A 53,374-nucleotide genomic window follows, 5' to 3' on the forward strand; every position below is an offset into this window, starting at 1 on the left:
CACGTCCACCTGCCGAAGTTTGGCGACGATCTCTTCCGGCTTGTGCTTCTTCTGTCCCATTCTCGTGTCCTCCATCAGCTCGAAAGCCTACTTCAGGGAGGACCACTTTTCAGGGGGCAGACCAATGGCCCAGGATGTTCTGGGCCCGTCCAATCCGGCTGGAAACCCAGCGATGTCCGCAGTTGGCGACGCAGCCGAAATTCAAGCGCGCAGGTTGGCGCGAGAGCGGCTTGGGGCAAAGCCGACCCGAGATCAAATTGCCGCATGTCGGAAGAAGGAAACGTTCCGCTCCCAATATGGAGCCGCGCACCCGAAAGTTCGTCTTCTCTACCGTTTGTGCAAGAGCTCCGGGTTGTAGCCGCCCCATTCTCGATCGAGTGAAACCTGACGCGTTGGTCGTTCGGATAATCGTAAGGGCTAGGCACCCGAAGCTTTGAAGCGGAGGTTGATCTTGGGTGGAAAGCTTCCATTCCGCTTGGGGCGCGAGCGCCGATAAGCGGGCGGAACGACAGTAGTGCGCGTCATCCCGTCCGCTATGCTGTCCGTTAAGCGAAGTAGTCCACCGTGACGCTGCCCGGCGCCACGCCCTGGAGGACGATAAAGGATCCGTTGGCGAGCGTGATCGCGGCATAGCCTTCGCTGGTCGAGGTGACGGTGTAAAGCTGCCCCCCGGTTTCGATCCGATCGCCCTGGGCAAGCTGGAAATCGGTGATGAAGTCGACCTCACCGGCCCCCACCACGAAGCGGTCCGCACCCGCCCCGCCACCGAGCACGTTCGCTCCCGGTCCACCGATGATGCGATCGTTGCCTGAGCCGCCGAGGATCGTGTCGTTGCCCACACCGCCGTAGACGGTGTTGGCTCCGGTGCCGCTCAGCACCACAACGTCGTCGCCGCCGTTGGCATAGACGGTGTTCGCCCCGTTGCCCTCGATGCGGATCGTGTCAGCCCCGTCGGCGGCATCGCCGTTGAAGGAGCCGCCATAGACGACGTTGTTGCCGTCGCCCCGGATGGTGATCACGTCGCCCGCGCCCGTGCCGCCGTAGACGGTGTTGGCGCCCGAACCGGTGATGATGACCTCGTCCGCGCCGAGGCCGGCATAAACGAGGTTGGGACCCGAGCCCTGGATCTCGATCCGGTCGCCGCCGCCGTTGCCGAACAGCGTGTTGGCGCCGTTGCCCACAATCAGGATGCGGTCGGCCCCATCGTTCGGATCGACGCTCGACGCGCCGCCGTAGACCGTGTTGGCGCCGTTGCCCCGGACTGTCAGGACGTCGCCACCGGGGCCGCCGCCGCCGATTAAGAGGTTGGCGGCGTTGTTGGTCACGTTCACCGTATCGGCACCCGCTCCGGCATAGACTGTGGCTGCCCCTTCGGCTGTATAACGGATCGTGTCGCCGCCGCCGTTACCCCAGACGGAGGCGGCGCCCCGGCCCGACACGATGATCGTATCCGCCCCGTCGTCCGGGTTGTCGGGTCCGGTGCCCCCATACAGAAACGCGACCTGGCCGAGACCCGGAGTGGCGGTGATCTGGTCGGCGCCCGCCCCGCCAAACAGGGTGTCGTTACCCGCGCCGCCGGTGATCGTGTCGTTGCCGGCCAAGCCGTCGATGCGCTCGGAGCCGGACGTCCCAGTCACCAGATCGGGGCCGGGGGTGATGGACGGCGTGGGGTCAGGCGTGGGCGGGGCGGCGGTCGTGTTGGTGACCGAGGTTTCTGTCAGGGTGGCGGCATCGTTGCCCGCCGCGTCCTGGATCGCAAAGGTGTTGTCGCTGGACGGATCCGGATCTGCATAGGCGACCGTCACGGTGGCCCCGGACGCAACGGCCGAGGCCAGCGTCAGCGTCACGGTCGTGCCTGAGGCAGAGACCGCGTCGACGGCGACGGGCACGCCGTTCGCCAGCACCGTGAAGGCGCTCGACCCGGCGCTGGTCGTGCTCAGCGCCTCGCCATAGGTCAGCGTCAGCGTCGCACCGTTCACTGTTGCCGAAGTGAACGTTGGACGCGTCGCGTCGATGGCATCCCCGGGTTGCGTGATTGGCGTGGTATAGGCCGTGTTTGCGTTTCCGGCTCGGTCGATAAGAACGACACTCGTTGGCAGGTCGGCGCTTGCGGCAATGTCTGTTCCTTCCTCCACGGTGAAGGTCGCCGTGTAGGTCGTGGCATCCAACTTCGTCAGGTTGCCGAGCGTCATGCCGGCGATCATCGAGCCTGTGCCCAGCGTATAAGTATCGGCGTCGCTCGTTGTCGTGATCGTCGCTGTCGCGGTGTCGCCGATCCGCAGCGGTGTGTTCGGTATTGAGATCGAGGAAACTGCCGGCGCGACTGTATCGATCACGACCGGCAGGGCGGTGGACGCCATGCTCACGTTGCCCGCCACATCCTCGGCGCGCACGATCAACGAATGGCTGCCGTCGGCGATCCGGGCGCTGGTTAGGTGCCAATCGCCAGACGCATCGGCAACGGTGCCGCCTAGGATGGTCGTCTTGCCTGCGCTGTCGGTGCCGTAGAGGAAGACCGCCGCGTCGGCCTCGGCCTTGCCGCTGAAGACGGGCTGGGCGACGGATGTGATGCCGTCGCTACTGGAGACGCCCTTGTCGCTCGCCTCGGCGAGGACCGGTGCGCCTGGCTGTGTTGGCGCCGTGGCATCGTAGGTGTAGGTCCGCGACAGAAGGGTGGCGTTGGCGTTGCCTGCAGCATCAACGACGCGCACCTGCAGCACACCGGTGCCGCCGATCGTCGCGCCCAGCGTCCAGTTCGTGTCGCCTGTGGCACTAACCGCGTCGCGCCAAGTGGTACCGCCATCGAACGAGACCTGCACCCGCTCGTCTGCCGCGAGCGGCGCGTCCAGGGTGCCGGTGACACTCTGCGCAGAGATCCGGGTGACCAGGTCCCCGGAGGCGCGTCCGCTGTCCGCGGAGAATTTCACCGTCGAAGGCGTGGCGGCTGGAACGGTGGTGTCGATGGTGAGCGCCAGCCCGGCCGAGGCGCCGCTCGTATTGCCCGCGGCATCGACAGCCTTAACCGTCAGCGTGTGTGCGCCATCTGCCAGCTTGCTGCTGGCAATCGACCAGTTGCCGCTCTGGTCGGCGAAGGTGGTGCCCAGCACGGTCGTCTCGTCACTGTCGTAAAGCGTCACGGCGGCGAAGGTCTCCGCCGTGCCGTTGATGACCGGTGTCGTGATGGAGGTGATGCCGTCACCGAGCGTGCCAGTATCGCTGGCGGCGTCGAGTACGGGGGCCGGCGGAGCGGCCGGCGCAAGGGCATCCACCGTAATCGCCAGGACGCCGGAGGACGCGCTCGCGTTCCCGGCAATGTCGACTGCCTTAGTGGTCAGGCTGTGCGCGCCCGCAGTAAGGGGGCTGCTCTTGATCGACCAGATACCGCCTGCGCCGGAGACAGCCGAGCCAAGGACCGTGGTGCCGTTGGTGTCGTAAAGCGTGACGGTCGTACCGACGTCCGCAGTGCCGGTGACGGTGGGTGTCGTGATGGAGGTGAGGCCATCGGTTGCGGAGACGCCGGTGTCCTGGCCTGCCGCCAGCGCGATGCCGCCGGGCGCAGCTGGCGCCGTGCGGTCTACGGTGATGGTGATCGTGCCGGCCACGCTCACGTTGCCCGCCGCGTCGGTGGACTTGACCGTCAGGGTCTGGGTGCCTTCGGGCAGCGGCGTGGAGGGAAGGATGGACCAAGTGCTCGACCCGCTGTTCGACGAGACTGTAGAACCCAGCACGGTGACGCCGTCGGCGGCGTACAGCTGGATGTTGGTGATTTTCTCCGCCGTACCGGTGAATGAGGGCAAAGACAGATTGGTGATGCCGTCGCTCGGGGACATGCCGGTGTCGCTGCCGGGGGCCAGCCTGATCGTGGGCGCGATAGGTGCGGTGGCGTCGATCTGCACCAGGCGAGAGCCCGACAGCGTGCTTGTGTTGCCCGCTAGGTCGACGCTGCGCGCCTGAACTTGGTAGGTTGCGTCTTCGAGCGTCGTGGTTGCCGAGGCCGTCCAGTTGCCGGTGCCATCGCTCTTGCCGGTGGCGACCAGAACGGTGGCCAACTGGCCTTTGCTGTTGGTGTAGGAGCCGTAGACCTCGATGGTGACGTTGGCCTCGCTCACGCCGCTGCCGGCGAAGGTCGGGGTGTTGATCTTGGTGATGCGGTCGGTGGTGCTCGTGCCGGTGTCGTTGCCGACCGCCAGTGCGGGAATGGCAGGCACGGCGGCCGGTGTGGTATCGATCGTCACCGCCAAGCCATCTGATGGCACGCTCAAGTTGCCTGCCAGATCCTCCGTTCTGATCGTGAGAGTATGGGCGCCCGACGTCAGCGTACTAGTGGTAATCGACCAGTCGCCCAGAGCGTCGGCGAGGGTGGCCCCAACACCTGTGGTGCCGTCGGTGTCGTAGAGATAGACAGCGGCATTAGCCTCGGCCTTTCCGGTGACGACCAGGCTGGTCAGGTTGGTGATGCCATCGGTGTTCGACGCCCCGGTATCGCTTGTGGTCGATAGCGTCGGTGCGGCAGATTTAGCCGGGGCGGCAGTGTCGACCACGACGGGCGTCGAGAAGCTGCCGTTGGAGGCTACGTTGCCGGCTAGGTCCACCACCCGCACCTGCAGCGTGCCGTTGGCTGGCAGCGTGACGCCGGAGCGGCTCCAACTGAGCCCGCTCAGCGTGGTGCTCTGCCAGCTTACACCACCGTCGACGGACAGCTCCACAGCATCTCCAGCAGCCGGAGCGGTGCTGAGCGTGCCGGAGACGGTATCGGTGGCGATGCGAGTGACGAAATCATTGCTGTCGCGGCCGCTATCGAGGTTCAACTTCACCGGTCCGAGCGTGATATCCGGCGCGGTGGTGTCGACCGTGATGTTGCGGGTTGTGGCAGTCGGGCTGATGTTGCCCGCCGCATCCTGTGCCCTGGCGCTCAGACGGTAGGTGCCTTCGGCCAGGATGCTGCTGGTGATGGACCAGTTGCCGCTGCCGTCGGCGGTGGTGTTGCCGAGCGCAGTGCTTGTGTCGAAGTCCAGCAACGTCACAGTCGCATTGGCCTCCGCCGTACCGGTGACGGTCGGCGTGGCGTCCGACGTGATGCCGTCGGTCGTGGACTTGCCCGTATCGCTGCCGGCTGCCAATGCGAGACCGGTCGGAGCGGCGGGTGCGGTAGTGTCAAGGACGATGTTCTTGCCGAACCCCAACGAACCTGGAGCACCTGGCGTCGGCAACGTGAGGACAGCGCTGACATTGGCGGCGTTCTTGATGGCTCCGCCGTTGAGACCAAGCGCACTGACCGAGTGGTAGTCGAGGTCCGCGCTGCTTGCGCCTGCCTGGACGGTGTAGTTGAACGTCAAGGTCGACGTCCCGCTACCGCCCGTGTAGTTGATGTAGCGGTCCACCGCGCCGGTCTCCAGGAAGAGTTGCGGCGTGCCGGTGACGGTGACCGCCTCACTGAAAGCGACCTGGATCGAGACGACGCTGCCCGCGCTGTAGGAGCCGTCGGCGGTGCTGGAGGAGACACCGGTAACCGTCGGTGCTGAAGAACTGCCCGAGGCTCGGACATCGGTGATCACCAAGTCCTGGAAGAGTGCGTAATTGTTGGAGGTGAGCACCACCTCCGTCACGTCATCGAAGTCGGTAAGGCCGGAAAAGGATTCCGCCGTGTCGGCGCCGACGGTGAACGTCTTCGATGAGGTGGCGCCGCCTTTGACGTAGAAGGCGGTGAGGGTGGTTTCCCGACCTTGCGTCCTGAAGCCCGTCAGGTCGAAGGTATAGCCCGGGGCGACCGAAATCGAAAAATCGGTGCCGCTGCCGAAGGCGCGGCTCGACAACGCATAAATGCCCGGTCCGATGCCTGTGGCATAACGCGGATCGCTGTCGGTCTGAATGTCCAGGTAGGAAGCCTGCTCATTGGTGACAGCCGATCCGGCCTGGAACGTGAAAACCCCGCCTTGGACGGCGCGAGTGAAAAAATTGTTGCTGTTGCCGTCGAAGTCTTCAGCGGAGTTTTCAACGAACGTAACGGTGTCTAGGGTTGATGCGAAACCGCTGAATTCCATCGAACGCTGCATCACGTCGGGCTCGGCGTATTCCAGCGTCCAGTTGCCGCCCAACATCGCTGCGCCGGTGGTGTCAACCGACGCGGCAATATCAGCGCCCGTCGCTTCACCGAGTGCTTTTACGAACGATGTACCCACATCTCCAGCGGCGACATCGCACCCGTACAGGAGCAAGTCGCCGCCCGCCTTCAGCGCGCTGCCGACGACTAGAAGATCTTCGGCCCTCTGCCCGAGCGCCGCTTCATCAAGCGCGAAGCTGCCGAGTTGAAGACTGCCACGACTGCCATGGGAGATGAGATGGATTGCGTCGTACTGCGTGTGCTCCCTCGCCCAGTCGGCAATTAGAGCGAGGCCGTCCCGCGTGGCGTCGAGGATGACAACTTCAGCGCCTGAACGAACGTTTGCTGCCAGATCCTGCCAGTTCGGGACGTTCGTTTCGATAAAGACGACTTCCCGACTTGCGAACGCGCTTGCAGAACCAATCATGCCTTGTCCCACCCTACGGACGTCGAGATCCCTGCGACACGGTCGCTTCGGATAAACAGGTACCATTCATGAAGGAGCGACAGACAGAGCAATCTTACACCAGCGGCGAAAAATCCGGCACCGTCTTCCTATTCCAGGTTGTGTTTGTTGAAGGGCTGCATTGCCATCGCGCAAGCGGGCTTGCCGCCTTCTCGCATCGCCATATGCAAGTAGGACGCTACAAGCATGATTCTGGTTTGATGACAAACGAGAGCGCTCTCCTTCGCTGGCTTTGAGTTTTGTCATCTTCGTCTTGCTTCGTCGCCTCTGCCAACAGCTTCTTCAAACGAGCGTTGTGACGAATGTTGATCAAGGATCGAAAGCGAATGGACCACTTAATCAACCCATTATTAGGTTGTTTGATTGAACGACTGCTTTCTAGCAAGCCGATCCCAAGCGATTTTGGCTTGAAAGGGTCGATAGCAGCTGGACCGCTTCGGAGCGTCCGCTTCCGCGACGTTGATCGGCTCGGCGGGGTGGGAAGGCGACTGTCCGCTTTCAAGTGCCATCGCCCAGAAAGCGGCCGTTCGCTTCGTGTTTCCATGATAGTGAAACATGGGTTCGCTGCGATGAACCCTATGCGTCGAGATAGGCCTGGATCGACGCGCCGAGGTGCTTGGCGACGAAGTCTCTATCGAGGTTCTGCGCCGGTTCGAAGGCGAGAACGTAGCGTGTCAGCGCCAACCCCAGCATCTGCGAGGCGATCAGGGCCGCCCGGGCAGGAACCGTTGCGGGATCACCGGTCCGGCTGATCGCCGCCACGAGCTGCTGCTCGAAGATCGCCGTCATTCGCGCGCGCGCGGCTTCCTGCGAAACGGCGGCTCGCAGCAGGGCCGGCAGTTCCTCGCCGCCGTTTTCCCAACGGTCCCAGAAATGGCGGACCAGCGTCACGCCGCGCTGGTCCACCGGGATTTCGTCGAGATTGGGGAGGCGGAGATCGAACGGCACCGCAGTCGCGAAGAGCGCTTCCTTCGAGCCATGGTAGCGCATGACCATCGAAGCGTGGATGTCGGCTTCGTCGGCGATTGCTCGAATGGTGGCGCGTTCATAGCCCACCCGAGCGAAGACGAGCCTTGCGGCGGCGGCGATACGCTCACGCGTGGCTTGCGAACGGGGCTGGCTCTTGGTCATGGCTCGCTCCAGTTATGCAAACGATTGTTTGCATCAACGACATCCCTTCGATATATATGCAAACATCTGTTTGCATTGGGAGGAGTGAATGGGTGCTCTGCCGCGACATTCCGACGTCGTCATCGCTGGGGCGGGTCCAACCGGACTGAGCCTAGCCCTGGCGCTGCACCATCAGGGTATCAGGCCGCTGCTTCTCGACCGGCGAGTGGACTGGCCGAACACCTCACGGGCCGGGGTGGTCCATGCTGGCACGCTTGAAGCGCTGGAGATGCTGGACGTCACCCCGGACCTTTTAAGGGAAGGCATCCGCGTCCCCACGTTTCGCATGCGTGACCATGACCGAGCGCTGATGACGGTGGACTTCTCCCACCTTCCGACGCGCTATCCGTTTGCGCTGATGTGCCCGCAAGATCGCACCGAGGCCATTCTGCGCGAGCGCCTCGCCATGCAAGGCGGTGTTATTACGGGCGACGCGAACGTCACATCGTCCCGTCGAACCCGTGATGGCATGGAGGTTACGGTCCAAACCAGCGAGAGCATCCAGACGATCACGGCGGATTGGCTGATCGCTTGCGACGGCGCGCACAGCACGGTGCGGGACACTACCGGGATCGCATTCGAGGGAGCCGGCTACGAGCAGGTGTTTGTGCTCGCCGACGTTCATATGACCTGGCCGCTGCCACGCACCGAAGTGAGCCTGTTTCTGTCCGACGACGGGCTCCTGGTGATCGCGCCCCTGCCAAACGATCGCTTCCGAATGGTGGCGACCGTTAATAAAGCCCCCAGCAAGCCCGACGTCGCCTTCATGCAGAAACTTCTGACGGGTCGCGGTCCCACGCATGATGCCCGGATCGACGGCGTGATCTGGAGTTCGCGGTTTCATGTGGCGCATCGTCGTGCGGCTCGCGTCGTCCAGGATCGTGTGATCCTATGCGGCGACGCGGCCCATGTTCACAGTCCCGCCGGCGGGCAGGGCATGAACCTTGGGATTCAGGACGCCGTTTCGCTCGCATGGCCTCTCGTCAGCGCCATGCGAGGCGGGAACCGCGGCGATGTGGAACGGTGGGCCGCTCGACGGGCGGAGATCGCCAAGAGCGTCATCTCCCTGACCGATCGGATGACGCGAGCGGCCAGCCTGCGATCCGGCTCGATGCAGGCCATGCGGAACCTAGCCCTCCAGCTTGCAGACCGCATGCCGGCGGTTCCGAAGGCACTGGCCGCTCAACTGGCGCAACTCGGGAAACGCTGACTGATCGGGGACGAACAGGTCCGCTTTCGGAGAAATAAAGGGCCGTAGCGAACGTCTTGGAAGGATCGATACTGGCCTGAGCTCGGTACGGTCCTGTGGCTCCGCCCTGTTTGGCCAAAGACATATGGCCGCGCTGAATGGGCTGCCTTGCGTCGACCCCCGCCATTGCTCAATTCCCACCGTGTCCCCTATACCGACGGAGCGCTTCGTTTACCTTACGACCGGAGGCTTCGTGCTCCATCAAACCTCCTCTGCTCTCGACCTCACACTCTGCGATCGCGAGCCGATCCATATTCCCGGCGCCATCCAGCCACATGGGTTGCTGCTCGTGGCCGATGCGCGAACCGGGCTGGTGGAAGCGGTCGCAGGCGATGTCGAGGATCGGCTCGTGCCAAGTTGGGTCGACGTGCCCTTGGCGGACCTGATCGGCCAGCCGTTCGATCCGGCCGCCTTGGCGGCGCGAGACGTCGTGGCGCTTGAGCCCGTGATCGGACAGCGCGAGACCTTCGACGTTTCGGCGCATCGGTCGGGTGACCGTATCCTGGTGGAACTTGAGCCCACAGAGGCGGCCGGCGAACGGCCGCTCGCCATGCTGGCGATGATGGAAACCGCAAGCCAGCGCTTCGAACGGGCGATCGGTCTCGGCGATCTCTACCGCGAGGCGGCCGAGGTGTTCCACGAGCTGACCGGCTACGACCGCGTGATGGTCTACCGCTTTCTGGAGGACGAGGCCGGCGTCGTGGTGGGCGAAGCGGATGCGGACGGCGTCGGCTCGTTCATGAACCACCACTTCCCGGCAGGCGACATTCCCCGTCAGGCGCGCGAGCTCTACATGCGCAACCGCATCCGGGTCATTCCGGATGTCGGCTACGAGCCGGCGCCGCTTCGCACGCAAGACGCATCGCTCCACCCCCTCGACCTCAGCGATGCCGCGCTGCGCAGCGTATCGCCGATCCATCTCCAGTACCTGCGCAACATGGAGGTCGCAGCCTCCGCTTCGGTCTCGATCGTCCAGGACGGCGTCCTGTGGGGCCTGATCGCCTGTCACAACCGGACGCCGCGGCGCCTGTCGCAGGCCGTGCGCATCGCGTGCCGGACGCTGGCCAGCGGCCTGTCGCGGCAGATCCGCGCCAAGGACGAGGCGGTTCTCTACCGCGAGCGTATCCGGCTGCGCTCGAGCGAGGACGCGGCCTGCGCCAAACTCGGACGCGACACGACGCTCGCCGAGTTCTTTCGGGAGGCGGGCCGGGATCTGTGTACGATGCTGTCTGCGGACGGTTTTGCCGCGATCCAGGGTGGCGACCTGTTCACTTATGGGCGTTGCCCGGACGCTTCCGCGATCCACGAACTCGGCTCCCATGCGCGCCGCACCGTGTCCCATACGCCCGCCGCCACCGACCGCCTATCGGAACAACTGCTGGAGGCGGGGCGCTACCGCGAGGCGGCAAGCGGGCTCCTTTCCGTCGTCATGTCGACCGAGGTTCCAACGATCCTTCTGTGGTTTCGAGCTGAGAAGCTCGAGGTCGTCAACTGGGCCGGGAACCCGCACAAGGACGTCGCGGCGGATCCGAATGCCATCCTCACCCCGCGCTCGTCCTTCGAGGATTGGAGCGAGACCGTGCGCGGACGCTCGAGGCCGTGGTCGCTGGCCGAAATCGAATCCGCCGGACGCCTCGTGCGTCTCCTGCGCGAGGAGCGCGGCACGCAGCGCCTTCGTACGCTGAACGAGGAATTGGCCGTCACCATCCGCGAGAACGAGGCGCTGATCGGGCAGAAGGACTTCCTTCTGAAGGAGGTCAATCACCGGGTCCAGAACAGCCTCCAACTGGTGATGACCTTCCTGCGCATGCAGGCGCTGGAAGCGTCGGGCAGCGAAGCGGTGGCGCATCTGGCGGAAGCGCAGCGCCGCATCGGCGCGGTCTCGCTCGTGCATCGCCGGCTCTACAACGGCGCCAGCGTCGAGGTGGTGGACCTTGCCCGCTATCTCGAGGAACTGGTCGAGGAACTGGCGTCCTCGCTCGCGGACGGCTGGCGCGAGCACATCCATTTCGACCTCGTGCCGGTCCTGATCTCGGCCGACCGGGCCGTTCCGGTCGGGCTGATCGTGACCGAGCTCGTGATCAACGCCAGCAAGTACGCCTACGAGGGCAAGGCCGGACCGCTGGCCATCGCACTGGAGCAGCACCACGACCGCTTCCGCCTGATCGTCGCCGACCGCGGACCGGGCAAGGGAACCAGCGTGAAGGGTACGGGCTTCGGCTCGCGGATGCTGAACGCGGTGGTCGGCCAGATCGGCGGAACACTGGAGAACCACGACAACCGGCCCGGACTGCGCACGACCGTGTTGGCGCCAGTCACGATGAACTGGTCCTGACGTCTGCCCGGCGCCTTTCCGACACGGTTTCTTCAAGGCGGCTTCGCACGCGTCGGCTAACCGTGATGGCGGGAGCGGGGATGGTCCGGGGCTGGGATCGTGGTAGCCCGACCTCCGGTGTCACGTATGGGTTGCCAGATTGGTCGGCGACATAGTTTCGCGCCTTCTAGCCGCGTCAAAGTACGGCGCCCTGTCCGTGCTAAACGGCTCGATCGCGCTGAGTTGAACATTAGAGCCGCAGGGCGGTGAGCCGTGTCTGCGATTTCATTGGAGCGAGATGGGCGGCCCGCCTGTCGTCACGCCGAAGCGTCGCGGCTTCGGCTCGCGTGTCGTGGAAAGCCTATTGGAAGCGGAAATCAGTGACCGCGCCAAGTTCAGCTTCCGACTCGCAGGCTTCGCCTACGAAGTAGTCGCACCACTTGCCGGGCTTGTCGAGGAACCACGCTGAGATGGTGCAAAGGGGCTGTTCGCTTTCAGAAAGTTGAGTTCTTCCAATCAACGGCTGATACGGGTCCAGGCTGTGTCAAAATGTCGTGGCTGGTTGTTGTTCGGTGTTTTGGGACTGAGGGACTGGCTGAACCTCTAGAGAAGGCGCCTTGCGGCTGCGTTTTTCGATCATCGCAGGGTAGAAAAATCCAGTCGGTTTCCGTGATCGTGTGGCTTGAGAGGCCGTAGCCGCCGTCTCAGCCTGCGATTGCGGCAAGAAGCCCCTTGCTTCCCATGATGTTGAGAACGCGCGTCAGATTGTAGGCCGGAACCTGGAGCACCATCTCGGCCGACACACGCGGCAGCGTTCGGGTTAGGAAGTGGGTGGCGCCGATCCGCTCCTTCAGCGTGCCGAATGGATGCTCGACCGTTTCGCGCCGCACTCGTATGGCCTGCGGATCGGCATCGAGCCGGCGCTGAACGCTTTCCAGGAGGTGCTCGTGCTCCCAGCGCGTGACGCGCCGCTCCCTGCCCGTCGTGCGATCCGTCTTTAGCGGGCAGGCCTGACAGGCGTTCGTCCAGTAGCGGCTGAGCCTCATGCCGTTCTCGAGCGTCGTGTATCGGCAAGGAAGCGTCTCGCCCGCCGGGCAGTGGTAGGCGTTCTTGCCGGGGCGGAACAGACAGTCTTCCTTGTCGAAGCGTCCCGCCGTCTTGGCGCCGGACGTCATCGGGCGTGGCAGCGTGACGGCGATGCCGGCGCGCTCGCAGGCCGGGATCTGCTCGCCGGAGTAGTAACCGCGGTCGGCCACGGGATCGAGCCAATTGACCTGAAGCGCCTGTTTGGCCTTCTGCGCCATGCCGTTGAGTTGCGCTTGGCCCAACCCTGCGTTGGTGACTTCCTGTGCCACGATCAGATGGTGCTCGGTGTCGACCGCCACGTGGACGTTGGCGCCTAACCATGCCCGAACCGCGTCCACTGGTTGCCATCGAGCGGGCATCCGGATCGGTCACAGAGACCTGCTGACCGAGTGTTGCCGCCATCTGCGCCTCCAATCCGGCGAGGCGCACCATCTCCTGGCCGAGGCGGGCGATCTTCTCGTTCAACCGAGCGACCCAGGCGGCGAGTTCCGGCGTCGGCTCCTGACGGTCTCCCGTGTCGATCTGGGCAGGATAGAGTGAGGCGCTCTCCTCAATCTGCTCGCGGCGCCGCTCGAGCTTGGCCTTAATGACGTTGTGGTCGCGGTTGTTGACTGCCTTGAACTTCGAGCCGAGGACAGCGGCCTGCCTATGCCTCTTTGGACAGAACGGATGAAACTATGCCATCTGCTCGTCCGTCAGCCAGTACGGATCGCTCATATCCAGTCCTCCGGACGGAGACTGGATCAGGCGCTGCCTCCCAAATCAATGGGTTTTGAGTCTATAATGCCCGCTTGTGAATGCCTTGCCAGGACGCGATGTAGCCTGATAACACGGCCATGATATGCCGTTTTTGTACGCCGCAAGTCGTCAGCGTCGACGTTGTGGGAACGCCCTGACGACGTTGTCATCGTTGTTCCGAACAGTTCTGCTGGTCGCAGCGTCGCCCGTCCGGAAGCGCTCCAACAGCTTGTTCAGGACGGCAGCTTCGCCAGCGAGCTCGTTGCTGGCGGCCGTCGATTCCTCGACCATGGCGGCGTTGCGTTGGGTCGTCTGATCGAGCGCGCCGATCGCGACGTTCACCTCTGCCAAGCTGCTCGCCTGTCCTTTCGCCGTTGCGACGATCGCCAGGACATGGCGGTTCACCTCCGCAATCCGCTCAACGATGGTATGCAACTCCGCTCCTGTCTTACCGACAAGGGCGACGCCGGTCCCGATCTGGGCGTTTGAAAGGGTGATGAGGTCTCTGATCTCCTTCGCGGCGTCCGCCGAGCGCTGCGCGAGACCGCGCACCTCCTGCGCGACGACAGCGAAGCCGCGCCCCGCGTCCCCGGCGCGCGCCGCTTCGATGCCGGCATTCAGGGCGAGGAGGTTTGTCTGGAAGGCGATCTCGTCGATCATCGCGATGATCTTACCGATCCGGCTTGAGGACTGCTCGATCCCGTGCATCGCCTCAATAGCCTTGGCGACGATCGAACTGGAATGTTCGGCCTCCGCCTTCGTCCGCTCCACGAGCGTGCCGGCTTCACCGGCTCGGCGGCTGGCCTCGCCGACCCCGGCCGTGATCTCCGATAGGGCGGCCGAGGTTTCCTCGAGGGCGGCGGCCTGCTGCTCGGTTCGATGTGCCAGATCGTCCGCCGCCATGCGGATTTGTGCGCTGCCTGCCTCGATCCCGTCCGCGTTCGCGCGCACGGTCCGCAGCGCGTGCCGCAGCGTTTCCACCGATGCGTTGAAGCTGGTGCGCAGCGGCTCCAAAGCTGCTGCGAACGGCGTTGGGAGCCTTTGTTCCAAATCGCCTTCCGCGAGCTTAGCAAGGCTCGATCCGAGTTTCTGGACGGCGACGACGCGCGCTGTCACATCGGTCGCGAACTTCACGATTCTGACGACCTCACCGTTCAGGTTGAAGATCGGATTGTATGACGCCTGAATCCAGACCTCACGCCCATTCTTACCAATTCGCTTGAACTCGTCGGCAATGAACTCCCCGGCGCGAAGCCGCTCCCAGAACGTCTCGTAGGCTCCAGAACGGCCTTCTTCCGGGCAGACGAACATACGGTGGCGCCGTCCGACGATCTCCTCGCTTCCATACCCCATTGCGTCAAGGAAGTTCGAGTTCGCCGCGAGGATCTCTCCATTCGGCGTGAACTCGATTATGGCTTGGGCGCGCGACACAGCAGCGAGTTTGCCAGCGATCCCGATCGCCTCGAACTTGGCTGCGGTAACGTCGGCGGCGAACTTCACCACCTTGTAGACCGTACCGTTGCGGTTCCGGACAGCGTTGTAGCTCGCCTGGATCCAGACCTCGCGTCCGCCCTTGCCGAAGCGGCGGAACTCGCCGGAGATGGATTCACCGGCTGCGAGCCGGTCCCAGAATGCGTGGTACTCGCTGGACCGGCCGTCCACGGCATCGACGAACATGCGATGATGCCGTCCCACGATTTCATCGGCCGCGTAGCCGAGCGTCCGGCAAAAGTTCGCGTTCGCCGACAAGATCGTACCGCTTGGATCGAACTCGATGATGGCCAAAGACTGCCCAACCGCCGCGAGTACGTTGGCGGTATCGGACGGGAAGAAAGAAAGCATCGGCACACGTAGGAAGCGAGTTACTGGGATCGATGCTTAGAAACGGGTAAGGCAGAACTTCGATCCCACGTATGCGATTTAGAGCTAACGAACCCTTTCCTCGTAGAATGGCGATTGCGCTTGGGTGCATACATCCGCCCAACCGTCCGACAACTATCAACGAACGACCGCTTCCAGAGTTTTCAGCGTATCCGCCGAATGTCTCAAAAGGGTCCTGGCTGTGTCGAAACGTCGAGCCCGGATGATGTTTGACGTTTTGGGACCGACCGGATGACTGGACATCGAGAGGCAGCGCTTTGTGGCTGCGTGTTGTGCTCATCGCGGGACAGGATGCGGTCGGCTCGCGCGATCGAATGAACCAGGGCGCCGTGGCCGCCTGGTCAGGCCCTCATCGCAGCGAGCAGCCTCTTGCTTCCCATGATGTTGATGACACGGGTCAGATTGTAGGCCAGGACCTGGAGCGCCATCTCAGTCGACACGCGCGGCAGCGTCCGAGTTAGGAAATGGGTGGCGCCCATTCGCGCCTTCAACGTGCCGAACGGATGCTCGACCGTCTCGCGCCGCACCCGCATGGCCTGAGGATCCGCATCGAGCCGACGCTGCACGGTCTCCAGGACGTCTTCGTGTTCCCAGCGCGTGACGCGCCGCTCCTTGCCGGTCGTGCAGTCCGCCTTCAGCGGGCAAGCCTGACAGGCATTCGTCCAGTAGCGGCTGGCCGACTGGATCGGCGAGCAAGCGGGAACGGGTGCGGAAGCGGGTGCAGGGGAAGGGGAGGGCGCTCGAATCGGGACGATCGAGACGCTCGTGGCCCGTTGTGCGAACCTAGCGAGCGATCTGGAGCGGGGCACACCCTCGCAAAAGCGTGCGGCTGTCCTTGCCGTGTTGCGACAGACCGTGATCGAGCGCCACGCGATCTGGATCACGTTGGTACCGGCGCGCCAGCTCTTGGCACCAACCGAGCCGGATACGGTGGGCAATGCGACCGTTGCCCATCCCAGGAGCCAAGGGGACGAGGGGCGCAACAAAGGGCGCGATGGCGAACTGACGCTGCACCTGTCCGTCACGTTGACCCGGCGCGGTGTCGAGACCAAGCTGGTTCTGGCCAATAGCTCGACAGCCCGATCGCCCGAGCCCGACCGATCGCTAATCAAGGCGTTGGCCCGGGCGCACGTCTGGTGGGGTGATCTCGCTAGCGGACGCATCGCCTCGATCGGGGCGCTTGCCGCGCGCGAGGGCGTCACCGACCGCTACGTCTCGCACGTTCTCGATCTCGCATTCCTCGCCCCCCGCATTGTGGACGCCATCCTTACCGGCACCCAGCCCGCAACGCTGAACGCCAAGGCCCTGACACTGGGACCCGACCTGCCCCTGCATTGGCAGGGGCAAGTCGATGCGCTGGGTGTTCCGCTCGGGATACAACCGGCACAATCGGCACCACGGTGATCGGGGAAGATGTGACAACGAGGCTTGAGCGTGCCGGTCGCCAACCCAGCGAACGCTTCAGGTGGAATAGGCCGCTTTGCGCTCATAGCGGACGGCAAGGCGGCGGAAGCGGGCGAGCCAGGCGAAGGCCCGCTCCACCACCCAGCGGTGGCGCCCAAGTTTCTGGCCACTTTCGCTGCCACGGTGAGCGATGCGGGGCGTGACCGAGCGAGTGCGGCATTCCCGGTGGCAGCGCTCGTAGTCGTAACCTTTGTCGGCATGAAGTTTGGCGGCGCGACGCCGAGGTCGACCGCCCCCGCGCCACACACTAGGAACGGCGTTCAGGGTCAGCGCCAGTATCATGCTGTCGTGCAGGTCGGCGCCCGACAGCGTCACGCCGAGCGGCGTGCCCTCCCGGTCGACCACAAGATGTCGCTTCGAGCCCGGTTTGCCACGATCCGTCGGGTTCGGACGGGTCTGTGATCCCTTCGTTTGGCCGCAACGCTCGCACTGTCCAGGAAGCAGCGGCTCCAATCGAGGCGTTCAGCATCAGCCAACCGCTCCAGAAGCCAAGCGGTGCAGCCGACCCCAGACCCGCGGCCGCCCGTCAGCTAGGCAAGCGCCGCAAGCACGTCATGCCTGAGCAACCGATCTCAGCGGGCAACATCTCTTAAGGAATGCCCGACCGCAGAACGAACACGATCCGGCCCAGCGCGGCCCGGTCTTCGCGACGTGGGCGCTTGCCTTTCGGTCGAAACAGCAGCGGTGGCAACAGGGGCGCAATCGACGCCCACAAATCTCGCAAACGAGAGGTCTTCCCATCCCCCTCAGCGTGCTAAACGCGATTTTGTTAGGCGCTCTAAGACTTAGACGGCCGCAGATCACTCGGTCCGCGAAAGGCACATCCAAAACGTATCAGCAACTTGCTAGGGAACCACGCGCCGTCATCGACCGTAGATCGATGACGAAACCGCGAGTTGGGAAACGCCTGTTCGCGAGCCTCTCTCGCCGTGGGTCATATTGGGAGACGTCCGTTGAGAACCCTCACGATCACTGCCTTGATTCTCTCATCTCTGACGTTTGCAGGATGCCAATCGGCAAGCCCCGAGCGCGTGGTGCCTACAGGGGCGAATACGACTCCTTCCGGCGGCATCGTACCAGGACAGATACCTGAATAGGGCAGCCGTATTCCCTGGGCCTACGGACTGCGAATTATAGAGATCGCCTTGCCACACGGATGCGCCCCGACGGAGGTTCGTCCTAGCTATATTGGCGCCAGCTGCACTGCGACCGGTTCTCGGACTCACCTTGTACGGGATATCTGAACGCGCCAAGCGGAACGGCCGCCCAAGCCCGAAAGAAGTCGTGGTGGATGAGAACTTTGGGATTCAAGTAAAGACCACCGGCCAATCGCGACTTCCTCGTCCGCGTCCCCACTCCACATCCCGCTGACCACGATAACCGGAGCGATCGCACGTGAGCGTCGGCCTTCTCGCCCTTCTCGACGATGTCGTCGCTCTGACGAAAGTCGCCGCCGCTTCGCTGGACGACGTCGCCGCGCTGACGGCCAAGGCGGGTACCAAGGCGGCCGGCGTCGTGATCGACGATGCCGCCGTGACGCCCCGCTACGTCGTCGGGTTCACCCCCGATCGCGAACTGCCCATCGTCTGGCGCATCGCGCGTGGATCGATCTTCAACAAGATCGTTATCCTGTTGCCGATCGCCCTTCTGCTGCAGGCCTTCGCGCCCTGGGCGATCACGCCGCTCCTACTCGTGGGCGGTCTTTACCTGGCCTACGAAGGCGCCGAGAAGGTGTTCGAAATGATCGTGCCGCACGAAGCGCACGGCCACGACGCAGGCGCCGAACCTGTACCCACGGATGCCGCGACGTTCGAGAACGAGCGCGTTGCCAGCGCCATCCGTACCGATTTCATCCTGTCCGCCGAGATCATGGCGATCACGCTCGCCAGCCTGGACGCCGCGTCGATCTGGCTGCAGGCGATCATCATGGCGCTTGTCGCGATCGGCATCACGGCCGCCGTCTACGGCGCCGTGGCTCTGATCGTGAAGGCGGATGACGCAGGGCTTGCGCTGGCCCAGCGCGGCACTGGCCCTTTGGCGGCTTTTGGCCGGGGCCTCGTGCGCGGCATGCCGGTGTTTCTCAAGACGCTGGCGATGGTGGGAACGGCCGCCATGGTGTGGGTCGGCGGCGGGATCATCGTTCATAGCTTGGCGGCTTACGGCTACGAAGGGCCGGAGCATTGGATCCACGATCTCGCCGTCGGTGCCGGCGAGGCCGCTCCCGCGGTGGCCGGGGCTGTCGAGTGGATCGTGACGGCTGTCGGATCCGGCCTTCTAGGGCTCGTCGTCGGCTTTGCCTTGATTCCGATCGTCGGCAATGTCGTGGTGCCACTCATGTCGACCTTCAAGCGAAGCCGCAGCACCGCCAAAAACGTCTGACAGCCCCGCTTTTTACTATCGCCGAGGTGGTGGGCAGATCGCTCGAGCCGTCGACCTCTACGCGACCAACTTCCCGGCTAGCTCCTGCTGGTACCCCAACGGGCCAAACAGAACGGCAACCTACGCCCGAAAAAGTCGAGGTCTGCGAGTGGTCTACCCCCCCTGAAAGGTGGTCGTCCCTGACATAGGCGTTCGAGCCGCTGGGGGTGTTGAGAATGATGCAGAACAAGCACAAGCAGGAAGAGATTGTCGCAAATTTGCGGCGGGTGGACGTGTTGCTGGCGCAAAGCCGTCCGGTGGCGGACGCGATCCGGGCGATCAGCTTAACGTCGTTCCCCTGCTACCGGAGGCGCAAAGAGTCCGGTGGAATGAACTTCGATCAAGGCAAACGGCTACCCAAGCCATCACAGATCCTCAATCGTCGTTCGTGCGAAACGATAGCATGTAAAAATAAACGAAAGGGTTCAAGGAAACGGGATCCGAGTGGGGTATTGATGGCGTCCAGCTATATCGCTGTGAAGCTGAGACTACATTTCAATCGTCGTTCATCACGTCGAGTTCGTTTGGCCGGTGACCCTCGTCGTGCCAACCGGACTGGTCGCGGAGCCACAAGCCGGTCAAAAGCGCAAATTATGCTAATATTAGGAAGTCGTCGACGAGTGTTTCGCGCGGTTGAAAACGCGGTCTTGGATACATCGGCGGCATACCTCACCGACGGGTCTGAACATCCGGCTAAAGCATGTCTCTTCTACCGGTGCTGAGCCGGCCCTTGGAGACCGGGTGGCGGCGTCGCGTCATCCGCGTCGGGATCGCGACCTTGTATGCGGTCGAGCTGTCGCATGATGGGCGTGACGGTTAGCCCGTGCATGAGGATCGAGACAAGGATCACCAGCCCGACGATCGCCCACAGCCGCTCCGTGTCCGGCACACCGTCCATGTGGTTCAGGCCGTAGGCGAGATAGTAGACAGAGCCGACACCCCGAATGCCGAAGAAGGCCAGCGTCAAACGCTCGCTCCAGTCGGCACGGTGACCCAGCAATCCGAGAAGGCCGGTCACGGGTCGGATGACCAGCAGAATCGCCAGCACTGCTACCACGTCGCGCCAACCGAGCGGCGCCAGTAGCCCGCTCACGATCGCCCCACCGAATAGGAGCAGCAGAACCATCATGGCAATGCGCTCGATCTGCTCGGTCAGCTCGTGCATGTGGACCTGGAAATCGTGGTCCCGGTTGGCATGGCGGAACGTCAGGGCGGTGACGAACACGGCCAGGAACCCGTAGCAGTGGATGATCTCGCTGAAGCCGTAGGACACGAAGGTCGCAGACAGAGCGATCAACCCGTCGCCGGTCTTGGCGAGCTTGGTCTTAGCTGGCACATGGAATGTCAGCCAGCCGAACAGGCGGCCGATGCCATAGCCTGCCGCCGTGCCGGCTGCGATCTCCCAGACGACGTTGTACGTCAGCCATTCGCGCAACCATGGCTCGCCCGTGCGAGAGGCCGCCCATAGAACGATCGCGAGATGCACGAAGGGAAAGGCGAAGCCGTCGTTGAGCCCAGCTTCGGAGGTCAGGCCGAAGCGCACCTCATCTTCCTCCCCCGTCTTGGGCGGCCCAACTTGCACATCGGCTGCGAGAACCGGATCGGTAGGTGCCAGCGAGGCTCCTAAAAGCAAAGCGACCGTCCAGGATAGGCCGATCCACAACCCCGCAATTAAGGTGATTGCCACAATGCCCAGCGGCATGGTGATCGCAATCAGCCTCCAACTGACGGACCAGGGCCGGAAGCCGAAGACGCGGTCAATCTTCAGACCGGCGCCCATCAGCGCGATGATTACCACGAACTCCGAGAAGCGCTCGGCAATCTCAGGATGATGCATGGGCAGCGGGCGAAGCGTGACAGCCGGCAGGGCGAAGATAGCCGCGCCCAAGCCGATGCATACGATCGGCAGCGACAGCGGCAGCCGCTTCAATGCGAGCGGGAGCCAAGCGACAAGCGCGATCAGTAGACCCGCACCGGTAAGGACGAGGATATAAGGGTCGGGAGCCCATTCTAGTGAGAGGTTCATTCGCGCATGGCCCCGCGATCATACGGAATGAGGCCGCGCATTCGAGGCGGCCCCGTCCTCATCCCGATCAGACGCTGCCGGGAATGCCCGGCACCGACGGACCCGGCCGCGTCGGATCTGGCTCGCCTGCGGGGTTCGGTTCGACCGGTTTGGTAGGCAGATCGTTGCCAATGCCCGGACCGCCGTCAGGCCGGCCGATTGCGTCGTTGTCGCCTTGGCCGGGCAGAATGGGTTCAGGCAGGTCCTGCCCTGGCTGGTTGATCGTGTTCGACATCGTTGTCTCCTTCTCTTCAAAGATGACGCCCGGTAATGTCGTTGGTTCCTATGGTGTCGGCCTGAATGTCGTTCGCCGCACCGAGACCATCGGACCACGCCGAGATCTTGCGAAGCAAAAGGCGATGCTAGTGGCAGTGCGGCGATATTGACCCCGCCCAACCGCCGTGCACCCTTCCAGCGTGTGACGGTTCGAGAGTGGCAATGATTCGTATCCTTCTTGCGGCCAGTTGTCTTTGGACGGCTTCGGCCGGCGTCGCGTCTGCGCAAAGCGTGCCGGTCATGGTGGGCGGCGAAGCCGAATGGGATGCCTGCGGCGGGGTCGGGCGCGTCGTCAATCTCGACCCGAAGGGCGACAACTTCTTGTCGATGCGCGCCGGCCCTGGCGGCAAACACCGCGAAGTGATCCGTCTGGGGCCGCACGAGCGGTATCTCTACATGTGCGACGAGCGTGGATCCTGGATCGGGATCGTTCTGGGCGGCGGGGCGGCCGGGCGATCCGGCTGCGGTGTGATGGAGCCGATCGAGCGCCGCCAGGCTTACCGTGGGCCATGCATGTCCGGCTGGGTGCATCGCCGCTACGTGGAGCTTTACGCAGGATGAAACGCGCAACCCTTGCCCCTCGCTTCGCGATCGTTGCGTCTCCATCCCTTGCCGCGGATATCGAGGACTACGTCGGCAAATGGGATGGGGTCGGCGAGGGCTTGATAGGCGCCGACATCCGGCGGGGCCGGGCAAAGCCGGATTGGGTCGTCATCGCAGACGAGTGCAGCGAGCATGCGCTGTAGGAGGCGGCGGGCTCGGTCGGCCTGTCGCTGTTCGACCGCCAGCCCGAGGTGACGTACATGCGCAAGGTGTCGCTGGAGAAGGTCGCATGAACCCCACACCGCCGATCCGGTCACTGTTGACCAAGGACATGATCTGGAAATTCGCGCTCGCTCTCGTCGGATGCGTGGCGACGGGCTTCATCATCGAGGAAATCGTCGGCGGTGCGATTGGATGGTCGATTTGCGGGGCGGTTCTGGCTGCCACCTGCTATCCGCTGTTCAAGACGCTGTTCGAACGTCGAGGGATGAAGCTCGGGCGGTGACGTCCCGTCATGAGTAGCCAAGCGAGCGCAACATCACGTCCGTCGCGAAGAAGCCAGCGAAGGCTGCGACGGCGACCACCGCAAACAGTGCCCATCCGACGGGCGTCAGGGTCTGGCGTTCCACATCGCGGTAAGGGTAGCGTCCACCCGTTGCGAGAAAGAAGACTCCGAACACGGCGCAGAGCGCGACGAGGACCGAAATGCGCGGCACCCAAAGGACCGTCTCGACGCCGATCTGCGCGTCTTGAAGCGGCGACCAGATCCCGAGCCAGAACGCACCAGCGGCGATGGCGAGGCACACTAGGCCGCCGAGGCGATAACGAGTGTCGGTCACGGCGTTGCCCTTACAGGTACCAGATGACGAGGAGGCAAGCGGTCATGAAGGTCCCCCAAAGCATCCAGCGCGTGTTGGTTGTCATACGTGTCTCCGACTGTCTTCCCGTTTCGTACCGAACCGGTCCACGTGCTCGACCGCTTCCATCAACGAAACGACCCGGTTCGGCACATGCGCGCTCCAAACCGAATCATTGCCGTTCATGTTGAAGGGAATAGACGACGCTCGTCAGCATTCAATCAGGACTCCGTACGGGCTAGTAAGTGCCCGACACCTCGCTATTCGTCGAGTATGTAACCCCTTCGACGACGATCGGCATGCCGTCCGCGTAGCCGTCCCGGTAAGGCTCGCCCAAATCGGCTCCAAAATCATTCGCGGCCTGATGGGCGACGGCCTCGGCCGAGTTGCTCCAGTAGGCGTCCGGCGTGGCATTCTGATCCAAACCACCGGGCAGCACCTGGTGCGCGAACTCTGACCCCAGTGCGGCGGCGGGACTGATGACGTCGCCGTCGGAGAGTTGAAGACCGACATCCGGGTTCCAGACGACGCCCGACCCGTCCGGCAGCGCTTGGTCGGCATAGAGGTCAGAGTGGTCGAAGAACACGTCGCCACCTACTGCCGCGTCGACAATGTCGGTCGCGTAGTCCGAACCTTGGAGGTGCAGGAGCGCGAGCTCCAGGTTGTTGGCGTCCTGCGTGGTCGCATCGTGCATGTCGAAATCGTTGGCGTTGGTGCGTTCATTGCCCCACGTCACGTCGGCCTGCTTCGTCGTGTTCTGGCTAGCCATGGATGTTCACCTGCGTCTAGGTCGTTCGCTGAATGGGTAAGGGCGGCAGTCGGAAGCTGCCTGTCCATCACGCCGTGGTTTACGGTCCGATCAAGCCCAGTCGAAGCCGCCTGAATCCGCGCTGGAAGACGATGCGAACTCATTGGGATCGAGCTGTCCGTAGCCCGGTCCGAACTCGTTCGGATCCTGCTGGCCATAAGCGGGGCCGAACTCAGCTGGATCGAGCTGTCCGTAGCCGACGCTGCTGGTGGATGCGACACCGCTGGTGTCGATCGTATCGCTGGAACCGTAGGACGACGCGGCGTAGGTCTCGGTCGGCGAGACCGAATTTGCATTCTCGAAGATCTGCTGCGGCGTGGTTGGATTGGCGAGATTGAAGGTGTCACTGGGACTGGGAAAGTAGGCCATAGGAAACTCCTTTAGGGTAACGCCCCCGACCTGGGCGAAACCGCAAATGCGGAGATGAAGTCAGGTGAGAGGACGTTCCATTCGTAGACGACAATGCCGGAAGATGTATTCGACATACTCGGCAGTACGTCGGCTTTGAGTGTTCCGCTCGTTGCAGACCGAAGGCTAACAATCGATTTTGGTTTGTAAAACTGTTTGTCTACGTCTAGATTGACCGGCCTAAGCTGTTCGATCGACAATGTTTTCTCGAACGTCGCACAAACGCATCAAGTCAGCGTTGCCACGCCCTTGCCGCTTTCCGGCGCGTTTTCCGATGGCAACGAAGCGGTGGGCGCGACGTTGATCTGTCATGAGCCGCGACCTTCCCGAACTGCCCGACGATGCCTTTATGAAAGTCGACCCCTCCGACGACGCGTTGTTCTACGAACCTGCGCGTTTGGTGACACATATCGATGAGAGTGCGTCGGCAGCCCTGATGCAGTTCTACGCGAGCCTCCTACCGAGAGACGGCGCTGTTCTCGATCTGATGTCGAGTTGGGTCAGTCACTTGCCGTATGATCTGACACTCAGCGAGGTCGTCGGTCATGGCATGAATGAGAAGGAACTTGCCGCCAACCCTCGGCTCGATCGGTGGTTCGTCCAGAATCTGAACGACGACGTCACCCTACCCCTCGCCGATGAGAGCTTCGATGCCGTTCTGTGCTGCGTCGGGGTGCAGTACCTCCAGGAGCCCGTCGGCGTATTCGGCGAGGTAAGACGTGTGCTCCGCCCGGGCGGCGTCGTTGCAGTGAGCTTCTCGAACCGCTGTTTTCCAACCAAGGCGATCGCCGTCTGGCGCGCGCTCGATGCGAGCGGGCATGCCGCGCTAGTGCGCCTCTACCTAGAGCGTGCGGGTTTTGACGGTGTGGAAGCGTCGGTATTGTGCGACGGCAGTGCGGGTGATCCTCTGATCTGCGTTGTCGGACGCAAATAAGTTGGAACCTTCGTGTCGCTCAACGGACGGAGGCATCGATCATTCACCTCGTGACAGGCCGGCGGATCGCGGTCCTTTGTCTCCTTGCGGTACTTATCATCGCCGCGGCGAGCTATCGTTGCCTCAATACGATGCCAGTCGGCTCGGGCGAGACGCGTGCTTCACGCGATGGGCGCTTCTCCGCCTCGATCACTGGTTGGTCGGCGCGTGCCTTCTTTACCGGGACGCCGCATCGTTGGTTCGAGTACCGGGTTGACGGGCCGGGCCTGCACCACGAGCTGACCGGCAACCCTATCGCCGGACCCTACTTCGGCTCGCGCTCATCACATCGCGTAATCTTCTGGAGTGACGACGCGGCATACGTCGAGTTCGTGTTCCCGGACACGACCCTACGCCTGACTACGAAGGCCGGCAGTCCATGCCACCTATCGGCTGGCCATCCATGCTAGGCACACTACGTGATGCGGGGAAATGGACAGGGAGCGATGCGACGGACGCCGAGGTCCTTCCTGTACACGCCGCCATCCCTGACAATTCCGGTATTCGGGGCGAGCGCGCTCGATGCGAGCGAAGCGTCCATCGGCGTCGCCCGGCAGGAGTCGGATGGGACCCTGGTGCTTCAGTTCCGGGCCGAAACGTGTCGAAAGCTGCCTGCTACCCCTCACTGAATTCTGCCGGAAGCTCGCCAAAGCGCGCCAGCACGATCGGCTCTTCCAGTACTTCGCCGGTGTCGGTGTCGACCGTCTGCTGGATCGCGACGACACCCGCGATACGTGGTGCATCGCGCTCGGCGCGACCGGCGGCTTCCTGGGCCGTCTTGAAGTCCATCTGCCGACCGGCAACGAGCCGCTTGCCGCTCTTCTCGAACTGCTGGACGATGTAAAGGGTCTTGGCGGGCATGGCGGGCTTCCTATCCGTCGTGTTTAGCTTTCCGTCATAGCGAACGGCATGGCGTCACGACGAGCTTCGCGCATCGCCCGGACGTTCCTCAGACAACTCGCGGACGGACCGGGGCTGACGACCGTTTGGCCGGCTCGGCCATCCCTCTCGCTGCTTGTCCCTCCTACCGTCGGCGTCCTCGGTCTGGTCGTGAAACAGCATGACCTGCGTGGCGTAGGGAATGTCGATGCCCTTTGCGTCGAGCGCTTGCTTGATTCCTTGTAGGACCTCGCCCTGTACCCGAACGAGGTTGTAACCCTTGGACGGCGTCCACCAGCGGACGCGAAGGTTCACGCTCGAGGCAGCAAGGTCGAACACGATGACCTCCGGTGCCGGATCGTCGACCACCGCCTCCACTTGGGATACGGCTTGAAGGATCGAGGCGCGGGCAGCCTCCACGTCGTCACCGTAGCCGATGCCGACATCGTATTGCGAACGGCGCAGGGGCCGCGCGGTGTTGACCGTGACCGAGCTGGAGTAAACGCTGGCATTGGGAATGATGACCCGCCGTCCGTCGAAGAGGGCGATAATCGTGGCACGCGTCTCGATCCATTCCACCGTGCCCTCGAAGCCGTCGACAATGATCTGGTCGCCGACGTCGAAGGGACGCTGAATCAGGATCAGGAGGCCCGCCAGCCAGTTCTGGAGGATGTCCTTGAAGGCGAAGCCGATCGCCACCGATCCGATGCCGAGTCCAGCCAGGAGGTCGCCGGGATTGAGCGAAGGGATGACGATGGTGAGCGACAGGAGCGCGCCGAACAGGAGCACGATCCATTTTAGGAAGGAGCCGAGCACCGCCCCAAGGTTGGCGCGCTCGTGCTTGTCGGCCCAGGCGCGGAACGAGCGTTCGATAGCCCAGCCGATGGCAAACGCGAGCGCGAACACGACGATCGCCACCACGATGTTGGGCAGGAGCTGTTGGAAGCCGACCACCCAGGTCTCGATCTTGGATAGGACGAAGGCGGGGTCGACCCGTACCGCTTGTTCGACGGTCTCGGGCGCGTTGGCGGCGATGGCATCAGCGGCGGTGTTGGGATCGACCGGCGCTGTCTGGGCAAGAGCTTGGTTCATGCGAAACCTGACACGGGCGGCATAGCCGCAGGGTCGCCGTTACATAGGCGACGCCCGCTGTCCGGCATCGGACGAGACAGCATTTGTGATTACGATGGTGAGCGCTTTTCCACACTCCTCCACAACATAGCGCCAGCACGATTGACCCAGCGCCGCACTAGAACAGATAGTGAACATATTCCTAGACTGATTCGCTCAGGTGGGATTTCGTTCCAAGGTCGACCGCATGCCCATGGCCCTACGGCCCGTTCCGCAAACCCTGACCGAACTCCGCGATCGCATCCAGCGTCTCGAGGGTGGGTCGACGCGCGCCCGTCAGACGCTGCCCTTCGGCGTCGCCGAGATCGACGCGCGGTTGCCCGGCGGGGGTTTGGCACTCGGCTCGCTGCACGAGATTGCGGGCGGCGGCAACGGTGCCGTCGACGGGGCGGCGGCAGCCCTCTTCACCGCCGGCATCGCCGCCCGGACGAAGGGACAAGTGCTCTGGTGCGTAACGCGTCAGGACCTGTTCGCGCCCGCGATCGCGCAGGCGGGTTTGGCACCCGGACGCGTCATCTACGTCGAGGCGGGCGACGAGAGGTCGTTGCTGTCCTGCTTCGAGGACGGGCTGCGACATGGCGGTCTCGGCGCGGTGGTGGCGGAGGTCGCCAAGCTGTCGATGACCGCCTCGCGTCGCCTCCAACTGGCTGCCGAGGGCTCGGGTTCGGTGGCGCTCGCTGTGCGCCGATGGCGCCGCCAGACGGAAGCCGCCGACTTCGGCCAACCAACCGCCTCCGTCACCCGCTGGCGCGTGTCCGTCCTGCCCTCCCGACCGCTGCCCGTTCCTGGCGTTGGACGGGCGCGCTGGCTTCTCGAACTCATCCGGTGCCGCGCCGGCGAATGTGCCGATTTCGAAGTGGAGGCCGTCGATGGCCAGGGTCGTCTCGCTCTACCTTCCGCGATGGCCGACCGATCGGCTGCGCCGCAAGTCGCCTGGAAGCGCGCCGCCGGCTGACACGCCGCTGGTGCTGGTTGGGCGCGACGGCAACCGCCGCGTTGTCCTAGCAGCGGACGCTTTGGCGGAAAGCGTCGGCTTGCACATCGGCATGCCCGCTACAAAGGCGCAGGCGCTGGTTCCAGGGCTCGCCCTTCTCGACGCCGATCCGGTCGGCGATGTGGAGGCGCTTGACCGACTCGCGGTCTGGGCACTGCGGTTCTCGCCGATGGTCGCGGCTGATCCGCCGGACGGGCTCGTCATCGACACGACAGGCGCCGATCACCTGCACGGCGGTGAGGAGCCCATGCTGCGCACGCTCGTCGAGCGCTTTGCCGCGTCGGATCTGGAGGTACGTGTCGCGATCGCCGACACCTGGGGCGCTGCGCACGCCGCTGCCCGATACGCTGGCGCCGCCATGGTCATTGTCGAACCCGGCCAGACGGAACGCGGCCTGGAGGGTCTGCCGCTGGCCTCCCTGCGGTTGCCCGAGCGCATGCGCGGTGATCTTCACGTTCTCGGCTTTGCCACCATCGGCGATCTCGTTGCCCAGCCCCGGGCGCCACTCGTGCAACGCTTTGGACCGCAACTTGTGCGTCGCATCGATCAGGCGTTCGGGACCGTGCCCGAACCCATCGAGCCCGTCCGCTCGCCCGACCTCGTCGAGGTGCGTCGGGTCTTCGGCGAGCCGATCGGCGCGGCCGAGACGATCCGGCGCTATACGGGCAAGCTCGTCCTTCAGCTCGTGGCCGAACTGGAGCGCCGCCATCTCGGCGCCCGGCGCCTCGATCTCCTGTTCGGGCGCGTCGACAACCACTGGGAGGCGATCCGCATCGGCATGGGTCGCCCCGAGCGCGATGCCAAGCGTCTGACGCGGCTCCTCTGCGACCGGATCGAGACGGTGGATCCCGGCTTCGGCATCGAGGTCATGACCCTGGCCGCGACGCTGGCCGAGCCGCTCGGCGCCCATCAGGTCGTGTCCTCGCTCGTCGAGGAGCCGGAGACAGACGTCTCCAGCCTCATCGACATCCTGGCGAACCGGATCGGCGAGCGACGCCTGTATCGCTTCGCTCCGGTCGCCAGCGACGTTCCCGAACGCTCCGTCGCCCGCGTCGAGCCGATGAGCTTCGATGATGGCGCCTCCTGGGACGATCACTGGCCGCGGCCGTCCCGGCTCTTACCGCGTCCCGAGCCCGTCGAGACGATGGCGTTGCTCCCTGATCACCCTCCAGTTTGGTTCGCTTGGCGCGGGCAGCGTCGACGCGTGCGGCGCGCCGACGGCCCGGAACGGGTGTTCGGCGAATGGTGGAAGCGCGAAGCGGAGGCGGCGACCGTACGCGACTATTTCCGCGTCGAGGACGATGCCGGCGAGCGGTTCTGGATCTTCCGGGCCGGCGACGGCGAGCATCCCGAGACCGGATCGCACCGCTGGTTCCTCCATGGCGTCTTCGGATGAGCGGGAACCGCTCCAGATGAGCAACGGTGCCCGCTATGCCGAACTCCAGGTCACCTCGCACTTCTCGTTCCTGCGGGGGGCCTCGTCCTGCGAGGAGTTGTTCGCGACCGCCAGCCTGATGGGGATCGAAGCGCTCGCCGTCGTCGATCGCAACTCAGTGGCCGGGATCGTTCGGGCGCACGAAGCTGCGAAGACGACAGGGGTGCGGGCGATCGTCGGATGCCGCCTCGATCTCGCCGACACGCTGCCCGTCCTCGTCTACCCGACCGACCGGGCGGCCTATTCGCACCTTTGCCGCTTGCTGACACTCGGCAAGTCGCGGGGCGGTAAGGCGAGGTGCATTCTCCAATGGGACGACCTCGTCTCACATGGCGAGGGCTTGATCGCGGTTCTGATTCCCGATGACGCCGACGAGGATCTCGGCCGCCAGCTCCGTCGCCTGCGGGAAGCATTCGGCACCCGAGCCTATGTCGCGCTCACCCTTCGTCGCCGGCCGAACGACCAGCTACGGCTGCATGACCTGTCGACCATGGCGCAGGCGATGCGTGTGCCGACCGTGGTGACGAACGACGTCCTCTTCCACGAGCCCGACCGCCGCATCCTTCAGGACGTCGTCACCTGCATCCGCCACAACGTGACGATCGACGCAGCGGGCTTTCGCCGCGAGCGACACGCGGATCGCTACCTGAAGCCTCCCAAGGAGATGCATCGCCTCTTCGCCCAGTATCCGGAGGCGCTCGCCCGCGCGATGGAGATCGCCGACCGATGCCGCTTCTCCTTGTCGGAGCTCACCTACCAGTACCCGGAAGAGCGGCAATTCCCCGACCTGACGCCGCAAGAGGCGCTGGCGAAGCTAACCTGGGAGGGGGCAGCGGAGCGCTATCCTGAGGGTCTGCCGGACAACGTTCACCGGAACCTCGAACACGAACTCCGGCTGATCGAGCGCCTCGACTACGCCCCGTACTTCCTGACGGTGAATGCGATCGTCCGGTTCGCCCGGTCCCGGGGCATTCTCTGTCAGGGCCGCGGCTCGGCGGCGAACTCGGCTGTTTGCTTCGTGCTCGGCGTCACCTCGATCGATCCGGATCGGAACGACCTCCTGTTCGAGCGCTTCGTCTCCGAGGAGCGCCGCGAGCCGCCGGACATTGACGTCGACTTCGAGCACGAGCGGCGCGAGGAGGTGATGCAATGGGTCTACGAGACCTATGGTCGGGACCGGGCGGCCCTCTGCTCAACCGTCATCCGCTACCGAGCCAAGGGCGCGCTGCGCGACGTCGGCAAGGCGCTCGGCTTGCCGGAGGATCTGACGAAGACCTTGTCGTCCCAGGTCTGGGGGTGGTCCGAGGACATCGACGAGAAGCACGCGGCGAGCATCAACCTGAACCTCGAGGACCGCCGCCTGCGTCTGGCTCTCGAACTGGCGGGCCAGCTCGTCGGCTTCCCCCGCCACCTGTCGCAGCATCCCGGCGGCTTCGTCCTCACCCGCGACCGCCTCGACGAACTGGTGCCGATCGAGCCGGCCGCCATGGCGGATCGTCAGGTGATCGAGTGGGATAAGGACGACATCGACGCGCTGAAGTTCATGAAGGTCGACGTCCTGGCGCTTGGCATGCTGTCGGCGATGCGCCGGGGGCTGGACCTTCTGCGCGACCACAAGGGTGTCGACCTCGACCTCGCGTCCATCCCGGCCGAGGATCCTCGCACCTACGCGATGATCCGGCGGGCGGACACGCTCGGCACCTTCCAAATCGAGTCCCGCGCTCAAATGGCGATGCTGCCCCGCATGAAGCCAAGGACCTTCTACGACCTCGTCATCGAGGTCGCCATCGTCCGTCCCGGTCCGATCCAAGGCGACATGGTGCACCCGTACCTCCGGCGCCGCGAGGGCCGAGAGGAGGTCCACTTCCCCAAGCCCGAACTCGAAAGGGTGCTCGGCAAGACGCTGGGCGTTCCCCTGTTCCAGGAACAGGCGATGCGCGTCGCGATCGAGTGCGCCGGGTTCACGCCCGGCGAAGCCGACCAGCTTCGCCGCGCCATGGCCACGTTCAAGTTCACGGGCGGCGTCTCGCACTTCCGTGACAAGCTGGTCGAGGGGATGGTCGCGAACGGCTACGAGCGCGAGTTTGCCGAGCGGACGTTCCGCCAACTCGAGGGCTTTGGATCCTATGGCTTCCCGGAGAGCCACGCGGCGAGCTTCGCCCTTATCGCCTACGCCTCAAGCTGGCTGAAGTGCTGGCACCCTGACGTGTTCTGCGCGGCGCTTCTAAACGCCCAGCCGATGGGGTTTTATGCCCCGGCACAGATCGTGCGGGATGCGCAGGAGCATGGGATCGAGGTCCGGCCTGTCTGCGTCAACGCAAGCCGCTGGGACTGCACGCTGGAGTCGATTGGCGAGAGGAAGGCAGACGTCAGCATCGACCCGGATGACAACGGACGCTTCGCCGTCCGGCTCGGGCTTCGCATGGTGCGCGGGCTCGGCAATGCGGAAGCTGCTCGTCTCGTCGCCGAGCGCGCCGACCAGCCATTTGCCTCGCTCGACGACCTCTGGCGTCGTGCCCGGATCCCGCATACCGCGCTCGTCGAGCTGGCCGAGGCCGATGCCTTCTCAGCCGGTCTGGGCCTGCCTCGCCGAGACGCCCTTTGGGCGATCAAGGCGTTGCGGGACGAACCGTTGCCTCTGTTCGCTGCGGCCGCCGTCCGCGACATCGCAAACGAACGGACGGTACGCGAACAGGTCGAGCCGGACGTCACGCTGCGGCCGATGACGCGTGGGGGCGAAGTGGTCGAGGACTATGGCCATGTCGGTTTGTCCTTGCGCGACCATCCCGTGGCGTTCCTGCGCGACGACCTGCGACGCCGCCGCTTCGTCACCTGCGGCGAGGCGATGTCATCGCGTGACCGACGCTGGGTCGAAGTCGGCGGGATCGTCCTCGTGCGCCAGCGGCCGGGATCGGCGAAGGGCGTCATGTTCATCACCATCGAGGACGAAAGTGGGGTCACCAACCTCGTGGTCTGGACCAAGGTGTTTGAGGCTTGCCGCTCGGCCGTGCTCGGCGCCAGTATGCTGGGCGTTAAAGGCCGCATCCAGCGCGAAGGCGAGGTCGTTCATCTCGTGGCGCACCGAATCGCGGACCTGTCGCAGGAATTGGCCAGCGTCGGGTCGCGCGGCGGGGTCTTCCCACTACGGCACGGCAGAGGCGATGAGTTCCACCATGGCTCACCGGGACGTGATGCCCGGGACACGTCCATCGGACCGAGGCCACGCGACATCATCGATCCGACGCTGAGGCTGGACGGTATCCAGGTGAAGGGGCGGAACTTCCGATGATACGCTTGAGAGCAGACCAAGGACATCAGTCGTGGTCGCTCACCGCCTCCATCATCGCATTGGTGATGAACTGTCTGACCTTCGGATAGCCAGCCCATGGCTCGGCACGATCGAGACGCTTCAGGACGGCCTTGGGGTCGAAGGTGCTGGCGCTTTCCAGCCCGTTCAGTTCGCGCCAGGAAACGGGCACTGCCACGGCTGGTTTCGATCGCGCTCGAACGGAATACGGGGCGATTGCGGTCTGCCCGGGCGCGTTGCGAAGCCAGTCGATGAATATTCGACCCTTTCGTCTCGACTTCGACATCACGGCGACGAACCGATCGGGATCGCTTTCCGCCACACGCGTGGCAAGGCCTTTGGCGAAGGCGGCGACTTCTTGCACGTCCCGCTTCGGCGCGATCGGCGCAACGACGTGGATGCCCTTGCCGCCGGTCACCATCGCGAAGCTTTTCAGCCCGAGCGTTTGCAGCGCCTCGCACAGGAGACGGGCGGCGGACAGGACGTCCGCGAAGGCAAGTCCCTCGTCAGGATCGAGGTCGAACACCAAGCGGTCGGGACGGCTGGGATCTGCGTTGCGCCCGCTTCCGATATGGAACTCGATGCCGCCCATCTGCACCGCCGCCACAATGCTCGCGGCGTCCGACAAGGTCATGTAGCGAGCCTGGTTCCCATCGCTTTCCTGGATGGTGACGCTGCCGAGAGCCTCGGGAAAACCCTCGCCCGCATGCTTTTGGAAGAAGCACTCCGGCGACACGCCGCCGGGGCAGCGCTTCAGCGACAAAGGACGCCCACCGGCATGAACCAGCATACGGTCGGCGACCGCCTCGTAGTATCGGGCAAGATCGCCCTTCGAGACCGCCGGCTTCTCGAACATGAGACGACCGGGATGGGTCACGCGCACGCTTGCGACCTCGATCGCCTCGTCCTTGTCGTGCTTTACAACCGTCGCCTTCGGGATAGCGCGCTTCGACGTGCTCGCCGCCCTGGCCGGCGTAACCGGCGTTTCGTCCGTGACCTTCGCCGCCGGTTTGTCGTTGCGCAGGCCCTTGAAGGCGCCGTGGCGGATCTGGTCGTCAGCGGTGAACTCGGCGAAGTCGACTTCCGCGACGAGCTTCGGTTTGACGAAGCGAGCGGTGCGCGCCACCGGTCGCGGGAGATCGTCGAAGGGCGACCCGGATACGGCAAGCTTCGAGAAGCGGCTCGCCAGATCGGCCATGACATCCGCAGTGAAGCCCGTTCCGACACGGCCGCGATAGTGCAGTTTCGTCCCCTCGCGCACGCCCACGAGCAGCGACGCGAAGGCACGGCCCTTCTTGTTCGATACGGCGTAACCACCGATTACGAACTCCTGGCGCCGAGTGCACTTGGTCTTCAGCCAGTCGCCGTTTCGGGAGCCTGCATACAGCGAATCGACGCGTTTGGAGACGATCCCTTCCTGCCCGGCCTTGCAGATACCGGCGAACACCTTGCCGCCATGGCCACGAACGTGATCGCTATAGAGCAGACGCGGATCGGGATGTCCTTGCAGAAGCGTCTCCAGCCTGTCCTTTCGATTCACCAAGGACGAACCACTGATGTCTTCGCCATCGATCTCTAGAAGATCGAAACAGAAGCAGGACAGATCGCTCCCGGCGGACAAGGCTTGCTGAAGCGAGGAGAAGTCTGTTCGCCCGTTCGCGTCGAACACGACGACCTCGCCGTCGATCAAAGCGCTCGAGCACGGCAGCGAGAGGGAAGCCTCCCGCAGGGGTGAGAACTTCTGCGTCCAGTCCTGTTCGTTGCGTGTGAAGAAGCGGACATCGCCGCCGCCGACCGCGATCAGAACGCGGTAGCCGTCATACTTGACCTCGTGCAGCCAATCGCCGCCTTCGGGCGGTTCGGAAACGAGTTGCGCCAACTGGACCGGACGAAAGGCTGGTAGAGCGCCTTTTGCCGGGGGCCTATCGGCGGTCCCATGCTTGTGGGGTGTCGCGCGGGACCCGTCCTTCCTTGATGCTGCTGGGATCACCCTCTTCACCGGCTTTCCGGACGCGATGGCGGCCATGTCGCGTCCGGTCTTCACGCTTCTGTCCTGTTGCAGGATGTCTTCGCCGGGATGCGCTTCCTCGTCTTTCTCCTTAATGAGGAGCCAGTTCTCGCGTTTTTCCTTCGGCTTGCCCTTCATCCGCACAAGCGCCCAACGGCCGCGCATCTTTTTGCCGTGGAGCCGCAGCTTCAAACTGCCCTTGGCGAAGCCCTCGTCCGGATCGATCTCCGGCTCCCACGTGCCGCGGTCCCAGAGCATCACCGTGCCGCCGCCGTACTCGCCTTCCGGAATTGTGCCTTCGAAGTCGCCGTAATCGAGCGGGTGATCTTCCACCCGGACGGCAAGGCGCTTGTCGGCTGGATCGAGGCTCGGGCCGCGCGTCACCGCCCAGCTTTTGAGAACGCCCTCCCATTCGATGCGGAAGTCGTAATGCAGGCGCCGCGCATCGTGCTTCTGTACGACGAAGCGCAGTTCCCCAATGGATCCATCCCCTCCGGACGGCTCCTGCGTTCGAGCGAAGTCGCGCTTCTCGCGATAGGTCTTCAGAAGGGTATCGGCCGAGCGCGTCATCGCGGCGATCTGGCGTTAAGCGGATTTGCGTTTGCGCGTTGCAGGCTTCGCTTTCGGCTTCGTTGCCTTCGGTTTGGCGGCCGGCGTCTCGCCAGCCTCACGTCCCTTGGCGCCTTCCAGGCTCTTCTTCAGGCTGGCCATCAGGTCGATGACATTGGACTTCTCTGGCTTCTCGTCCTTTGCGTCCGCACCTTCGTCGGGATCCGACACGCTGCCCGTCTTGCGCTTCTCGTCGATCAGGGCTCGGAGCGCCGCGGTGTAGTGGTTTTTGAAGTTGGTCGCTTCGAACTTGGAACTCTTGCGCTCGATCAACTCGCTCGCCACCGCCAACAGTTCCTCCTCCGTCTGTCCTTTCGGAATGTCGGAGAACAGCGCGTCGGCCTTCTGGATCTCATCCGCGTAATGAAGCGTCTCCAGCAGCAGGCCCGTGCCGTAGGGACGCACGGAAACAAGATACTCCTTGCCGCGCATCGTCATCTGGCCGAGGCCGCTCTTTTTCGCCTGCTTGAGCGCATCGCGCACGACACGGAAGGCGTCCTCCGCCAACTCGTCCTGCGGCACCACGTAGTACGGTTTGTCGTAGTAGAGCGGCGGGATCTCAGCTTGGTCGACGAACTGGACGAGCTCCAGCGTCTTAAGCGTTTCGAGCTTCACGTCCTCCATCTCCTCGTCGGTGAGAAGGACGTAGTTGCCCTTTGACGTCTCAAAGCCTTTGACGATCTCGTCCTTATCGACCGGACCGATGCCGGGCGCGACCTTCTCGTAGCGGATCCGCTTGCCGGAGGGTTCGTGGATCTGATGGAAGCTGATCGTCGCCGTGGACTTCGTCGCTGGGAATATCTCGACTGGGATGGAGACGAGGGAAAGGCGGATCTGACCCTTCCAGATGGGACGACGCGCCATGTTCCCTGACTCCGCAATGTTTGTGCCCTTGAACGTCAGAGCGGTTCGGGACGTTCCTGCGTGACGACCGGAGCCTTCTGCGTTCCTTAACGGAGCGGGCTCCTCCGGAAAAACTTGTACCCGCGTGACGTTGGAGCTTAAGGCAATTCTTGCGATGAAGGGGATTGCGACATGGCACGCAAGATCAGGGAAGCGAGCTGGCTCGCTGAGGAGACGATCGCAAATGAGCCAGCGGAACCCTGCTGGCTTTGCGGTCGCTCACTCGGCAAAACAGTAGACCGCTTCCACCCGATCCCCAAGAGCCGAGGCGGTAGGGACACGGTACCTGTTCATCCGATCTGCCGAGAAACGATCGACGCCAACTTCACGGCCAGTGAACTCGTTCGCCACGCGCAGAATGGAATATCCCTGACGGACAACGAGACGGTCGCACGGTTCGTGAAATGGGTCGCCAACAAGCCGCCAGACTTCCATTCGGCGACCAAGGCGGGCCGTTAAAGACCAGTCCCTGATAGATCGGAGCGATATCTGTTCCCGATCGTTCGTTTGCTGATCCTTCCAGCCATAGGACTGCAGATGACCGACGATCCCCGTACCAGCCAGCCGACCAGTTTTCCCAACGAGACACAGCAACCCAGCCCCGGCCTGGAAACCCAGATGCGGACCAAGCCCGATCATGGCGAACAGTCCTATGTCGGCAAGGGACTGCTCAAGGACCGAGTCGCGCTGATCACTGGGGGTGATTCCGGTATCGGCAGGGCCGTTGCAATCGCCTATGCCCGCGAGGGAGCGGATGTGGCGATCTCCTACCTTGCCGAAGAGCAAGCCGACGCCGACGAAACCAAGGTTTGGGTCGAAAAGGCGGGGCGCCGCTGCGTTCTTCTGCCGGGCGACATTCGGGACCGGGACGTTTGCGCCTCGCTGGTCGAGCGAACCGTTTCCGAGCTCGGCGGCATCGACATCCTCGTCAACAATGCCGCAGCGCAGACCACCAACGATGATCTTGCCGCCATCGACGACGACGACATGCAAGGGGCTTTCCAGGCCAACGTCTTCGCCATGATCCGCCTTACCAAGGCGGCGGCGCCGCACATGAAGCCGGGGTCGACCATCGTGAATTCGACGAGCATCCAGGCGAAGGTCGCAACGGAAAGCATGATCGTCTACGCAGCGACCAAGGGTGCCATTTCAAGCCTGACGATCGGACTGTCGAACCTGCTGGCCCCGAAGGGCATCCGCGTCAACGCCGTCGCGCCGGGTCCTGTGTGGACGCCGATCCAGCCGATCGCAAAGGAGCCGGAGGAACTGGAAAAGCTAGGCCAGAACACGCCTCTCGGCCGCGCGGGGCAACCGAGCGAACTGGCACCAGCCTACGTGTTGCTGGCATCGAAGGAGGGTAGCTACATTTCGGGCGCGGTGATTCCGGTCACCGGCGGCATGCCGATGTACTGAAACCTTGTTACTCCAGGCGATCGCGGGCATGGCGATTGTGCCACCATAGAGATGCGAACAGCGGCTGCGGCAACGGTGTCCATCGTCCCGATGGAATGCCGGCTGCGGCCCATGCGCGAGGCCCACACGTTGCATCCAGCGAACGCGGTGAAGGTTGGGTACGCCTTGAAAATGGTCCGTTTCGTTGAGGCTGTAACGGTCGGGGCTGGAATGTCCCATCCCTGTTGCATTCAAGGGTGTCGAGGACGAAGCCTAGCATTGCGCTTATCCACTGGCGCCGGTGACTCCAATCATTTCCGCTTTGCGCCCATCTTGGACTTTCAAGACAGGTTAAGAGCTTCCCGTAAGCGGACATCCGAGGCGGGAGGGTCGCTTCCGAGAACCAAAACGCAGTACCGACCAGATGATCGTAGTACCGTCGCTACTCGTTGTGTATCGAAGCTGCCACCGCGATCGTACGTGGCCCGACGGCGGTGGTTACGACATGCGCCTTGAGATAGGCTCGATTCATCTCGCTTGGAGGGTAGGCCATGCGAGCACTGGCGGAACGCAATCCGCCGAGGTCGGGGCGCACGGCATCGTGCCGGCGCGATCGGCGACCGGCGAACAAACGGGAGGACTCATGACACGCCTGAAATCCATTCTGGCCGCCGCCGCGATCATCGGCGCGACGCCGGCGATCGCGCAGGATTCGGTGAGCAATGTCGGCATCACCGTCGGCACCCTTGGAAATCCCTTCTTCGTGCCGCTAGTGGAGGGCGCGAAGGCCGCCATCCTGAAGGCCAATCCGAAGGCCGAGATCACGACGCTGGGCGCCGACTACGACCTGACCAAGCAGGCCTCGCAGATGGACAGCTTCCTGACCGCCGGCGTCCAGCTCATCATGCTCAACGCGGTGGACGTCAAGGCGATCGCGCCCTCGGTGGCGCGCGCCAAGGCGCAAGGGGTCGTCATCGGCGCCTTCGACGTGTCGGCCGAAGGGGCTGATGTCACGGTGATGACCAACAATGTCCAGGCCGGCGACATCGCGTGCGAGTACCTGGCGCAGAAGCTTAACGGCAAGGGCGACGTCGTCATCATCAACGGCCCGCCGGTGTCCTCGATCATCGATCGGGTGGAGGGGTGCAGGACCGCCTTCGGACGTCACCCCGACATCAAAATCCTGTCGGATGACCAGGACGGCAAGGCCTCGCGCGAGGGTGGGCTTGCGGTGATGCAGGGTCTTTTGACGCGCTTCTCGAAGATCGATGCCGTGTTCGGCGCCAACGATCCGACCGCGCTCGGCGCCGATCTCGCCGCCAAGCAGCTGGGCCGGACCGAGATGATCATGGCCGGCGTCGACGGCGCGCCGGACGTGGTGAAGGCGATGAAGTCGGGCGACACCCGCATCGTCGCCTCGTCCTCGCAGGATCCCTACGGGATGGCCGAGAAGGCGGCCGAAATGGCGCTCGCCGTCGCGTGGGGCGAGAAGCCGGCCGAGACCACCGTGCTCCTCGACACCAAGCTGGTGACGCCCGAGAACGTCAACGACTACGTGGGCTGGGACGCGCCGCGCTGAGCGGAGCCATGGTTCCTGCCGTCGCGCCCAGGGGCGCGGCGGCTCACGGCGCCCGTTCCTGCCGAATGCGCCGATAGGCCGAAGCCCAGTCTGCGCGCGGCTCGAAGCGGATGGATAGCGGGCGCTTCAGCCGGGCCGGGTCGAAGTCCGGCACGGCCGAGAGGGCGACCAGCGCCGCGCCGGCGCCTGTGAGCTCGTCCTCCGCCAAACGCGTGATGGCACGGCCGAACAGGCTGGCGCGCAGCTCCATCAGCGCGTCGGAGCGCGACCATCCCCCCGTCACGTAGATCGGACCCGTGCCGCCGATGATCGACAGCATGTCGAGCGCACCGAACCCCGCCTCTTCGATGGCGGCACGGCACAGGCTGAGGGCCTCCTCGCGCGGTAGCGCCGAAAGCGAGGCGGCATCCTGCGCGCGGGCTCGCCGAAGCTGCGATGCCGCCGACGGTGATCCGGGAATGCGGACCTCGTCCAGCAGCGCGGCGACGAGATCGCCGTGCGAGGACCAGCGGAAGGGCTCCATAGCAGCGGCCAGTTCCTGAACGCCGAGACAGGCGAGACCCGCGCCCCCGCCGACCGGCACGGAATAGGCGACCGGAGGGTCGAGGGCCGGGACGGCGGGAACCGCGCGTTCGCCGTAGAGGAGTTCGGCCGTCCCCATGGAATCGACGATCGCGCCCGGTTCGAAGCGCCGGATATAGCTGGCTGCGACGGGATGATCGTGGCCGCCCGCCACGATTCGGGTCTCGGGGCCCGCGGCGCCCGACTGGAGAAGGCGCGGGCTGCGGACGGAGCCGACGAGGGTGCCGGCCGGAACGACGGGGGGGAGCGGAGGGGCCTTGGCGGCGGCCAGCATCGGCGCGTGCCAGCGGCGGGCGTGAACGTCGTAGGCGGCGGTGCGGGCCGCGAGCGTCTCGCTGATGAAGGGGCGGCCGCTCCAGCTGACGGCGGGAAGATCGCTGAGGGCGACCCAGACGTCGCCGGGCCCACCCGTCTCGCCCCGTTCGGCGTGCCAGCGCCATTTGGCCACGGTACGGGCCGCATCCACGATATGACCGACCCCGGCGCAGGCTGCCTCGGAGTCGCGCAGGGTTTCAGCTTGACGGGCGGCCCGCGTGTCGAACCAAGGAAGGGACGGGCCACGCGGCTGTGCCGCTGCGTCGACCAGCAGCCCGTCCTCGCCGACCCCCGCGCCGGCGATCGCCAGGAGCGGCACCCCACCGCCGACCTCGCGCCAACCCGCGATGAGGAGGTCTTCCAGAAGCGACAAAAGCGCCGATGGATTGTTCAGCAGACCCAACGCATCCGCTCCGCGCGGCGTCGGTACGGCGCGCGACCAGCGGATCGCGCCCTCGCGGTCCATCAGCACGACCTTGATGTTGGTGGTGCCGATGTCGAGGCCGCAGGCAAGGGCGCTCATGGCCGGACCGGTGATCCTCGCCGCAACGCGGCGGTCACGTCCGCGCCCCGCCTTCCAGGCGGAAACGATCGAGCGCCACGGCGCCGATGATGATGAGGCCCTTGATGATGTACTGCCAGACGTCCGGCACGCCGGTCAGGATCAAGCCGTTGGTGAGCACGGCAATGATCAGGGCACCCACCAGCGTTCCCCAGATCGAGCCGATGCCGCCGACGAACGACGTGCCGCCGAGGATCACGGCCGCGATGGCGTCGAGCTCGTAGGCCTGGCCCATTTGCAGCCCGTTGGCGGCATAAAGGCGGGCCGAGGCCATGACCCCTCCGAGGCCGGACAGGAGCCCGGACAGGGCGTAGACGAACACCAGGACGGCGCCCACCTTGATGCCCGTCAGCCGAGCGGCATCCAAATTGCCGCCGATCGCGTAGATATAGGTGCCGAGAACAGTGCGCTTGAGGATGAACCAGGACAGGACCACCACGGCGAGCGCGATCACGACGAGCCACGGCACGCCGAAGATCGAGCCGTTGCCGATCACCGCGAAGGGCAGGTCGGAATTGAAGATGGTCGTGTCGCCGGCCATCAGCCGGGCGATGCCGCGAATGGCGGTCAGAGCGCCCAGCGTGACGATGAACGGCGGCAGGCGAAGCCCCGAGATCATCGCCCCGTTCAGGACGCCGAAGCCGAGGCCGACCGCCAGCGCGGCCGGGATCGCCAGCATCGACAGGGACGGGTCGAGCGAGACGAGAAGCGCCGCGATGGCCGAGGCCGCCACGATTGAGCCGATCGATAGGTCGATGCCGCCGGTGAGGATGACAAAGGTCATGCCGCAGGCCAGCACGAGGTTGATCGAGGCCTGCTGCAGCACGATCACGAGGTTCTGCAGCGTCGCGAAGCGCCCCGAGGCGGACGAGAAGGCGATGCAGAGAACGATCAGGACCGGCAGCATGCCGAGCGCCCGGAAGAGTGCCTTGGGCGAGGCGCGGGAGGGGTCGGGCGAAACGGCGAGAGGGGCCTGTCGGTCTGTCATGGGGTCACCTCCGCACGCGTGTTTCCTGTCGAGATCGCAACGATCGCCTCCTGGCTGATCGCGGCGCCCGTCACCGTTCCGGCGATCGCTCCGTCCCGCATCACCAGAACGCGGTCGCAGATGCCGACCACTTCGGGCAGTTCGCTGGAGATGATGAGCACGCCCGCGCCGCTCTTCGCCAGGTCGTCGATCAGCTGGTAGATGTCGGACTTGGCGCCAATATCGACGCCGCGCGTCGGCTCGTCGAGGATCAGGACCTTGGGCCGTGTTTCCAGGAGCCGCGCGAGCAGGACCTTCTGCTGGTTGCCGCCCGAAAGCGAGCCGACGGTTGTTCTGGCCGACCGGGTGCGGATCGACAGCTTGGCGATGGCGTCCCGGGCGCGGCGCGCGGAAAGGCCGAGCCGCCGGATGCCCGGTCCGATCGCGTCGCGCGAGGCGACGGTCATGTTGATGTTGTCCTCGATGCTCATGTCGAGGAAGAGCCCCGTGCCCTTGCGGTCCTCGGGCAGGTAGACGAGGCCGGCCGCCACGGCGTCCGCGGGTCCGTCGATCTTCGCCGGGCGCCCTTCCAAGCGGATCTCGCCGCCGGCGCGGCGGTCGGCGCCATAAATCAGCCGGGCAAGTTCGGTGCGCCCGGAGCCGACGAGACCGGCCAGGCCCACCACCTCGCCGGCGCGCACTTCCAGCGTGGTGGGCTGGATGCGTCCGCCGTCGGTGAGGTTCTCCACCTGCAGCATCGGCGGGCCGAAGGCGGTGCCGGCTTCGTGTTGCTTGTGGTAGAAGTCCGATTGGTCGCGGCCCACCATCATCTTGACGAGGCGCTCGGCCGAAAGCTCGTCGCGCGTCAGCGTTCCCACGTAGTTTCCGTCGCGCAGGACGGAGCAGCGATCGGCCAGCTCGTACACCTCTGCCATGCGGTGGGAGATGTAGATGATGGCGAGCCCTTGCGCCTTAAGGCGCCGCACGAGGTCGAAGAGTTTGTCGGTCTCGCGCGAGGAGAGCGCCGTGGTCGGCTCGTCCATGACGAGGATGCGCGCGTCGAAGGCAAGCGCGCGCGCGATCTCGACCAGCTGGCGCTCGGCGATCGACAGGCTGGAGACCCGTGCGTTCGGCCCGAAGCCGACGCCGAGATCGGCCAGGATCTTCTGGCAGCGCGCGCGCATTCCGGACGCGTCGATCAGTCCCGACCGGCTGGTCTCGCGCCCGAGCGAGACGTTCTGCCAAACAGTGAGGTTCGGGGCGAGCGACAGTTCCTGGTAGATCACGGCGATGCCGAGCGCGCGGGCGGAGACCGGATCGCGGATCGCGATCTCGCGACCGTCGAGAAGGATCCGGCCGCCCGGATCGGCTCGGATCGCGCCGGACAGGATCTTCATCAGCGTGGACTTGCCCGCGCCGTTCTCGCCCATCAGCGCATGGATCTTGCCGGCATGGATGTTGAGGTCCACGCCGCGCAGCGCGCGCACGGCACCGAAGGTCTTGGCAATGCCCTTCATCTGAAGGAGCGGATGTTCAGCCATGGTGCGTCTCCCGAAGCCCGAGGCAGTCCACCAGCGCCGGTCGGAGCACCGCGTAGGCGGCCACCCAGTCCGGCTCCGGTTCGACGCGGGCAAGCCCCGCTGCCTCGAGAGGGCTTGGCGGCGCATCTGCGTCGATCAACCCTTCCGCGATGCCCGCGACGACCGCCGCACCTGCGCCGGCCGCCTCCTGCACTTCGGGAATCACGAAAGGCCGGTCCAGCATAGCGGCCTTGATGCGGTTCGCCAGGAGGTTGCGCGCACCCCCGCCGGTCAACACGATCTCGGGCGGCCGGGTGCCGGCATAGCGCTCGACGAGACGGATGTTGACGTCGGCCCAGGCGGCGAGCGCCTCCAGCCCTGCGCGCAGGAGGTCGCCGGAGCCGTTTCCGGCGCCGAGCTGCACGATGCCGGCACGGCGGCTTCGCTCGTTGCTCGGCGCGCCCGTGCCTTCCAGGAACGGGGAGATGCGCACGCCCCCGGCGCCTGGCGCGGAGGCCGCCGCCATCGCCCAGAGCCTCGCCACTGTGTCCGGCGACGGCTCGGGGCCCGACAGGAGGCGCAGGAGCCAGTCGATCAGTCCTCCGGCGGAGGGAATGTGGCCGGACAGGAGGAAGCGGCCCGGCACGACATGCGGATAGCAGTCGTACCGCCCGCCGCCGACCTCGCCGAACGCGAGGGGGCGGTCGACCACGGTCTTGATCGCCTCGGACGTCCCGGTGGAATCGATGATCGGACCGGGTCGGTGGAGGCCGCAGGCGAGGCCCGCGCAAGGGTGGTCGTGCCCGGCGTTGATGACCGGGACGCCAGGGGGGAGGCCCAGGCCTTCCGCAGCTTCGGCGGTGAGCCGCCCCGCACGGTGCGCGGCCGGCAGAAGCGTCGGAAGGCTAGCCTCCTCGATGCCGGCGTGAGCGAGAATGCGCTGTGACCAGTCGCCCGTCGCGCGGTCGGCCAGGCCCGATCGGGCGGCGAGCGAAGGGTTCGACACCCGCTCGCCGCAGAGTCGGTAGACCACGTAGTCGGCCACCATCAGCCAATGCACCACCCGCTCGAACAGGGCGGGCTCGCTTTCGCGCAGGAAGGGCAGGCGATAGGCGGTGTAGATGTCGTCGTCCACCATGCCGGTGGCGTCGAACCAGTCCTCTTCGCTCAAGCCCCAGTCGGCGCGGCGGTTGCGCGTGCGCCGGTCGAACCAGGTCGGACAGCCGGTGATCCGGCGCCCGGCGGCATCGAGGCCGACGAAGCTTTCGCCGATGCTGGCGATCGCGATCGCCGCGACCTCCGGCCGAAGTCCCATCCGGGACTCGGCCAGCGACAGGGCCTCGCGCACGGCGCCGGGCAGGTCGCGGTCGAGGCCGGCGATGTCGAAGTCGGACAGGCCGGGACCCGATCGCAGGACTCCCATCGGCCGCCGCGCGACGCCGACGACGTCGCCCTCCGAACGCAGGGCGACGACCTTGACGTTGGTCGTGCCGATGTCGACCCCGAGGAGAACCGCGTCCCGGCCCGTCATCAGGCGGCCTGGCTGCGCTGCCAGTGAAGGAAGGCCTCGCCCTGGCCGGCGGAGCCGATGTCGACCATCTTCTCCTCGATCACCGCCTGGGCGGCGGCCTGGGCGGGAACCAGCGCGTCGATCACCGCGATGCCGGCGGAGTTGGCGCTGTAGACCGACATCACGGCCTTGTTGTAGGCGGTGATGATGTCGGAGAAGAGGATCACCAGCGAGATCCCGGCCTTGGTCGCGGCCTGCATCTGGTCGCGCGGGTTGCCCGAGCCGCCGTGCATGCAGATATAGACGCCCGTCGCCTGCTTCAGCTCGGCGATGCGCTTGATGTTGAGCTTGGGCGTCGCCTTGACCTCGCCGTGCGCCGAGCCGTGGACGTTGCCGATGGCGGGCGCGAGGATGGTTGCGCCGCTTTCGCGCACGAGGCGCACGGCCTCCTCCACGTCGGCGTAGTCGTCCTCGGTCTGGACGGCGCCGTGCTCCATGTGGCCGACGGCGGCCTCCACGAGGATGCCGAGCGGCTCGGCCGCTTTGACCACTTGGCGCACGCGGCGGATGTTCTCCGCCAGCGGTTCCTCGGCAGCGTCAAGCATCACGCTGGAGCAGCCGGCGCGGATCGCGTCCACGCAATCGGCCATCGTCTCGCCGTGGTCGAGGCTGAGCGCGACGGGGACGGAGGCTTCGCTCGCCAGATGCCGGGCGACGAGCGCCAGCGTGTCGAAGCGCGTGATCTGGCGGCTATCGGGATGAATGCGGATGGCGACCGGCGAGTTCTGCTTCTCGGCCGCTGCGATGGCGGCCTGGATCACCTCGATGTTCATCGAGACGAAGGCGCCGACCGCATAGCCGTTGTCGGACGCGTGTTGCAGAAGGGTCTTGAGGGGAGCGATGGGCATGGCTTGTCCTTAGCTGTTCGCGGGGCGGCGCGAGGAAGAGCCGGCCGCCGGGGCGGCCGGGCGTGGAGAGGTTATTTCTTGCCGTTCCAGCCGACATAATCGCCGACCGTCTCGCGCGTGATGAGCCTGGGCGCGACGAGCACGTCCGGCGTCTCCAGCGTCTCGCCGCTCACGAGCTTCATGCCTGCCTGGACGGCGGCATCGGCGAGCTCGGACGGAAGCTGGGCCGAGGACGCCTCGATCATCGTGTTGCCCTTCAGGGACGCCTCGACGTCGGGCGAGCCGTCCACCGTGGTGATCACGATCCCCGTTCGCACGAGCTGCTTGGCGGCGAGATCCGCGCCGATGGCCGACGGGTCGTTGATCGTGAAGATGGCGTTGACGTCGTCGTGGGCGGTCAGAAGTCCCGTCGTGACGTTCAGGCCGCCTTCGCGGGTGCCGATGCCGTTCTGGTTGTCGGACAGGATCTTGATTCCCTCGTGGCCGGCGAAGACCTCCTTGCAGCCCTTCACGCGGTCAATGACGCCCGACACGGGAGGGCCGTTGACGATGAGGACATTGCCCTTTCCATTCAGCTTTTCGGCGATGTAGCCGCAGGCCTGACGGCCGGCCTCGACATTGTCCGTCGTCACCGTCGCCTTGGCACCGTCGGCCGTGTTGTCGACCGCCACGACCGGGACGCCGGCCGCTTCCGCCCGCTTGATCGCGGCGCCGATGGCCCTGGAGTCCACCGCCGACACAATGATGAGATCGACGCCGGCTTGGATGAAGTTGTCGATCTGCGAGGATTGCTTGGTCAGGTCGTAGTCGCCGGAGACGACCAGTGTCTCCGCGTCGGGTCCGCCGGCCTTCTTGACTGCCGCGTCCACCGAGCCCGCGATCGCGCCGAAGAACGGATTGCCGAGATCGACCACGGAAACGCCGACCTTCTTCAGGTCCGCCGCTTGCGCGCCTGCCGCAAGCGCGAGCGCAGCCACGCAGGATGCCAGCGCCGCCGACACAAAATGCTTCATGATGTCCTCCCAACGCCCGGCCGACTGTCTCGTTCTTGTCCGGCCTGCTATTCCAGGGACGTTATCTTGACGCAAAATGTCCCGCAAGCTGCTTTCTCGATTTTTTGAAGGGGCATTTTGTGTCATCAAAGCCGCCCGGAGGTTCCATGACGCTCGACATGCCGGCCATTTCCATCGACACGCTGGAGGCGCGCGCGCTCGCCGTCCGGCTGCATCCCACGGAACGCCGCATTGTGGAGGAGCTTCTAGCGATCGCACCCTACGAGGTGGGAACCATGACCTCGTCCGACCTCTCCGAACGATCGGGAGCCAGTCGTTCCAGCATCGACCGCCTGTCGCGCAAGCTCGGCTATGCCGGGTTGAAGGACATGCGCCGGGCGCTGGCGCTGAATGCTGGGCGCCGGATCGAAGGGACGAGCCAGGAACTAGGCAGGGGGGGGGACGGTAGCGATATCGCCACCCGCGTTATGGGATCGATCGCAACCCGGGCGATGGCCTTTGCCGAAGCTTTACAAACCGGAGACGAGTTGGAGACTCTGGTCTCCATCCTTCTTTCGGCACGTAGCATCCAGCTGTTTGGCGCGGGCGAATCGTCGGCAGCCTGCAGCGCCATTCATGTCCGCCTCGTGCGCCTAGGACTGCCGATCTCGTTCCATGAGGAGTATCACACTCAAGTAACTCTTGCTTCGCTGATGCAGCCTTCCGACGTCGCCATTGCCGTGTCCCACTCGGGCAGCACGAGATCGACGCACCATGCATTGAGCGCAGCACGACAGCAGGGTGCGCAGATCGTGCTGCTGACAGGCAAACCGGGTTCGGTCCTGTCTCAGCTTGCCGATCTCGTGATCCAGTTCCCGAGCGGCCGTTATCCGGGAAGCGGCGAGGTGATCGACCGTATCCTCGCTATGGGCCTCGCTGAGGTGCTATTTCAAAACTTGGTCGTCCGACGTGATGAATTTCTTTCCAACTCGGTACGAATCGATGACGCGTTCGACGAAGAACGCCTGTGACGTCTTTTGTGCTAAGCGTCCTAAGGGGCGTGTGGTAACGTGGCGATGACAGCAGCGCGCGGACCTAAATCTGTTTAAGCGCGTGAGGTGTTCCCTGACGCACGCAGCGATCGAGACATCTCCTTTGAGTTCAGTGGGTGTCCCGTTAAAATGTAAAAGGCAAAATCAGCACCGGCGTCGCTTAGAGTATCTCCACTGGTGTGGTTCATAGTTTTGTGCCGAAGTTGCCAAACTATGGCGAGCCGCTCAAAAATACTGAAAACGTTTATTCTATCCAGATATCCCACCAAAAACTTGCAAGGAGGAAATGACGAAGCGCCATGATAAGAGGTGTATCAGCTTTGCGCCCATTCCGGCCACTCGACAGCTTTTGTCGACTTCGACAAAGCGGACATAAAGCTATTGATCGGCAAACGGATGCAATGTCGGACATGCCACCCGACCAGCAACATTCCCTACCAGAAAGCTTTAGCCTTTCCTAACCGACGCGTCTCGGGCGAAAGTACTTGACAAGTGGCCTTCAGCGCGCCTTGGCAACCGTCAGCACTGCTTCCCACTTGCCGCGATCGTGCACCGAAGTCACTGACGGATTCTCAGCGCACACGATCAACCCGTTGGCGAAGAGCCCTGTTGACGTTTTCCATGTGGGCAAGCATGTCTGGCATCGAACCGTGCTGGATCAGCCTTGCTAGTTCCTCTTCGCCTTGGACGAAGACCTGACGAACCTCATCGCGCTTTCGCATGCCATGCTTTGTCAAGCACACGAATGTTTTCCGTCGATCCGCCCCCAGTGCCGTTCGTTCGCACCACCCTTTCGCCGCAAGGCGGTCTACCATCTTGGATACGGTGGAGGGTCTAACCTGCAACTGTTCGGCGAGATCGGAGATCCCAATCGGTTTGTCCGCATCCAAACGATCGAGAAGCATGTCTTGACCGGGATCGACATCAACACTCGTCAGCCAATGCTGTCGCAGGACACGGCTCAGCGTTGATAAGGAGGCCAGAACGCGAACGAGAGGCGCGTCGTCGAGCGAAGGTTCCGCTGTTTCGATCGTCATAGCTGTCCCCTGCATCTGGTAACGCGACATTGGCGGTTGATCGCCACCACACTGCGACATGCCGCTTCATGGCGTCCGAACTTGTTTCCTCCCTAAACTATTCAGCGACGCAACCGAACGCAGCAAGGGTGGTCAGAGGAACCGTGCGATAGAGAACAAACATCGATCTTCCCACGGCGTCGTTTGAATACGCGGTCAGTCTTCAGTGGATCGATGTAAAAGCCTGCACAACAAGGGAAATACCGAACCGTCCAGCATGGCCATAGGGTGCCTTGGTGCAGCACCGCACGGTTCAACACCCGCCTGCATCTTCGTCCCATAATGGACGTCCAAACGTCGATACGCGGAGGAACATATGACGTGTTCTCTGACCGATCTGGACCAATCCTGCGATATCGTCACTCGCCAGCCCGAACGGCGCATCGGCCCGATCACGTTGCGAGCGGCCATTCGATGCATCGTGCTTCATCGGCCGCTGGCGGAGCAAATCGAAATCGAGTTGGAGGACGGAACACGCTTGGAGGAAGCTGCTATCGAAGCGCTCTACGACTTAACATCGACGATCGTCCTTTCGAAAGAATTCGCGGGGACGCCGTAGCACGGGAGTGCTCGTTGAAGTTCTTCACTCGTCGTCGACGGGCAGGGCGCCATCTGGAAAAGCACTTTGCGCCAGTTCGAACCCAGCGTGCAGGAGAACGGCTTCGATCAGCTTCACCAGCATCGTTTGGCCAGGCGTTGTCTTGGCGACATCCAACGCGGTCATGAGATGCCCGATCACTTCGTTCAAGCCTTGGTTCGTTTCTGACCCATCGAGCGACATAAGTTTCCGCATGATATGGAGGGGTACGCCGTGTGTAGGCTACCAGCAAAACTGGGGCGTGTGGCAAGGTCCTCCATCGGTCCCCTGATCGTTCTCATGTTAGCCGTCTGTGGATCGTCGCATGACATCGCATGACCTCAACCCGTTGGCGAACCCGATCGAGGTCGAGCGGCACGATCGGTCGCGCGATACCCTTCGTCAACTCTGTGTGGTGTTGCGAATGACGGAGGATGAGTTGCGATGTGCTTCCGAACCTTCGGCAACACACAGCCTACCTCTACCAGACAACATGCTACCGGGAACGGATCAGGTCATTCTCGATCGGTTTGGCCACTTGTTTGCAATTTTGGATCGCCACTCCAAAAGCTAGACGGCGTCAAGCTTGATGATGCAGAGCCTTTGGAGCCCAGGCGTATGAGTTTCAGGACGACGCCAAGGCCTCACTGAAGGACACGGTCAACAACTCGATCCCATTCTCGTCGCAGATTTCGAAGGCATCGGTTCGCCTTCGGTCCATGCCCAACATGACGCCGACACTGAGGAGGGCGCGGGCATCGTTCAGGGCAACGGCCTGTGCGGCACCGAGATCTGACAGTTCAAGACCGGTTTGATCCGTCACACGCAGGTCGCCGCGCATAATGTTGAAGTAATAACGAGGCATCGATTGCTTCCTCTTTCGAGGCAGCATGACTCTTTACTCACTTGGTTACTACGAACGATACCGCACCGATGACGCGGAAGGCCTTTCGTTGTCTATCGTCGCGGATCTTGGCTTCGGTAAGCAATGGTTCTCGCCGGGACCGAGAGCGCGATAGTCGTCCTGCACCTCGTAACGCAGACCGTTATGCTGGCTCCAGAGCCCCCTCCATGAGGCGCGCATATTCGGCTTCCGGCACCCCGTAGGCGCCGCCCGCTATCTCGATCAGTTTGCTGCGATCGCGGACCACAATCGTGGCACGTATGGCGCGGATGGCATGTTCGCCTTCGAGAACGTGGATCTCGTTTGTCACTCCCGAGCGACGAACCCCCAGCATCAATCCCAGGAACTCGTGGGTCAGCGGCATCGCATCCGTCTCCAGCCGGTCGTGGCACATGAGAAGCCAGCGTGCCAAGCGAACGGGGATCGTGTAGCGGCCATTCGCGAGCGCGGAATAGGCAAGCTGCAGCTGATAGGTCTGGACGTATCGCAGGAGATGCGCCCGCAGCGGTTTGTCGTCTTCCATCGCCTCGTGAAGATGCTGTGAGGAAATTCGCCAACCCGTGCCAGCCACCTGCATGAACGTGTGGTTGGGCGTCTGATCAACGCCGAGCAGAAGGTGGATTCCCGCCATGCCCTCCGAGCCGATATGACCGACCTCGATACGCGTAGTTTCATCCAAGCGGCTAGCCGCCACAATCGACGCCAGCCCGCTTTCCAGGAAGTAGGCAAAGTCCGTCACCTTGTTCGGCTCCACCAGCGTATGGCGAACGGGAAGTTCCACCTTCTCGCAGAATGGCAGCAGCGCTTCGCGGCTTTCCACGGGAAGCGGGCGAAGCAAGCGACTGGTGAACGGCGTGGATGGCATGCAGCATTGCCTGTCGGGAACGAGCCCGCGCTCTGGGCCGCTTGAGCAACCTTTGACGATCAGCCAGCGACCGTAAGCTTATGCCCTTTGCGCCGAAAGACGACTACCCAATGTGATGGCGGTGTACGGTTGTGACACTTGTGGTTGGGAACGGATCAATCCCCATCTAACGCAGCCGATAGGTTACTTCGAGTGGGCAAAAGATCCATCAGTTCGATGCAGCCGATGATCGAACCCCTGTCGTCGTGAACCTCGAGCCGATCGTCATCGATCCAGCGACCGGCCTGGATCGCCGCGATCAGAAGTTCTTGCCCGGCCTTTCGTGCCTCTGCCATTGCAGCTCCAGGACTGGCGAACCCTTGTCCTTCCGGATCATCGATCCTACGAGCGCCCTGACGGATATGGAAATGGTAATGCCTCATCTGGGAACAGCATAAGGAGCGGCTGGAAGCGGCAGCTAGATGCTTCGTTGAACTGTTCGCTTGGTCATCTAAGGACATGCGGAAGCTTTTGTCGCAGACAACCGTGCGCTTGTGACGGCGCCTACGCAGCCGGGTGCACCTAGAATGGGTCGATGACCTATCGAGCCAGCAAACCCAAGCAAGTCGATGTTTTGGCACGCATTGCTGCCATTTTGAGCGACCGTTACGAACCTTTTGCAGCCGAGCGTGTGGCACTACGGATTGTCGAATGCGTTCGTGTTGGAGACCAGTTTGGGGACGATCTGACAGTCATCGCACGCTCAACGTTGCCCGCGAGTGTCCGGTAGCGAACAAACTGCCCTGCGTACGAAAATTCAAGCGTCATCCGTCCTGACGTGTACGCCCGTTGATCCATTCACGCTGTGTGCGTTTCCGACATTTGCGTCTTTGGGCAATTTTCTTACGTACCTGAAATCAATGATAGCTCACGCACGAGACGATCATGCGCTACTACTTCAATATCCGGGAAGGCAGCGTCCTGATTGAAGACCACGATGGAGCGGAGCTGCCAACGTTGGAAGATGCCTACGAGGAAGCCATTCAAGCAGCGCGCGAGATGTTGGCGACCCGCGTTCTCGCAGGTCAACCCCTTGGGCATCGCTCTTTTGAAATTCAGGATCAGAACGGTAACAGACTGGTAACAGTGCCGTTTTCAAACGCAATGTCCGTGGCTTGACCGGAACTAGAGCGGTTTCCGACCGTGTTGAACCATCGTCATCGCCTGATCGGCGACCGCTTCGCGGCGGGGCGCTCTCGGCCCGCGGCTTCGTTGCTCGTCGGTCACGATGCGGGCGGCATCGCTCCCTCCTCGCGCCTTGCCCCGAACCGAAACCCCCTCCGTGCCGACAATCCAACCCGGTCGGAAACCGCTCTAGGGTCGCAAGTGCGCTTGCCACTCGAGACGAGATGAAACTTCATCCGCGGATATCAGACAACCCCAGCGAATGCCAAAGGAGCTATGCTTTTGGCACTTAAGGCGGCCATGCGGTGTACATCCAACCGCGCGATGTTGCATTACAAGGTGGGGTATGCAGAATTCAGGCGAAATAAATTTGCGTTCATCTGAACTGGATTGGACTATTCCGATGAAGGCAGGTTTCCGGTCGACTGACTTAAAACCTGCCCGTCTCCTTTCGGCCCTCACTCACCTTATGGTGTTCACTGGGAGATCATGAGCAACGCATCCGGGCGATCGACCGTGCGGCGTGCCTTGCTTCCCGCTGCGCTTGTTGGAAGTAGCTTGTGAGGCTGGGCTGCATGCCGACAAGCCAAAGCCCAGGCACCGCTGTTTCGCCAAGCCTACCTCGCAAACGTGGACGACCCGCCTCGTCGACGGCGCCAAGTGGGCCAAGCAACGACATCAGGGCAGACCCATAGCCCACGGCGGCGATCACGATGTCAGGTGCCAACGTCGTACCGTCGGACAGCATCACGTTCGATCCCGAGAACTCCGTCACCCCGGCGACGACGGTGATTTGTCCTCGCTCCACGGCCGCCACGGCACCATCGTCGACCGCGATCGCGATCTGGTTCTCGACGAGGCGCGTGGCAGCATCGAACCGTGCCGCCGGAAAGCCGTGTCGGGTCAAGTCGCCGAAGGCGATCCTCTGTGTCCACCCGACCAGACGATCGACCAATCGGGTCGGAAGCGATGCCATCAGCGGCGATAGCCGATGAACCGCAAAACCACCTAGCCGCTTCGGCAAGATACCGGGAGCTCGGCGGAGCGCCAGCCAGAGAGGTCCGGTGTCGACGCGGCTGAGATGATTGAGGACGTCGAACCCGGAGTTGCCGCCACCGACCACAAGAACGGATCGTCCTCGATAGGCTTGGATATCACCCAAGTCGGCCGCGTGAAGAATTTGCCCCGTGAAGGTCTCCATGCCCTTCCAACGCGGCACGATCGGGACCGCATCCCGGCCCGTCGCAACAACCACCGCCTGAGTGTGGATTGTGCCCGCGTTCGTCTCGAGGCCGAAGTGCCCGCCGGTCCGCGACAGAGATAAGGC

Annotated in this window: 41 protein-coding genes and 3 pseudogenes; 17 read left to right on the forward strand and 27 right to left on the reverse strand. The window is 63.9% G+C overall.

Annotation, left to right across the window (positions count from 1 at the left end):
• Positions 1-545 precede the first annotated feature (545 nt).
• Complete coding sequence (locus tag H7A85_RS18735; RefSeq protein ID WP_182422050.1) at positions 546-6,527, reverse strand: Ig-like domain-containing protein; 5,982 nt, start codon at positions 6,525-6,527, stop codon at positions 546-548.
• A 68-nt stretch (positions 6,528-6,595) separates the two neighbouring features.
• Between H7A85_RS18735 and H7A85_RS18740 the strand changes: the two genes are divergently transcribed.
• Complete coding sequence (locus H7A85_RS18740) at positions 6,596-6,802, forward strand: hypothetical protein (RefSeq protein ID WP_182422051.1); 207 nt, start codon at positions 6,596-6,598, stop codon at positions 6,800-6,802.
• Positions 6,803-7,142: 340 nt separating this feature from the next.
• Here the strand turns inward: H7A85_RS18740 and H7A85_RS18745 are convergent, their stop codons facing one another.
• Positions 7,143-7,697, reverse strand: a complete 555-nt coding sequence (locus H7A85_RS18745) for a TetR family transcriptional regulator (RefSeq protein ID WP_182422052.1) — start codon at positions 7,695-7,697, stop codon at positions 7,143-7,145.
• An 88-nt stretch (positions 7,698-7,785) separates the two neighbouring features.
• On the opposite strand from H7A85_RS18745, the gene H7A85_RS18750 reads away from it, so the two are divergent.
• Both H7A85_RS18750 and H7A85_RS18755 read left to right on the forward strand, forming a co-directional pair.
• A complete protein-coding gene (locus H7A85_RS18750; RefSeq protein WP_182422053.1) occupies positions 7,786-8,946 on the forward strand; it encodes an NAD(P)/FAD-dependent oxidoreductase in 1,161 nt (386 codons plus the stop codon).
• 232 nt (positions 8,947-9,178) lie between these two features.
• Positions 9,179-11,320, forward strand: a complete 2,142-nt coding sequence (locus H7A85_RS18755) for a histidine kinase dimerization/phosphoacceptor domain -containing protein (RefSeq protein WP_244631282.1) — start codon at positions 9,179-9,181, stop codon at positions 11,318-11,320.
• 683 nt (positions 11,321-12,003) lie between these two features.
• Here the strand turns inward: H7A85_RS18755 and H7A85_RS18760 are convergent.
• From H7A85_RS18760 to H7A85_RS18770, 3 genes and pseudogenes are all read right to left on the reverse strand, one after another.
• Positions 12,004-12,744: a transposase gene (locus tag H7A85_RS18760; RefSeq protein ID WP_280514936.1), complete on the reverse strand. Its 741-nt coding sequence runs from the start codon at positions 12,742-12,744 to the stop codon at positions 12,004-12,006.
• A 508-nt stretch (positions 12,745-13,252) separates the two neighbouring features.
• On the reverse strand, positions 13,253-14,908 hold the full coding sequence (locus tag H7A85_RS18765) for a PAS domain-containing methyl-accepting chemotaxis protein (RefSeq protein WP_244631283.1): 1,656 nt from the start codon (positions 14,906-14,908) through the stop codon (positions 13,253-13,255).
• Between the two features lie 437 nt (positions 14,909-15,345).
• Positions 15,346-15,675 (reverse strand): annotated as a pseudogene (locus H7A85_RS18770) (transposase); the annotation flags it as partial.
• A 169-nt stretch (positions 15,676-15,844) separates the two neighbouring features.
• On the opposite strand from H7A85_RS18770, the gene H7A85_RS18775 reads away from it, so the two are divergent.
• Positions 15,845-16,408 (forward strand): hypothetical protein, encoded by a 564-nt coding sequence (locus tag H7A85_RS18775; RefSeq protein WP_182422057.1) that lies wholly within the window; start codon positions 15,845-15,847, stop codon positions 16,406-16,408.
• 60 nt (positions 16,409-16,468) lie between these two features.
• Here H7A85_RS18775 and H7A85_RS18780 read toward each other — a convergent pair.
• Positions 16,469-17,209, reverse strand: a pseudogene (locus tag H7A85_RS18780) (transposase); the annotation flags it as partial.
• A 654-nt stretch (positions 17,210-17,863) separates the two neighbouring features.
• Between H7A85_RS18780 and H7A85_RS18785 the strand changes: the two are divergent.
• On the forward strand, positions 17,864-18,847 hold the full coding sequence (locus H7A85_RS18785; RefSeq protein ID WP_182422058.1) for a DUF808 domain-containing protein: 984 nt from the start codon (positions 17,864-17,866) through the stop codon (positions 18,845-18,847).
• A 215-nt stretch (positions 18,848-19,062) separates the two neighbouring features.
• A pseudogene (locus tag H7A85_RS20900) lies at positions 19,063-19,242 on the forward strand (IS3 family transposase); the annotation flags it as partial.
• Between the two features lie 353 nt (positions 19,243-19,595).
• On the opposite strand, the gene H7A85_RS18790 reads toward H7A85_RS20900, so the two are convergent.
• Both H7A85_RS18790 and H7A85_RS18795 read right to left on the reverse strand, forming a co-directional pair.
• Complete coding sequence (locus tag H7A85_RS18790; protein WP_182422059.1) at positions 19,596-20,912, reverse strand: sodium:proton antiporter; 1,317 nt, start codon at positions 20,910-20,912, stop codon at positions 19,596-19,598.
• Between the two features lie 67 nt (positions 20,913-20,979).
• Positions 20,980-21,186 carry a hypothetical protein gene (locus H7A85_RS18795; protein WP_182422060.1) on the reverse strand — a complete coding sequence of 69 codons (207 nt, stop codon included), beginning with the start codon at positions 21,184-21,186 and terminating at the stop codon, positions 20,980-20,982.
• Between the two features lie 203 nt (positions 21,187-21,389).
• On the opposite strand from H7A85_RS18795, the gene H7A85_RS18800 reads away from it, so the two are divergent.
• Together H7A85_RS18800 and H7A85_RS18805 are read left to right on the forward strand one after the other, a co-directional pair.
• Complete coding sequence (locus tag H7A85_RS18800; protein ID WP_182422061.1) at positions 21,390-21,788, forward strand: integron; 399 nt, start codon at positions 21,390-21,392, stop codon at positions 21,786-21,788.
• 271 nt (positions 21,789-22,059) lie between these two features.
• Positions 22,060-22,275, forward strand: a complete 216-nt coding sequence (locus tag H7A85_RS18805) for a hypothetical protein (protein WP_182422062.1) — start codon at positions 22,060-22,062, stop codon at positions 22,273-22,275.
• Positions 22,276-22,282: 7 nt separating this feature from the next.
• Here H7A85_RS18805 and H7A85_RS18810 read toward each other — a convergent pair whose 3' ends face one another.
• The 3 genes from H7A85_RS18810 to H7A85_RS18820 form a co-directional block, all read right to left on the reverse strand.
• Entirely contained in the window at positions 22,283-22,609 is a 327-nt protein-coding gene (locus tag H7A85_RS18810) for a hypothetical protein (protein ID WP_182422063.1), read from the reverse strand.
• Positions 22,610-22,865: 256 nt separating this feature from the next.
• A complete protein-coding gene (locus H7A85_RS18815) occupies positions 22,866-23,396 on the reverse strand; it encodes a hypothetical protein (protein ID WP_182422064.1) in 531 nt (176 codons plus the stop codon).
• 90 nt (positions 23,397-23,486) lie between these two features.
• Positions 23,487-23,804: a hypothetical protein gene (locus H7A85_RS18820; protein ID WP_182422065.1), complete on the reverse strand. Its 318-nt coding sequence runs from the start codon at positions 23,802-23,804 to the stop codon at positions 23,487-23,489.
• A gap of 349 nt (positions 23,805-24,153) precedes the next feature.
• Here H7A85_RS18820 and H7A85_RS18825 point away from each other — a divergent pair, with 349 nt between their 5' ends.
• The gene (locus H7A85_RS18825; RefSeq protein WP_182422066.1) at positions 24,154-24,777 is read left to right on the forward strand and encodes a methyltransferase domain-containing protein; all 624 of its coding nucleotides are present in this window, start codon (positions 24,154-24,156) and stop codon (positions 24,775-24,777) included.
• Positions 24,778-25,431: 654 nt separating this feature from the next.
• Here H7A85_RS18825 and H7A85_RS18830 read toward each other — a convergent pair.
• The gene (locus H7A85_RS18830; RefSeq protein WP_182422067.1) at positions 25,432-25,677 is read right to left on the reverse strand and encodes a hypothetical protein; all 246 of its coding nucleotides are present in this window, start codon (positions 25,675-25,677) and stop codon (positions 25,432-25,434) included.
• A 54-nt stretch (positions 25,678-25,731) separates the two neighbouring features.
• Positions 25,732-26,787, reverse strand: coding sequence for a mechanosensitive ion channel family protein (locus H7A85_RS18835; protein ID WP_182422068.1), 1,056 nt, complete (start codon positions 26,785-26,787; stop codon positions 25,732-25,734).
• A gap of 226 nt (positions 26,788-27,013) precedes the next feature.
• On the opposite strand from H7A85_RS18835, the gene H7A85_RS18840 reads away from it, so the two are divergent.
• Genes H7A85_RS18840 through H7A85_RS18850 form a run of 3 tightly spaced genes read left to right on the forward strand, consistent with a single transcriptional unit; the run spans position 27,014 to position 32,544 of the window.
• Positions 27,014-27,781, forward strand: coding sequence for an ImuA family protein (locus H7A85_RS18840; protein WP_182422069.1), 768 nt, complete (start codon positions 27,014-27,016; stop codon positions 27,779-27,781).
• Positions 27,696-29,216 (forward strand): DNA polymerase Y family protein, encoded by a 1,521-nt coding sequence (locus tag H7A85_RS18845; RefSeq protein WP_182422070.1) that lies wholly within the window; start codon positions 27,696-27,698, stop codon positions 29,214-29,216. The genes H7A85_RS18840 and H7A85_RS18845 overlap by 86 nt, the downstream gene beginning before the upstream one ends.
• A gap of 16 nt (positions 29,217-29,232) precedes the next feature.
• A complete protein-coding gene (locus H7A85_RS18850; protein ID WP_182422071.1) occupies positions 29,233-32,544 on the forward strand; it encodes an error-prone DNA polymerase in 3,312 nt (1,103 codons plus the stop codon).
• Positions 32,545-32,569: 25 nt separating this feature from the next.
• Here H7A85_RS18850 and ligD read toward each other — a convergent pair whose 3' ends face one another.
• Together ligD and H7A85_RS18860 are read right to left on the reverse strand one after the other, a co-directional pair.
• Positions 32,570-35,140, reverse strand: coding sequence for a DNA ligase D (gene ligD, locus H7A85_RS18855; protein ID WP_182422072.1), 2,571 nt, complete (start codon positions 35,138-35,140; stop codon positions 32,570-32,572).
• Positions 35,141-35,155: 15 nt separating this feature from the next.
• On the reverse strand, positions 35,156-36,043 hold the full coding sequence (locus tag H7A85_RS18860; RefSeq protein WP_182422073.1) for a Ku protein: 888 nt from the start codon (positions 36,041-36,043) through the stop codon (positions 35,156-35,158).
• A gap of 171 nt (positions 36,044-36,214) precedes the next feature.
• Between H7A85_RS18860 and H7A85_RS18865 the strand changes: the two genes are divergently transcribed.
• From H7A85_RS18865 to H7A85_RS18875, 3 genes are all read left to right on the forward strand, one after another.
• The gene (locus tag H7A85_RS18865) at positions 36,215-36,541 is read left to right on the forward strand and encodes a hypothetical protein (RefSeq protein WP_182422074.1); all 327 of its coding nucleotides are present in this window, start codon (positions 36,215-36,217) and stop codon (positions 36,539-36,541) included.
• Positions 36,542-36,619: 78 nt separating this feature from the next.
• Positions 36,620-37,495: an SDR family oxidoreductase gene (locus tag H7A85_RS18870; RefSeq protein ID WP_182422075.1), complete on the forward strand. Its 876-nt coding sequence runs from the start codon at positions 36,620-36,622 to the stop codon at positions 37,493-37,495.
• A 622-nt stretch (positions 37,496-38,117) separates the two neighbouring features.
• A complete protein-coding gene (locus H7A85_RS18875; protein ID WP_182422076.1) occupies positions 38,118-39,053 on the forward strand; it encodes an ABC transporter substrate-binding protein in 936 nt (311 codons plus the stop codon).
• Positions 39,054-39,096: 43 nt separating this feature from the next.
• Here H7A85_RS18875 and H7A85_RS18880 read toward each other — a convergent pair whose 3' ends face one another.
• From H7A85_RS18880 to H7A85_RS18905, 6 genes are all read right to left on the reverse strand, one after another.
• On the reverse strand, positions 39,097-40,473 hold the full coding sequence (locus H7A85_RS18880) for an FGGY family carbohydrate kinase (protein WP_182422077.1): 1,377 nt from the start codon (positions 40,471-40,473) through the stop codon (positions 39,097-39,099).
• A 34-nt stretch (positions 40,474-40,507) separates the two neighbouring features.
• Complete coding sequence (locus tag H7A85_RS18885) at positions 40,508-41,500, reverse strand: ribose ABC transporter permease (protein WP_182422078.1); 993 nt, start codon at positions 41,498-41,500, stop codon at positions 40,508-40,510.
• Complete coding sequence (locus H7A85_RS18890; protein ID WP_182422079.1) at positions 41,497-43,020, reverse strand: sugar ABC transporter ATP-binding protein; 1,524 nt, start codon at positions 43,018-43,020, stop codon at positions 41,497-41,499. The genes H7A85_RS18885 and H7A85_RS18890 overlap by 4 nt, the downstream gene beginning before the upstream one ends.
• Positions 43,013-44,530, reverse strand: a complete 1,518-nt coding sequence (locus tag H7A85_RS18895; protein WP_182422080.1) for an FGGY-family carbohydrate kinase — start codon at positions 44,528-44,530, stop codon at positions 43,013-43,015. The genes H7A85_RS18890 and H7A85_RS18895 overlap by 8 nt, the downstream gene beginning before the upstream one ends.
• A complete protein-coding gene (locus H7A85_RS18900; RefSeq protein ID WP_182422081.1) occupies positions 44,530-45,417 on the reverse strand; it encodes a class II fructose-bisphosphate aldolase in 888 nt (295 codons plus the stop codon). The genes H7A85_RS18895 and H7A85_RS18900 overlap by 1 nt, the downstream gene beginning before the upstream one ends.
• 71 nt (positions 45,418-45,488) lie before the next feature.
• Positions 45,489-46,430, reverse strand: a complete 942-nt coding sequence (locus H7A85_RS18905; RefSeq protein ID WP_182422082.1) for an ABC transporter substrate-binding protein — start codon at positions 46,428-46,430, stop codon at positions 45,489-45,491.
• A 146-nt stretch (positions 46,431-46,576) separates the two neighbouring features.
• Between H7A85_RS18905 and H7A85_RS18910 the strand changes: the two genes are divergently transcribed.
• Complete coding sequence (locus tag H7A85_RS18910) at positions 46,577-47,440, forward strand: MurR/RpiR family transcriptional regulator (RefSeq protein WP_182422083.1); 864 nt, start codon at positions 46,577-46,579, stop codon at positions 47,438-47,440.
• A gap of 593 nt (positions 47,441-48,033) precedes the next feature.
• On the opposite strand, the gene H7A85_RS18915 is transcribed toward H7A85_RS18910, so the two are convergent.
• The 5 genes from H7A85_RS18915 to H7A85_RS18935 form a co-directional block, all read right to left on the reverse strand.
• Complete coding sequence (locus H7A85_RS18915; protein ID WP_182422084.1) at positions 48,034-48,528, reverse strand: MarR family transcriptional regulator; 495 nt, start codon at positions 48,526-48,528, stop codon at positions 48,034-48,036.
• Positions 48,529-49,120: 592 nt separating this feature from the next.
• Positions 49,121-49,285 carry a hypothetical protein gene (locus H7A85_RS18920; protein WP_182422085.1) on the reverse strand — a complete coding sequence of 55 codons (165 nt, stop codon included), beginning with the start codon at positions 49,283-49,285 and terminating at the stop codon, positions 49,121-49,123.
• Between the two features lie 454 nt (positions 49,286-49,739).
• The gene (locus H7A85_RS18925; protein WP_182422086.1) at positions 49,740-49,979 is read right to left on the reverse strand and encodes a hypothetical protein; all 240 of its coding nucleotides are present in this window, start codon (positions 49,977-49,979) and stop codon (positions 49,740-49,742) included.
• 181 nt (positions 49,980-50,160) lie between these two features.
• Complete coding sequence (locus H7A85_RS18930; RefSeq protein WP_348519705.1) at positions 50,161-50,838, reverse strand: Crp/Fnr family transcriptional regulator; 678 nt, start codon at positions 50,836-50,838, stop codon at positions 50,161-50,163.
• A gap of 200 nt (positions 50,839-51,038) precedes the next feature.
• Positions 51,039-51,218 carry a hypothetical protein gene (locus H7A85_RS18935; RefSeq protein WP_182422088.1) on the reverse strand — a complete coding sequence of 60 codons (180 nt, stop codon included), beginning with the start codon at positions 51,216-51,218 and terminating at the stop codon, positions 51,039-51,041.
• A 589-nt stretch (positions 51,219-51,807) separates the two neighbouring features.
• Here H7A85_RS18935 and H7A85_RS18940 point away from each other — a divergent pair.
• Positions 51,808-52,041 carry a hypothetical protein gene (locus H7A85_RS18940; RefSeq protein WP_182422089.1) on the forward strand — a complete coding sequence of 78 codons (234 nt, stop codon included), beginning with the start codon at positions 51,808-51,810 and terminating at the stop codon, positions 52,039-52,041.
• A 493-nt stretch (positions 52,042-52,534) separates the two neighbouring features.
• Here H7A85_RS18940 and H7A85_RS18945 read toward each other — a convergent pair.
• A partial coding sequence (locus H7A85_RS18945; protein ID WP_182422090.1) for an NAD(P)-binding domain-containing protein occupies positions 52,535-53,374 on the reverse strand: 840 nt, incomplete at its 5' end.

It is taken from the genome of Aureimonas sp. ME7, from assembly GCF_903970965.1.
GTDB lineage: Bacteria > Pseudomonadota > Alphaproteobacteria > Rhizobiales > Rhizobiaceae > Aureimonas.

Bases quoted from the DNA above. Each gene is read 5' to 3' on its own strand.
- H7A85_RS18735 (WP_182422050.1), bottom strand. From the start codon at position 6,527: ATGATTGGTTCTGCAAGCGCGTTCGCAAGTCGGGAAGTCGTCTTTATC.
- H7A85_RS18740 (WP_182422051.1), top strand. From the start codon at position 6,596: ATGAAGGAGCGACAGACAGAGCAATCTTACACCAGCGGCGAAAAATCC.
- H7A85_RS18745 (WP_182422052.1), bottom strand. From the start codon at position 7,697: ATGACCAAGAGCCAGCCCCGTTCGCAAGCCACGCGTGAGCGTATCGCC.
- H7A85_RS18750 (WP_182422053.1), top strand. From the start codon at position 7,786: ATGGGTGCTCTGCCGCGACATTCCGACGTCGTCATCGCTGGGGCGGGT.
- H7A85_RS18760 (WP_280514936.1), bottom strand. From the start codon at position 12,744: ATGCCCGCTCGATGGCAACCAGTGGACGCGGTTCGGGCATGGTTAGGC.
- H7A85_RS18790 (WP_182422059.1), bottom strand. From the start codon at position 20,912: ATGAACCTCTCACTAGAATGGGCTCCCGACCCTTATATCCTCGTCCTT.
- H7A85_RS18795 (WP_182422060.1), bottom strand. From the start codon at position 21,186: ATGTCGAACACGATCAACCAGCCAGGGCAGGACCTGCCTGAACCCATT.
- H7A85_RS18800 (WP_182422061.1), top strand. From the start codon at position 21,390: ATGATTCGTATCCTTCTTGCGGCCAGTTGTCTTTGGACGGCTTCGGCC.
- H7A85_RS18805 (WP_182422062.1), top strand. From the start codon at position 22,060: ATGAACCCCACACCGCCGATCCGGTCACTGTTGACCAAGGACATGATC.
- H7A85_RS18815 (WP_182422064.1), bottom strand. From the start codon at position 23,396: ATGGCTAGCCAGAACACGACGAAGCAGGCCGACGTGACGTGGGGCAAT.
- H7A85_RS18820 (WP_182422065.1), bottom strand. From the start codon at position 23,804: ATGGCCTACTTTCCCAGTCCCAGTGACACCTTCAATCTCGCCAATCCA.
- H7A85_RS18825 (WP_182422066.1), top strand. From the start codon at position 24,154: ATGAGCCGCGACCTTCCCGAACTGCCCGACGATGCCTTTATGAAAGTC.
- H7A85_RS18830 (WP_182422067.1), bottom strand. From the start codon at position 25,677: ATGCCCGCCAAGACCCTTTACATCGTCCAGCAGTTCGAGAAGAGCGGC.
- H7A85_RS18835 (WP_182422068.1), bottom strand. From the start codon at position 26,787: ATGAACCAAGCTCTTGCCCAGACAGCGCCGGTCGATCCCAACACCGCC.
- H7A85_RS18840 (WP_182422069.1), top strand. From the start codon at position 27,014: ATGCCCATGGCCCTACGGCCCGTTCCGCAAACCCTGACCGAACTCCGC.
- H7A85_RS18845 (WP_182422070.1), top strand. From the start codon at position 27,696: ATGGCCAGGGTCGTCTCGCTCTACCTTCCGCGATGGCCGACCGATCGG.
- H7A85_RS18850 (WP_182422071.1), top strand. From the start codon at position 29,233: ATGAGCAACGGTGCCCGCTATGCCGAACTCCAGGTCACCTCGCACTTC.
- ligD (WP_182422072.1), bottom strand. From the start codon at position 35,140: ATGACGCGCTCGGCCGATACCCTTCTGAAGACCTATCGCGAGAAGCGC.
- H7A85_RS18860 (WP_182422073.1), bottom strand. From the start codon at position 36,043: ATGGCGCGTCGTCCCATCTGGAAGGGTCAGATCCGCCTTTCCCTCGTC.
- H7A85_RS18865 (WP_182422074.1), top strand. From the start codon at position 36,215: ATGGCACGCAAGATCAGGGAAGCGAGCTGGCTCGCTGAGGAGACGATC.
- H7A85_RS18870 (WP_182422075.1), top strand. From the start codon at position 36,620: ATGACCGACGATCCCCGTACCAGCCAGCCGACCAGTTTTCCCAACGAG.
- H7A85_RS18875 (WP_182422076.1), top strand. From the start codon at position 38,118: ATGACACGCCTGAAATCCATTCTGGCCGCCGCCGCGATCATCGGCGCG.
- H7A85_RS18880 (WP_182422077.1), bottom strand. From the start codon at position 40,473: ATGAGCGCCCTTGCCTGCGGCCTCGACATCGGCACCACCAACATCAAG.
- H7A85_RS18885 (WP_182422078.1), bottom strand. From the start codon at position 41,500: ATGACAGACCGACAGGCCCCTCTCGCCGTTTCGCCCGACCCCTCCCGC.
- H7A85_RS18890 (WP_182422079.1), bottom strand. From the start codon at position 43,020: ATGGCTGAACATCCGCTCCTTCAGATGAAGGGCATTGCCAAGACCTTC.
- H7A85_RS18895 (WP_182422080.1), bottom strand. From the start codon at position 44,530: ATGACGGGCCGGGACGCGGTTCTCCTCGGGGTCGACATCGGCACGACC.
- H7A85_RS18900 (WP_182422081.1), bottom strand. From the start codon at position 45,417: ATGCCCATCGCTCCCCTCAAGACCCTTCTGCAACACGCGTCCGACAAC.
- H7A85_RS18905 (WP_182422082.1), bottom strand. From the start codon at position 46,430: ATGAAGCATTTTGTGTCGGCGGCGCTGGCATCCTGCGTGGCTGCGCTC.
- H7A85_RS18910 (WP_182422083.1), top strand. From the start codon at position 46,577: ATGACGCTCGACATGCCGGCCATTTCCATCGACACGCTGGAGGCGCGC.
- H7A85_RS18915 (WP_182422084.1), bottom strand. From the start codon at position 48,528: ATGTCGCGTTACCAGATGCAGGGGACAGCTATGACGATCGAAACAGCG.
- H7A85_RS18925 (WP_182422086.1), bottom strand. From the start codon at position 49,979: ATGCCTCGTTATTACTTCAACATTATGCGCGGCGACCTGCGTGTGACG.
- H7A85_RS18935 (WP_182422088.1), bottom strand. From the start codon at position 51,218: ATGGCAGAGGCACGAAAGGCCGGGCAAGAACTTCTGATCGCGGCGATC.
- H7A85_RS18940 (WP_182422089.1), top strand. From the start codon at position 51,808: ATGCGCTACTACTTCAATATCCGGGAAGGCAGCGTCCTGATTGAAGAC.